Here is a 56,420-nt window from a genome sequence, read left to right on the forward strand (position 1 = left end):
ACATGTGGCGCTCCGAGGGCAGAACCAGGCCCACCACGACGAACAGGCCAGCCACGATCCCCAAGGCGATCAGGAACTCGATAATACGGGTCATTCAGGAGTCTCCGGGGCCGATCCCACGGCCGGGTTGATTGAAGCGAAGCCCCCATCCTAGCAGGCTTCGCGGCAGATGTTCAGTTGCGGGTAAAGCGCTTTCCCATACCCGCGTGGAAACGGTGCCACCCGCGCTGCCATTGGCTCCCGGAAACCCTTGCCAGCCATGGATTTCCCGCCTGTCGGCCGGGGCCGCCGGATGGTTCCGTGCGGGTACGTACAGCCTCCTTGCGGGACGGGCCATGCGCCGGAGGCGCCAGCACCGTGCCGGCCGGACCACCCGCGGGCCCGGGGACCGGATCCGAAGGACTGGAGCGCGACGAACCGGTGGCGGGCCGTCAGACCAACTGCAGCTCGAAGGCCTTGAGCACCGCCCGGGTGCGGTCGCGCACCCCGAGCTTGGACAGGGCGAGCGGCCGTCGCCTGCGAGGCACCGCCTCGCACGGCCGCGAGCGCCCGCCGCGCTGCGGCGGGCAGGGGCATCCTGTCGATCAGACCAACTGCAGCTCGAAGGCCTTGAGCACCGCCCGGGTGCGGTCGCGCACCCCGAGCTTGGACAGGGCGAGCGGCCGTCGCCTGCGAGGCACCGCCTCGCACGGCCGCGAGCGCCCGCCGCGCTGCGGCGGGCAGGGCATCCTGTCGATCAGACCAATTGCAGCTCGAAGGCCTTGAGCACCGCCCGGGTGCGGTCGCGCACCCCGAGCTTGGACAGGGCGAGCGGCCGTCGCCCGCGAGGCACCGCCTCGCGCGGCCGCGAGCGCCCGCCGCGCTGCGGCGGGCAGGGCATCCTGTCGATCAGACCAACTGCAGCTCGAAGGCCTTGAGCACCGCCCGGGTGCGGTCGCGTACCCCGAGCTTGGACAGGGCGAGCGGCCGTCGCCTGCGAGGCACTGCCTCGCACGGCCGCGAGCGCCCGCCGCGCTGCGGCGGGCAGGACATCCTGTCGATCAGACCAACTGCAGCTCGAAGGCCTTGAGCACCGCCCGGGTGCGGTCGCGCACCCCGAGCTTGGACAGGATGTTGGAGACGTGGTTCTTGATCGTGCCTTCGGCCACGCCCAGCGAATTGGCGATCTCCTTGTTGGAGAAGCCCGAGGCCATCAGCCGCAGGATCTCGGTCTCGCGGTCGGTCAGCGGGTCCGGGCGGTCCAGGCTGACGAACTCGTTGCGCATGTGCTCCAGGCCCGACAGCAGGCGCTGGGTCACCGCCGGCTGCACCAGCGACCCGCCTTCGGCCACGGTGCGGATCGCGCCCACCAGCTGCTCCAGCGAGACGTCCTTGAGCAGGTAGCCCTTGGCCCCGGCCTTGAGGCCGGCCAGCACCAACTGGTCGTCGTCGAAGGTGGTCAGGATGATCGTCGGCGGCAGCGCGCCCGCCCGCGACAGCGTCTGCAGCGCCTCCAGGCCGGACATCACCGGCATGCGCATGTCCATCAGCACCACGTCGGGCTTCACCTGCGGGATCTGCTCCACGGCCTGGCGCCCGTCGCCGGCCTCGGCCACCACTTCGATGCCGTCGTCCAGTGCCAGCAGCGAGCGGATCCCCTGCCGCACCAGGGTTTGGTCGTCGACCAGACAGACTCGGATCATCACTGCGCTCCTAGGGCTTGTTAACGCTATTGGGATGGGCCGCGTCGCGGCGCCCGGCGTCCAGGCGGTCGTGCATGGCGCTGCGACCGGCTGGCCATCGCCCGTGCAGGCCGCGCGCGGCCACCGGGGTGCCGGGCACGGCAACCCGAAAGGCCGCCCTGGGGCGCGTGCGATGCTGCGCCATCACTTCATTCCTTATCAACATAAGCTCCCTCGCTCTTCCTTGCCTCACACGCGCCCAGGGGCGGCGTGGCCTGTCCCGATAGCGTCGACGAGCCCCGGCACGGCGGCCGGCATCAACGCGGGCGCGCCCGGGACCGAGGCGCGAAGGCGGAAGCCTGCGCCCCGGCGGGTTTCGATGTCCAGGCGGCCGCCATGCTGGGCCAGGCGTTCGCGCATGCCGCGCAGGCCGTTGCCGGGATCGATGTGATCGGCGCCCTGGCCGTCGTCGCGGGCATCGATCACCACGTCGCCGCCGTCGCGGAACACCCGGATCCACAGGTTGTTCGCGCCGGCGTGGCGGACCGCGTTGGTGATGATCTCCTGGGTGCAGCGCAGCAGCACGTGGGCCCGCTCGGGGTCCTCCACGGTCAACGGGGCGGCGATGTCCAGGTGGATCTCCAGGGATGGAACCTGCGCCACCAGCGGCCGCAGCGCCGCGGCCAGTTCGATCGCCCCGCTCTCGCGCAACTGGCTGACCGCCTCGCGCACGTCGGTGAGCAGCAGCTTGGCCAGGGTATGGGCCTGTTTCACGTGTTCCTGCGCCTGGCCCTCGGTGATGTGGCTGGCGACCTCCAGGTTCAGGCTCAGCGCGGTCAGGTGGTGGCCGAGCAAATCGTGGAGCTCGCGCGAGATGCGGGTGCGCTCGTTGACGCGGGCGCTCTCGGCCAGCAAGGCGCGGGTGGCGCGCAGCTCCGCATTCAGCCGGCGCTGCTCCTCGCGCGCCTCGGTCTGCTGGCGGGAAACCAGGCTGGTCACGAAGATGAACATCGAGAAGCCGCCGTACAGCAACGACTGCATCAACGCTTCCACCAGCGAGAAGCCGAGGATGAAGTAGTAGACCGGCAGCACCGCCAGCTGGCTCAGCAGCAGCCAGATCACGCCCAGCCGCGCCGGCAGCAACCACGGGATCACGCCCGCCGCCACCATCATCAGGATGCTGCCCAGGCCGGAACCGTTGAAGTAGCTCACCGCCAGCGCGCTGACGGTCAGCACCAGCAGGATCAGCCGGTCGTGCCAGCGCGCATGCCCGCCGCTGTCCAGGCCGCGGGTCAGCCAGAAATAGCTGACCCCGAACACCAGGTAGGCCAGGAACGGCCATACCGCCTCGCGGCTCGCCGTTTCCGGGTTTCCGCCCTGGACGAACAGGATCAGCAGCATCGGCACGCAGACGATGGCCCAGGTGAACAGGCCGGCGAAGCGCAGGACGCGGGTATGGCTGAGATATCCCAACATGGCCGCATCTTAGGCGGATCGCGCCGCGCCGCCCTGCTCCGGAAGTCACGCCCGCTTGGGTGCCGCTCAGGGCGGGTCATGCAATAATCCCGCGCAAGGTCCCGAGATCGGACCACCCGCGTTACCCCCGGAGTATCAATGTCGATCGTCATCCGCGACGTGCGCGAGCATGAGCTCGATTCCGTCCTGGCACTGAACAACAACGCCGGCCTGGCGATCCTGCCCCTGGACAGCGCCCGCCTGCACCATTTCTACGAGACCGCCGAGTATTTCCGCGTCGCCGAGCGCGACGGCAACCTGGCCGGCTTCCTGGTCGGCTTCGGCAGCGGCAGCGATCACGACAGCAGCAACTTCCGCTGGTTCCGCGAGCATTACCCGCATTTCTTCTACATCGACCGCATCGTGGTCGCCAGCCGCCGGCGCGGCGGCGGCGTGGGCCGGGCGTTCTACGCCGACGTGCAGAGCTACGCCGAGCTGCGCTATCCGCAGCTGGCCTGCGAGGTGTTCCTGGACCACGGCGCCGACGCCGCGCTGCTGTTCCACGGCAGCTTCGGCTTCCGCGAGGTCGGCCAGAACCTGATGCCCGAGGTCGACGTGCGCGCCAGCATGCTGCTGAAGGACCTGTGCAGCTACGAATGGGTGCACGACACCTACGGCGACGCGTTGCCGGAGGTGCCCTGGATCGGGCACCCCCGCCACCTGCCGCGCGCGCAGCGCCCGACGGGGACCTGAACGTGTCGGCGAACCTCGATTTCGAGCAGGCCGGCGAGCTGAAGATCGGCCAGGTGGGCATCGCCAACCTGCGCGTCCGCACGCTGGACGTGGAGAAGCTGGTGCAGGAGATGCGCGAGCGCGTGGCGCGCGCGCCGAAGCTGTTCGGGCGCGCCGCGGTGATCCTGGACTTCGGCGGGCTCTCGCAGGCGCCGGACCTGCCGACCGCGCAGGCGCTGCTGGACGGCCTGCGCCAGGCCGGCGTGCTGCCGGTGGCGCTGGCCTACGGCACCAGCAGCATCGAAGCGCTGTCCGAGCAGCTCGGGCTGCCGCTGCTGGCCAAGTTCCGCGCCCAGTACGAACGGATCGACGGCGGCGCCGCGGCCGCGGCGCCCGCGCCAGCTCCCCGGCAGGCCCCGCCGCCGCCCGCCGCCAAGCCGCTGGCCCAGCCCAAGCCCGGCCGCATGCAGCGCGCGGCGGTGCGCTCGGGCCAGCAGCTGTACGCGGAGAACTGCGACCTGACCGTGCTGAGCACGGTCGGCGCCGGCGCCGAAGTGATCGCCGACGGCAGCATCCACATCTACGGCACGCTGCGCGGCCGCGCCCTGGCCGGCGCGCGCGGCAACACCGAGGCGCGGATCTTCTGCCGCGACTTCCACGCCGAACTGGTCGCCATTGCCGGCCACTACAAGGTGCTGGACGATGTACCCATGGACCTGCGAGGCAAGGCCGTACAGGTCTGGCTGGAGCAGGATCAGATCAAGATCGCCGCCCTCGATTGAGCGGCTCCCTATCAAAAGAACAACATCGGGAGAAATCCTTTGGCTGAAATCATCGTAGTCACCTCCGGCAAGGGCGGCGTCGGCAAGACCACCACCAGCGCGAGCCTGGCCTGCGGGCTGGCGCGGCGCGGCAAGAAGGTCGCGGTCATCGACTTCGACGTGGGCCTTCGCAACCTCGACCTGATCATGGGCTGCGAGCGCCGCGTGGTGTACGACTTCGTCAACGTGGTGCACGGCGAGGCGACGCTGAAGCAGGCGTTGATCAAGGACAAGCGCTTCGAGAACCTGTACGTGCTGGCGGCCTCGCAGACGCGCGACAAGGACGCGCTGACCAAGGAAGGCGTCGAGAAGGTGCTCAAGGACCTGGCCGACGACGGCTTCGACTACATCGTCTGCGACTCGCCGGCGGGCATCGAGAAGGGCGCGTTCCTGGCGATGTACTTCGCCGACCGCGCGGTGGTGGTGGTCAACCCCGAGGTGTCCTCGGTGCGCGACTCGGACCGCATCATCGGCCTGCTCGATTCCAAGACCCACAAGGCCGAGAACGGCGGCACCGTGCCGGCCTCGCTGCTGCTGACCCGCTACAGCCCGGCGCGCGTGGAGGGCGGCGAGATGCTGTCCATCGCCGACGTCGAGGAAGTGCTGGGCCTGAAGGCGATCGGCGTGATCCCCGAATCGGGCGACGTGCTCAACGCCTCCAACAAGGGCGAACCGGTGATCCTGGACACCGAATCCCCGGCCGGACAGGCTTATGAAGACGCCGTTGGCCGCATCCTGGGCGAAGACCGCCCGATGCGCTTCACCACCGTGGAGAAGAAGGGCTTCTTCAGCAAGCTGTTCGGAGGGTAAGCATGGGACTGCTCGATTTTCTCAAGAGCAAGAAGAACACCGCCGAGACGGCCAAGAACCGCCTGCAGATCATCATCGCGCAGGAGCGCACCCAGCGTGGCGGCCCGGATTACCTGCCGCTGCTGCAGCGCGAACTGCTGGAAGTGATCAAGAAGTACGTCAACATCGATGCCGACGCGGTCAAGGTCGACCTGATCAAGGACGGCGCCAACGACGTGCTCGACATCTCCGTGGCATTGCCGGACGAGCACGACAGCAAGTGAACGCCATGCGCGCCGGCCGCCTCGCGCGGCCGGCGTGGAGCACGCGACGATGACACCCGCCCCTGCCCGGCCCGAGACCTTGGCACCCGACGCACCGGCCGGCGTGCTGTGCGTGGGCCAGATCGACTCCGCCGCTGCCGCCGCGCTGCTGGCGCGCCATGGCCTGGCCCTGCATCGCGTCGCCGATGGCGCGGCGATCCCGGGCAGCTACTGGGGCGAGCCGGAGGCCGGCATCATCGGCAGCAACGTGTACGTGCGCGGCGATACCCCGGTGCACTCGATGCTGCACGAGGCCTGCCACCTGATCGTGCTGCCGCCCGACAGGCGCGCGGCGGTGCATACCGACGCGACCGACTCGGTCGAGGAAGAAGACGCCACCTGCTACCTGCAGATCGTGCTGGCCGACCAGTTGCCCGGCGTGGGCAGCGCGCGGCTGATGGCCGACATGGATGCGTGGGGTTATACGTACCGGCTTGGGTCGACGAGGGCGTGGTTCGAGCAAGATGCCGAGGATGCACGGGCTTGGTTGATCGCGCGAGGATTGCTGCCAAGCTGAGGCCCCGGTTCCGGCGGATCGATCCCGGGCGCGTGGCGACGCGCCAGACGTCCCTGGCGCCTCATCGTTGCCGCGGCGCGGTTCGAGCAAGATGCCGAGGATGCACGCGCCTGGCTGACCGCGCGCGGGCTGTTGCTTTAAGGCCGGGATTCGGGATTCGGGATTCGGGATTGGGGATTTGTAGGAGCGGCGTGAGCCTACGCTCTTGCCAATCCCGAATCCCCAATCACGAATCCCGGCTCTTGGCCAGCGAGCCGCTCATGTCCAGCGTGGCCACGGTGCCCTGCCCGGTCTCCGAGTCCAGTTGCAGCTTCCAGCCCAGGTGCTCGCACAGGCGGCCCAGCAGGTCCAGGCCGATGCCGCTGCCCTGCCGCGGGTCGCCGCGCGCGATCCGGCGGTAGATCGCGGCGATCTCTTCCGGGCTCATGCCGTGCCCGGGATCCTCGATCCGCACCGTCGCCGGCGCCAGCAGGGACACGCGGATCACGCCACGGTCGCTGTTCTCGATGGCGTTGCGCAGCAGATTGCCGATCGCGACCTGCATGATCGCCACCGGCGCGAACAGCTCGCAGCGCGCCAGCTCGACCAGTTGCAGGCCGAGGTCCTTGTCCGCGCACAGGTGGCGATGGTCGTCGAGGATGTCCGGCAGCAGCTCGTCCAGGTTCACGTAGTCGCTGCTCTTCTCCAGTCGCCTGGGGTCCTTCGCCAGCACCAGCAGCAGCGTGACCAGCTGCTCGACCGACTCGGCGGTCTGGCGGATGCGCAGCAACTGGTGGCGCACCGCCGGCGGCGTGTCCGGCTGGTCCAGGGCCAGCTCGCTGGCGCCGCGGATCACCGCGATCGGCGTGCGCAGCTCGTGGCTGGTGCTGTCGATGAAGGCGCGCTCGCGCTCGACGAAGGTGTCGTTGCGTTGCAGGTAGTCGTTGAGCGCCTCTGCGATCACCACCTGCTCGTGGCTGGCGCCCTTCACCACGTCGATGTGCTGGCCGGGCCGGTCCGGGCGCAGCGCGTGGATGCGCTTGGCCATGTCGGCCAGGGGCTGCACCACACGCCCCAGGCCCCAGGCCACGAGGATGCCGAGCAGCACGATCGCGATGATGTTGGAGACCAGCATCCACAACCCCAGGTTGTTCTCGTGCGCCTGCAACTGGGTGATGTCCAGCGCCAGCACCAGCCGCCGGCCGTTGACGTCCTGCACCATCAGCACCTTGTCTCGCCCCTGGTACTCGATGCCGTCGTGGATGCCCGGGCCGAGGCGGGCGAATTCCGGCGGCGCCGGCGAGTCGTCGTCGTCGCCGTACAGCTGCACCGTCTCGGTGTCGGTCCAGTGGTAGTGCGGATCCTCGGCGCTGCGCTGGACGAAGTGGGCCAACTCCGACTTGAGCAGCGAGCGCCAGGTCAGCTGCTCGGCCTGCTCGTTGACGATGAAGCCATGGATGAACACCGCGAGCGAGATCAGCGCGGCGTAGATCACCAGCCACAGCGTGACGCGCGCGCGCAGCCCGCCCAGCCTGGAACGTATCCCGCCCGGCTTCATGGAAGGCGCGCGCCGTCCGGGATGCGGCGCCGCGACGCCAGGCCCCGCGCCGGCGGGGCCCCGCGCTTGCGGTCCAGGGCGCGACGCGGGCTATTCGGCATGCAGGCGTTCCTGGTGCCCGGCGGGGCCGAGCCGGTAGCCGACGCGCGGCAGGGTGTGGATCAGCTTCTCCTCGAACGGGCCATCCACGCTGCGCCGCAGGTCGTAGATGTGGGAGCGCAGCATGTCGCCGTCCGGCGGCTCGTCGCCCCAAAGGGCCTGTTCGAGCTTCTCGCGGGTGACCGCGGCCGGACTGGCCTGCATCAGCACCTGCAGCAGCTTGCGGCAGGCAGGATACAGGTGCAGCGGCTTGCCGGCGCGGCTGGCCTCCAGCGTCGCCAGGTCCAGCTTCAGGTCGCCGACCGTCAGCAGCTTGCTGCGGCCGCGTCCCTGCGCGCGCACCAGCAGCGCTTCCAGCCGGACTTCCAGCTCGGGCAGCGCGAACGGCTTGGTGAGATAGTCGTCGGCGCCGGCGCGGAAGCCGGCGATCTTGTCGGGCAGCTCGTCGCGCGCGGTCAGCATGATCACCGGCAGTTCGGACAGGTGTTCCTCGCGCAGCCGGCGCAGCACTTCCGGGCCGTCCATGCGCGGCATCATCCAGTCCAGCACGATGGCGTCATAGGGCTGCGTGGTGGCCAGGTGCAGGCCGGTGATGCCGTCCGGCGCGGCATCCAGGGTATGGCCGCGCGCCTCGAAATAGTCGAACAGGTTGGCCACCAGATTGCGGTTGTCCTCGATGACGAGCAGCCGCATCGTCGGTCTCCGGGAAAGATGTGGTCGTGCATCGTAGCCGGGCGATGTCGGAAGCGCGTCGAAACGGCAGGTTCCGACAAACTTCCCACGCTCGCCGCGGCATAGTCTGCGCCCGTTTTGCCCGCATTCCAACGTGCAGACTTCCATCACACCCCTGGAGCGGCGGCGGCGTTGGGCCTACCGCGCCGCGCTGCTGGCGATCGTGCTCGCCCTGCTGGCCGGGCTGGGGCTGCGCCAGCCCAACCCGCCGGACGAACCCCGCTTCGTGCTCGCCGCGCGCGCGATGGTGCAGAGCGGGCAGTGGCTGTTGCCGCATCGGGGCAGCGAGTTGTACGCGGAAAAGCCGCCGGTGTTCATGTGGATGCAGGCCGGCACGTTCGAACTGGTGCGCGACTGGCGCGTCGCCTTCCTGCTGCCTTCGCTGCTCGCGGCGCTGGCGACCCTGTGGCTGACCTGGGACCTGGCGCGCCGGCTGTGGAACCGGCGCGTGGCGCGCTACGCGGTGCTGGCGCTGTTCGCCACCTTGCAGTTCGGGGTGCTGGCCAAGCGCGCGCAGATCGACATGGTGCTGGTGGCGATGACCACGCTGTCGCTGTGGGGACTGTTGCGGCACCTGCTGCGCGGCCCCGACTGGCCGGCCTGGGCGCTGGGCGCGTTCGCCGCCGGGCTGGGCACGGTGACCAAGGGCGTGGGTTTCCTGCCGCTGCTGGTGCTGCTGCCGTGGGCGGCCTGGCGCCACCGGCATCGCGCGGACGCGGTGCGTGGCGCATGGCCGGCATGGCTGGGCGCGGTCCCGGCCTTCGTCGCCGGCACGGCGGTGTGGCTGCTGCCATTGGCGATCGCCCTATGGCAGGTTCCCGACCCCAGCCTGCGCGCCTATGCGCACGAATTGCTGTTCAAGCAGACCGGCACGCGCTACACCGCGGCCTGGCACCACGTGCAGCCGGCCTGGTACTACCTGCAGGTGATCGCCACGTTGTGGCTGCCGGGCTGCCTGCTGCTGCCGCAACTGCTGCCGGCCTGGCGGCGGCGCCTGCGGCGCGGCGATCCGCGCCATTGGCTGCTGCTCGGCTGGAGCGTGCTGGTGCTGGCGTTCTTCAGCGCGAGCCCCGGCAAGCGAGAGGTCTACATCTTCCCGATGCTGCCGGCGCTGGCCGTGGCTGCCGCGCCGCTGCTGCCCGGATTGCTGCGCAGGCGCGCGACCCGCTGGGTCCTGGCCGGTTATGTCTGGCTGCTGGCGCTGGCCGCGCTGGCGGTCGGCGCCGGCCTGTGCATGCAGGCCGGATGGGCGATGCGGGGCGCGCTCAAGCGCGCGATCGACCCGGCGGCGATGCAGGTGTTCGGCGCCTGGCTGCTCGCCTTCGCCATCCCTGCCCTGCTGCTCGCGGCCTGGGCGCGGCTGCGACGCGCCGGCGCGCTGGTGGTCGCCGCCACGGCGCTGCTGTGGACGATCCATGGCCTGGGCCTGATGGTGGCGCTCGATCCCTACAGCTCGGCGGCCGGCCTGATGCAGCGCGTGGGCGAGCGCATCGGCCCCGGCGCGGAACTGGGGATGATCGCCTGGCGCGAGCAGAACCTGCTGCAGGCGGACCGGCCGGCGGTGGACTTCGGCTTCAAGCAGCCCTGGGACGTGCAATGGGCACGCGCCGCGGACTGGGTGACACAGGCGCCGCAGCGGCGCTGGCTGTTCGTGCTGCGCGACGCGATGAGCCCCTGCGTGGACCGCGCGCAGGCGATCGACATCGGCGAGTCCAACCGCAATGCCTGGCAACTGGTGCCGGGCAGTGCACTGAAGCCGGGCTGCGTGACGCCCGCGAAAGACCAGGCCGGCGCGGGCGACGACAACGGCAACTGAACCGCCGGGGACGTTGCCTGACGTTAAGCGCCGGGCAACGGTTGTCCGACCGCTTTCCGACAAACCGGCCCGGATCATGCCCGCCATTGCCGGAAACGGCCTTTTGCCCGTTGGCGCCCGATGAACCTGATGCCTGCATCCGCCACGGATGCCTTCCCCGTTCTCCGTCCGTACAGCCGCTTCGTCGCCACCCACCTGTGGATTCCGCTGGCGGCGGTGCTGGCGCTGAGCGCGCTGCTGATGGCGGGCGGCGTCGACCAGTGGCTGGCCACGCAGATCTATCACGCCGAAGGCGGGCACTGGCTGCTCAAGGACCATTGGTTCACCGCCAAGCTCGTGCATCGCGGCGGCAAGCAGGCCAGCACCGCCGCGGCGCTGGCGCTGTTGGTCTTCGGCCTGTATGCGCGGCGCTCGCCGCGCTGGAACGCCTGGTCGCGCCCGGCGTTGTACGTGGTGCTGGCGGTGGGGCTTTCGACCGCGGCGGTATCGTTGCTGAAGGGAGCCACGCACATGGACTGCCCGTGGGACCTGGCCAGCTACGGCGGCACCCATGCCTTCTACGGGCTGTTCGAATCGCGCCAGGGCGTTCCGGCCTCGGGCTGCTTCCCGGCCGGGCATGCCAGCGGCGGCTATGCCTGGGTCGCGCTGTACTTCGCCGCGCTGGCGGTCCGCCCGCGCTGGCGCAAGGCCGGGCTGGCGATCGGTCTCGGCGCCGGGTTGCTGTTCGGCGTTTCCCAGCAACTGCGCGGCGCGCACTTCCTCTCCCACGACCTGTGGGCCCTGGCGGTCTGCTGGGGCGTGTCGCTCGGCTTGTACCTGTGGCTGTTGCGCCCGCGGGCGCGCAGCGCCGCGGCCGGCGCGGCGGGAGAAACCGCATGAGCCTCTCGTTGCCCCGCAGCGGCGTGCTCTCGCGCCTGCGCGCGCTCGACTGGACGCACCGGCCCGAAGTGTCGGTGGAAACGCTGGTGCTGGGCAGCAGCGTGTTCTTCGCGCTCGCCTGCAACCGCATGTTCTGGCATGCGTCGCTCGCGACGCATCCCGGCGACATCGGCTTCGCCGCGTCGCTGTTCTTCCTGCTGGTCTCCGTGCACGCGCTGCTGTTCGGCCTGCTGGTGTGGCGCTGGAACGCCAAGCCGCTGCTGACGCTGCTGTTCGTCACCACCGCGTTCGCCACGCACTACATGAACAGCTACAGCGTCTACCTGGACGCGGACATGCTGCGCAACGTGCTCAACACCGACCACAAGGAATCGCGCGAGCTGCTCACGCCCGCGCTGCTGTGGCCATTGCTGTTCTACGCGGCGCTCCCGATCGCCGTGCTGTGGCGGGTGCGGCTGCGCCGCCGCAGCTGGAGCCGCGCGCTCGGCGTGCGCCTGCTGTTCCTGGCGGCCATCGCGGCGGTCGGCGCCGCCGGTTCGATGCTGTCGTTCCAGGGCCTGTCGGCGTTGATGCGCAACCATCGCGAGGTGCGCTACCTGGCCACGCCGGTCAACTACCTGGTCGCGCTCAAGCAGGACCTCAAGACCGACTCGCCGATCAAGCACAAGCCGAAGCTGCCGATCGAGCACGACGCGATGGCGACCCCGCGCGCGCCGGGCAGCCGCCCGCGCCTGCTGCTGATCGTGCTGGGCGAGACCATGCGCGCGCAGAACTGGGGCCTCAACGGCTATGCGCGCCAGACCACCCCCGAGTTGGCGCAGACCGGGGTGATCAACTTCCCCGACATGCACTCGTGCGGCACCAGCACGGAGGTCTCGGTGCCGTGCATGTTCTCGCCGTTCGGCCGCCACGATTACGACGAAGCGAAGATCCGCGCCCACCAGTCGTTCCTGCACGTGCTCGAACACGCCGGCATCGCCACGCTGTGGCGCGACAACCAGTCCGGCTGCAAGGGCGTGTGCGAAGGCCTGCAGATCCAGCAGCTCGACGACGCGAAGAAGCCCGGGCTGTGCAAGGACGGGCGCTGCATGGACGAGATCCTGCTCGACGACCTCGCCGCGCAGGTGCGCGCCAGGCCGGGCGACCGCGTGGTGGTGCTGCACCAGCTCGGCAGCCACGGCCCGGCCTACTTCCAGCGCTACCCGGCGCAGTTCCGGCGCTTCGCGCCGACCTGCGACACCGCCGAGCTGGGCAACTGCAGCCGCGAGCAGATCGTCAACACCTACGACAACACGGTCCTGTACACCGACCATTTCCTGGACCGCGCGATCGGCACGCTGCGCGCCCTGCCCGACTACGACACCGCCATGATCTACCTCTCCGACCACGGCGAGTCGCTCGGCGAGAAAGGCCTCTACCTGCATGGGGTGCCCTACGCGATCGCGCCGGCCGAGCAGACCCGCGTGCCCATGGTGATGTGGTTTTCGCCGGAATTCGCGCAGGACCGCGGGCTCGACCTGAAGTGCCTGCGCCAGCGCGCGAACGGGCGCGCCGACCAGGACAACCTGTTCCCCTCGGTGCTGGGCCTGATGCAGGTGAGGACCTCCGTCTACGATCGCTCGCGCGACCTGTTCGCCGGCTGCGCGCAGTGAATCTCCGGCGGGCGCGCTCGCCCTCGTAAACCCGATATCCGTAGGAACGGCTTTTTTGTGGGAGCGGCTTCAGCCGCGACGGAGCTTTCTCATTTGAACCTCGGCACATGAATGTGCAGGCTGTTGCAGAAGGATCTGCATGAAAGCCCCATCGCGGCTGAAGCTGCTCCCACAGAAGGCCGCTCCTCGGGCGCTTATCCGCCCTTCGCCTGCGGCCCCTGCCTTGCCAGTGCCATCCCGGGCCTCTAGCCTTCGCCGGTCGCACTCACGCAAAGGGACCCCTCGTGAACCATCGCCCCCTGCTGCTGGCCATCGCCGTGGCCGCCGGCCTGCTGTCGCTGTCGGCCTGCCGCAAGACGCCCAGCCCGGAACAGGAAAAGCCCGCCGCCCGGGCCGAGAACGGCGAGACCGCCGACCAGTTCGTCGCGCGCATCAACCAGGAGTACAAGGCCGCCTATCCGGAACTCAGCTCCGCGCAGTGGCTGTCCTCGACCTACATCAACGTGGACTCGCAGCGGGTGGCGGCCAAGGCCAACGAGCGCGCCCTGACCCAGCTCAACGCATGGATCGAGCAGGCCAAGCGCTACGAGGGCAAGCCGATGTCCGAGGACACCGCGCGCGCGCTCAAGCTGCTGAAGCTGATGACCGCGATGCCGGCCCCGCGCGATCCGGCCAAGCTCGCCGAGCTGACCACGATCGCGGCGCGGATGGAAGGCGACTACGGCGCCGGCACCTACTGCAAGGGCGAAGGCGAGGCACGCCAATGCCGCCAGCTCGGCGAGCTGGAGCGGGTGCTGGCCAGCAGCCGCGACTACGACGAGCAACTGGATGCCTGGCGGGGCTGGCACGGCGTCGCCGCGCCGATCCGCAAGGACTACCAGCGCTTCGTCGAGCTGGCCAACGAGGGCGCGCGCGAAATGGGCTTCGCCGACGTCGGCGAGATGTGGCGCAGCGGCTACGACATGCCGCCCGCGCAGATCGCCGCCGAGACCGACCGGCTGTGGGACCAGGTCAAGCCGCTGTACGAGCAACTGCAGTGCTACGCGCGCGGCAAGCTCGACAAGGAATACGGAGCCGACAAGGGCGAACTGCCCGGCGGCCTGCTGCCCGCCCACCTGATGGGCAACATGTGGCAGCAGGACTGGTCCAATCTGTGGGACCTGCTGCAACCGTATCCGGGCGCCGGCGATCTGGACATCACCGCCACCCTCGAGAAGCAGTACCAGACCCAGCTCAGCGCGCAGCTGGCCAAGGCGCAGGGCGACACCGAGGCGCGCTTCAAGGCCGAGCGCGAAGCGCAGCTGCGCACCGCCAGGCAGATGACCGAGCGCGCCCAGGACTTCTACACCTCGCTCGGCATGCCCGCGCTGCCGGAGACCTACTGGCAGCGCTCGCAGTTCATCAAGCCGCTGGACCGCGACGTGGTCTGCCACGCCAGCGCCTGGGACCTCAACATGGGCGGCGACGGCTCGAAGGAGAACGGCCCGGACGTGCGCACCAAGATGTGCATCAAGCCGACCGAGGAAGACTTCACCACCATCTACCACGAGCTCGGCCACATCTATTACGACCTGGCCTACAACCCGCTGCCGCCATTGTTCCAGGGCGGCGCCAACGACGGTTTCCACGAAGCTATCGGCGACACCATCGTGCTGGCGATGACGCCCGGCTACCTGCACTCGATCGGCCTGGTCGGCGAGCAGCAGCGCAGCCGCGAGGCGCTGATCAACGCGCAGATGCGCATGGCGCTGAGCAAGGTGGCGTTCCTGCCGTTCGGCCTGATGATCGACCGCTGGCGCTGGGGCGTGTTCGACGGTTCGATCGCGCCCGAGCGCTACAACCAGGCCTGGTGGGAGCTGAAGGCGAAATACCAGGGCGTGGCGCCGGCGACGCCGCGCGGCGAGGAGTTCTTCGACCCGGGCGCCAAGTACCACGTGCCGGGCAACACGCCGTACACGCGCTATTTCCTCTCGCACATCCTGCAATTCCAGTTCTACAAGGGCCTGTGCCAGGCCGCCGGCTACACCGGCCCGCTGTACGACTGCAGCTTCTACGGCAACAAGGAAGCCGGGCAGAAGTTCTGGACCATGCTCCAGCGCGGCGCCAGCCAGCCCTGGCAGGCCACGCTCAAGGAACTGACCGGCAACGACAAGCTCGACGCCGCCCCGATGCTGGAGTACTTCGCGCCGATGCAGGAATGGCTCAAGCAGCAGAACGAAGGGCGGATGTGCGGATGGCAGGCGCCGCAGGCGGCGGCCGGCAAGCCATAGCGGCGACGGCAACGGTCGTCCGCGATTGTGCCCGGGATGGGCGACATCGCCGCGCGAGGCGGCGCCCATCCCTCGTCCTTCACGCCTGCCCACCTTCGCTGCCCCGTGGTTTTCCTGCTTGCAGTGCAGGATCCCCGAGCACCTTGCTCTCGCGATGGGAGAAAGGGATTGCCGGCCGGCCAGAAGCCTCGGCAGTTCCCTTTGGGACCGGACTCCTTCCACGAGAGGCAATGCCCGCCAGGCATCCGCGCGCCCCTTTCGTGCGCTGGCAGGCGCCCTAGCGCGGAATGACCTGTCTCAACGCACTGCAGATGGAGGTGGCCAACGCCTCCTGCTGCCTGATCCCGAAATGCACGGACGTATCGAAATGCCCTGACCACATGATCCTTCGCAAGGAGGCATCCACGATCCGGACCGAAGTCCGGATGCGCTCGGCATCGATACGCAGGCTGCTCTCGATGCAGTGCGGCGCCCTCACTTGCCTGCTGCCCCCCCTGCCCCCCCTGCCCCTCGCTGGCGTCCCGCGGGCGGGTTCGGGCAAGTCCGGCATCATCAGCACACCGCCGAAATCCCGGAACAACTGATTCAACAACTCCTCGTAGAGCCCGCAAGCGAAGGCGCGCCCCTCCCTGCGCGGCTCGATGCAGTGGATCGGTTGCACCACCAGGCAGTCCTGCCGCTCATCCTCGGCTTCCGCTTGCCCGGTCCGGCGTATCACGGGCATGTAACGTCCCAGCGGGATGCTGATCTCGATCCCGCTCGCATCCCGTGACCGCGCGTAGTAACTCTCCAGACGCTGGCGCAGGCGACCCACCTGAACCCTGACCACGGGATCTTCCGTTGGCATATAGGCCGCAGGATCGCGATCGAAAACCGCGATGCCGATGGCGTACTCGCTGGTGTTCCTGTCGTTGCCCGACAGGGCCTGCTCCACGAGGAAGCGCAGCAGGCGCCGCATCCGGTTGGCCCTGGCGAATTGCTCGCTGGCGAGAATGGCTTCGCAGGCGAACCGCACTCGGTCCTGGTCGATCGCTTCGACTTCCCTTTCCACGTGCCCCCCTGATACATCCCGGATACGTCGCCGCGGCACGGCGCCGGCTTGCCGCATGCGCCATCGGACGAAGGAATATCAAGACCGGCTCAAGTCGTGCGTCACGCGTCGATCACGCCGGCGAGTCCATGGCGGCCGGTGCCGCCATTGCAGCGCGATTATCGCCACATGACCGGCGCGAAACTGGAACGGACCTAGCAAGCAGAATCCACAGCAGGTCCCAAATCCGGCTGGATCGGCTGTTACCGCAACCCGCCCGGCAAGGTAACCGTAACGATACTTGTCCGGCGCGAAAACCGCGGACTAGGCTGGACCCGTACAGCGAAGCAACACCACGCGGAACGTCTTCCAACGGGGCAAATCATGTCCGACCTGCCAGCCGACGTCATCCAGGCGATCGCCATCTCCAATGCCAAGTCCATCGGCGAGCAGCCCGCCGTGCTGGCGAACCTCGCGCTCGCCCAGCAAATCTTCAATCAGAACCTGCAGCAACAGATCAGCCTGAGCCAGCAGCAGGCGATGAACCAGGTCCAGATGGCGGCGGCGGCCAAGTGCGTGGCGCTGATCGAAACCGCTGGCGGGTGCAAGAACCAGGGCACCATCGACAAGATGGTGCTGGACATGGAAAGGATCTTCAACGAAATGAACTCGCTCAGGAATCCGCCTCATTCGGGCATTCCATAGCCCCAAGCATGTCGATCCATCCGGCGCTTAGGATCCGGCTGGAGACATCCTCCCCCTCGTTGGGGGCGCGGCAGGAAAGCCGCATCGTGATCGGCACCAGGCCTTCCGGATTTCCGCCTGCCCCGGGAATGGCATCGCATGCGCCGCGAACCGCACGCATCGAATCCAGGTACGCGGGCCAAGCGCCTCGCCGTTGGCCAATGTCGATGAGCAATACGTCGATCCAAATCCACTTCAACCAGGAGAAGCACCATGCCTTTGCATGAAGACGTCGTGAGCGCCGTCGCGATCGGCAACCTGAAATCGATCGCGGAACAGCCCGCCATGATCTCCAATCTGGCGTTTTCCAACCTCACTGCCAACACCGATCTGGCCCAGAAGAACGCCGTGTCCAACCAGCAGGCGATGAACGGGCTGGGCCTGTCCATCGTCGCCAAGGCGGCCAACACCGTGAGCAATCTCGGCCCGCTGGAAGCGCGCTCGGCGGTCGACATCCTGACAAACGACGAACTGGCCCAGACCATCGCAGACCTCAAGGCGACGGTTCAGGCGTTCGCCAGCCGTTGAGCCCGGGTCGTCCCGACCCGCTCTGAACCGGAGAGCGCATCATGCTTCACGATGAAGTATTAGAGGCGGTTGCCATCGGCAACTTGAAGTCGATCGCGGAACAGCCCGCCATGGTCTCGAACCTGGCGTTTTCCAACCTCACTGCCAACACCGATCTGGCCCAGAAGAGCGCCGTGTCCAACCAGCAGGCGATGAACGGGCTGGGCCTGTCCATCGTCGCCAAGGCGTCCAACACGGTGAGCAATCTCGGCCCGCTGGAAGCGCGGTCCGAGGTGGACGTCCTGACCAACAACGGCGTGGCCCAGGCCATCGCCGACCTCAAGTCGGCGATCGAAGCCTTCGCGGGTCCACAAGGTGGGGACGGGCCGGTGGTCTGGAGCAAGGTGGTGAAAGCGCTGCTGAAGCTGGGCGTGTACCTGGACGAGGCCGGTCACCTGATCGTCCCGAAGGGCGTACCTGTGATCCGGATTCCCGGCAATTTCACCAGAGAGGACGTACGCGTCAGAGCCGACCAGAACGGTCTCGTCATCGAGATCAAGGCGTCCTGATCGCAACGCGGCAACAAAGGTGAGGCAGCCGGCAGGCCGCCTCACCTCTTCCAGGAGCAATCGACATGGGGACCATCGAGATCGAGATCGAGATCGAGGCGGGAAGCGGCGCCGGCAGCGCAGGCGTCGACATTCCGGCGATCGCGCTGACAGGCTTGCTCGAGGCGCAGCAGCCGGCTTCGCTCGTCAACCTGGCCTATTCCAACCTCGTTGCCAGCACCAGCCTTTCCCGGCAGAACGCCACCGCCAACCAGCAGGCCATGAACGGGCTCGCTCCGCCGATCGTCGCCCAGGCGGCCAATGGCGCAAGCCAACCCGGGCCGCTGCAGGCGCGTTCGGCGGTCGGTGTCCTGGCCGACAACGGGCTGGCGCATGCCATTGCCGACCTGAGAGCCGTCTTCGCCGCACTGGCGTCGCCCGACGATATCGCATCGCCATGACGGCCGCCGAGGACGCCTCCGCGCCCGCGCCGTCGATGGAAGCCTACAACCGCGGGCTGTTGGCGCAGATCGAGGACCGGATCATGCAAGGACTGCGCGCTTCCATGCGGACCGCCGAGTACTGCGTGGTCCGCAACGCCACGACCGGCGTGTGCGCGGTCGTGGCCTCCAGCACCACCGGCGAGGACCCGCATCGCGTGTTCGGGCCAGCCGAATTCGCGGAGTGCCTGCACTACATCAATACCACCGTGGTTACGCGCATGGCGGAACAACCGGAGCGGCATCGCCGCCATCACGCTTCACGTCGCCCGCAACCGGATCCACCGTCTCCCTGCAACGCTCCGGAGAGGAACCAGGAATGAGCCAGCCTGAAACGATCAAGCAACTCGCCAAGATCACCCAGGACATCGCCGACTCGATGACCAAGGTCGCCGTCAACGTCGCGATGCTCGGCGTGCAAGGCGACGCCGACGAGCAGATGCGCACCATCACCGAGGAGAACAACAAGGTGCTCGATCGCATCCGCCAGCTCTACAACCTGCCGGCGCCGCCCCCATGAGCGCGAGCGGACGGATCGTCGATATGCCGCTGGCCGCGGCCAATGCCTTGAATGCCAGCGCCCTGCCCAATGCGGAAGCGGCGTATCGCCTGATGATGCAGATCCTGCAGGACGGCCAGCAACCGCTGATCTTCGGCTCGCTCGCGCTCAGCGCCGCGGCGATCACGGAAGGGCTGGCCAGCTATGCCGCGACCATGGCGCTGTCGCCTGGCTCCGGGGGGGACCGTGGCGACGGCGAATGAACCACGCCCGCTGCCGGCGCGGATCGTGGTGGCGGCGTTCCAGGACGCAGGGCCCACCCAGGGCGACGCCGGCGACGGCGAGGGCGATTTCTTCCTCGTCCAGGCCGCCAGTCCCGACGTCCGCCTGGCCGCACCCGACCAGGACTGGCTGCAGTTGCAGTCACCGGTTTCCCTCGCCCCCACCCTCAGCCGGATAGGCTTCAGCGCCGTCGACAACGCCGGAGCCGCACGTAGCGCCTCCGTTCCTCTGGAGGTATGCGGCAGGTCCTATCGCGTGGAGTTCGTGCAACAGTCCGGCGAGCTGGTGCAGATGCAACTGGCACGGACGCTCAATTCGCCGCTCAACCTCGATTGCCTGATCGCCGTCTGCTACGTCGCCGGCCTTATCGAGAAGCTGTCGCCGCCGCTCGAGGTGATCGCCCTGTCGATCGCGATCCTGGCGATCGTCGCTCTGGCCTTGACCGTCGCGATCGCACGGCACGCCTTCGTGCGCGTCCCCGAACCCAGGCCGCAGTCCGTGGATACAGGCGGCGTTCCCATCGTCGTCGTACCCGGCTTCCCGTCGCCCGCGCTTCCTCTCAAGTCCTTGCGCGCCGAGGACCAGACCATCGCCCTGCAGGCGGCCAGGGCGGTCTATCGCTTGATGCAACAGCTGGAGGAATGACCGCCGCCATTCCCGCGGGCTCGTCCCCGCATTGCCCAACGCCGATACCACACTCCAGGAGGATCACGATGAACGCGAAGAATCCGTCGATGGACGACATCGAGTACACCTCGCTGTTGCCCCTGAGCTACATGGTGCCCACGTTTTATCCCACGCTGCCGGGCGTGCCGCAGGCGGTCGGCGGCGCGCCCCAGGTCCGGCTTGCCGATCCCGATCTGCAGGCCCGGGCGCAGCGCCTGATCAACGTGCTCTACCTGGCCGCCACCGAGTTCAAGGACCTGGACGGCATGAACGATCCCGAGGCGCTGAAGGTCTTCATCGCGCCGGAGTTCTACTTCCGCAAGGCCTCCGAGCAGGAGGCGGAACAGGGGCGATTCCTGCGCAGCACGAGCTTCGGCTCCTATCCCGAGAGCGCGCGCTTCGTGCTGGCCGAGGCGCTCCACGAAGCCATCCATCAATCGCCCCTGTTCAAGGATTGGGTCGTCGTCGCGGGAACCATCTGTTCCCAGCTCCCCCGCAACCCACCGCACAGGCTCAACCTGCTCAACACCGCATTGATGCTGCGCGGCCGGCGCGGCGCGATGGACGCCAGCATGCCCTACATGCTCATGGAGAAGCACTACATCTCCAACATCGATGGCCCGCCCCAGAACTGGCATGCCAATCTCGATCCCACGACCACCTACAGCTTCCGCCTCAACCCGGACCAGGAACTGGACAACCTGATCTTCTGGGACGGGATGGCCGTGGGCCTGGAAGTCTGCCTCGACCACAGCATGCAGGTGGTGGCCAACGCGATGAACGTGATGAACCAATCGCTGGGCACCACGCCCAACGCCCTGGACCTGCAATTGGTCACGTCCTGCGGCATGTCCATCGTCAACCAGGCGGTGGCGGTCTCCGATGGGTCTCTGGTGATGCTGACCGACGGCATGTCGCATTACCTCGACCGCCTTCCCGAGCCGGTCTTCCAGATCGGGCGCTACGATGCGGCGGCGGGCCGGGTCGACCAGTTGGACACCCGGAACTTCGAGTTCCTCGAACTGCCGAGGACGCAGGACTACCAAGTGGAATACTTCGGCGGCCGATACAACCGGCTGGGGCGACGCCAGGGTGTCTGGCGCGGCGAAGCACTGCCCCTCTCGCGAGGATAGGAATGGCGCACCGCGCGAGAAAGCCCGGCAGGTCCGGCGACCGCCCCTGCAACGAGGCCCAGGACGAAGCTCGGATGCCGCCGCAGGAAACGCGGCGCGGCGGCATCCGCTCCGCTCAGAGGTAACCGCGCTCCCACGGGCCTTCGATCGCGAAGGTGATGCCCGGCGTCTGCAGGTTGACGAACAGGGTCCGCCCTTCCGGGCTCCAGCAGGCGCCGCAGAATTCGCTCTCGCGGTAATCGCCCTCGCCGATCGCCTTGCCGGCGCCGGCGATCTGGGTGGAGGTGAGTTCGACGTTGTTCTTCAGCAGGTGGAAGGCCTGCCCGGTGCGGGTCAGGCCGACCAGGCGCGTGCCCGGCCCGTACCGGTCCGGGCTGCCCGAAGGCGCCGCGTCCGGATCCTCGCAGAGCACCGCGCCGCCGCGCGGGCTCACGGTGATGTTGTCCGGATTGTGCGCGGCCAGCTGGTTGCCGCTGACGAACAGCGCGCGCAACCGCTGGCTCGCCAGGTCGAGCACCCACACCGCGCCGTAGCCGCGGCCGCGGCGCCCGTTGCCGTCGATGCCGGTGCTGGTGTCCACGATGAAGACCCGCCCATCGGCGTAGAAGATGCCCTCGCCCCGGCTCATGCGCAGCCCGCCTTCGCTCCAGGCTTGCGCGAAGGGGCCGCTGAGGGTGCTGCCGGGATCGACGTCGGGGAAATCGCCGGGAGCGGCGACGGTGTCCAGGTCCGGATCGGGGATGTCGAACCATTCCAGCTGGTATTCGTCGCCGATCCCGGCCACGACCAGGTCGGCATTGCGCCGCCCGCGCACGCGCGCCGCCTGCAGGCGCCCGCCGTTCTCCAGCGCGCCGGCGCGGCGCGAGCGATCGTGCGGAATGAAGCGGTACAGGCCGGCCTTGTTGCGGTCGTCCTCGGTGAGATAGATGTAGCCCGTGCGCGGGTCCACCGCGACCGCCTCGTGGCTGAAGCGGCCCATGTCCACCAGCGGCCGGCCCGTGGTGCGCCCGGCGTCCGGGTGCACCTCGAACACGTAGCCGTGCCGGCGCCCGGTCGAGGACTGGGCGTCGGTCTTGATTTCCTCGCAGCTGAGCCAGGTGCCCCAGGGCGTGCGTCCGCCCGCGCAGTTGACCAGCGTGCCGGCCAGGCTGGCCTCGGCGCCGAGCCATTCGCCGTTGCGGAAGCGCAGCGTGGTGGTGCCGCCGCCGGCGCGCGCGCCGTTGGCGTCAAGCGTGCCGGTGTCGTAGGTGCCGGGCGCGCGGAACGGCGCCTGGTCGGTGCCGATTTCATGATTGCGGATCAGCACCAGCTCCGGACCGCGGCCGCGGCCGCCGTGGCCTTCGCGCTCGCCGCGCAGCATCACCGCCATGCCGTCGTGGCGCGAGGGCACCGCCTGGCCATCCGCCATGCGGTCGCCGGTCCAGGCGAAGGAGCTGTAGCTGAAACCCGGCGGCAACAGCAGCAACGGCAACCCGGTGCTGCGATCGAGCGCCGGCGCGAGATCGCCGTACGGGCTGGGAATCGGCTCGAGCCGGGTCCTGGGATCGGCCGCGGCCTGCGCCTGGCGGGAATACAGCGCACCGAGGCTGGCGATGGTGCCCATGGCCATGGCGGCGGCCCCTTGCTTGAGCACCTGGCGACGAGAGCGACTGAACGTGTTCATGCGCGACTCCTGGCTGGGATGCTTCCAAGCTAGGAGCGCGCGATAACGGCCGTATGACAGCAGGCGGACGGAGCGGCCGCCCGGGCCGGCTCAGCTGGCGCGGGACGCCTCGCTGCGCATCTGCGCCGAGAGCTGCCGCTTGAACTGCTCGAACTCCATGCCCAGCGCCTTCGCCTCGGCGTGCGCGGCATCCTTCAGCGCGTCGGAATAGGCCAGCCGCACCGGCGTGCCCTGCCGCTCGTGCAGCTCGCCGGCCTGCATGATCAGCGCCAGCACCTGCGCGGCGCTCTCCGACTCGCCGGCGATGCGGCCGTCCATGCCCAGCACCCACAGGCCATCGCGGCGCACGATGCCGGCCAGCAGCTTGCGGCTCTGGTCGCGCAGCTCGGCATGCGGCTCGATCGGCGAAGCCGGTACCGCGTTGGCCTCGGCCTGGCGGCGGGCCCGTTCGACCTGCTTCTTGCGCGCCTCGCGGCGCGCCTTGGATCCGATCGACATTCGATGTTCCTCGAAGAAAACGTGGATTCAACCCTGCCCGGCCGACGCGGCCATGCGCGCCTCGCGCAGCTGGCGCCGGCACACCCGCCGGTCCCAGCGCCAGAATAGCCAGCCGCTCAGGAAGAAGCCCGCCGCGCCCAGCGCCAGGTGCACCGGCTTGTCGCTCAGCAGCGGCGAGAGCACGCCGGCGACCACGGTGTTGACCATCAGCTGGGTGAACGCCTGCAGCGACGAGGCCAGGCCGCGCTGGGCCGGGTACATGTCCAGCACCGCCAGCGACAGGATCGGGAAGATCAGCGCCATGCCCAGGCCGCCGACGAAGATCGGCAGCACCGCCCAGGGCAGCGCGATCTGTTCCACCGCGAAGTTGTAGCCGAGGTTGCCCAGCGCCGACAGGCCGCAGCAGATGAAGCCGATGCGCACCTGGCTGCGCGCATGCAGCTTGCCGGCCATGCGCCCGGACAGGAACGCGCCCAGGGTCAGGCCGCCGATGGTGGGCAGGAACAGCCAGGCGAAATCGCCCTCGCCCAGGTGCAGGTGCTGCATCACGAACACCGGCGCGGAGGCGATGTAGAGGAAGATGCCGGCGAAGTTCAGCGCGCCCGCCGCCGCCAGCCGCTGGAAGCGCGGATTGAAGCCGATCGTCAGGTAGTCGCGCAGCAACGGCCCCGGCTTCAGTCCGCGCCGCGCCTGCACCGGATGGGTTTCGGGCAGCCATGCCAGGGTCGCCAGCAGCAGCAGGCCCGAGAACGCGACCAGGAACCAGAAGATCAGCGGCCAGCCCGCGCCGACCGCGAGCAGCCAGCCGCCGATGATCGGCGCGATCGCCGGGGCGATGCCGAAGATCATCGACACCTGGCTCATCAGCCGCTGCGCGTCGTGGCCCTCGTACAGGTCGCGGATCACCGCGCGGCCGACGATCATGCCCACGCCGGCCGAGACGCCCTGCAGGGCGCGGAACGCCAGCAGCGTGCCGAGGTCGCGCGCCAGCGCGCAGCCGGCCGAGGCGGCGATGAACATCACCAGCCCGCCGACGATCACCCGCTTGCGGCCCCACGCGTCCGACAGCGGCCCGTGCACCACGCTCATCAGGCCGTAGAACAGCAGGTAGACGCTGATGGTCTGCTGGATCGCCACCTGGTCAACGCCCAGCCGGTGCCCGAGCTGCGGGAACGCGGGGAAGATCATGTCGATCGAGAACGGGCCGAACATCGCCAACCCGGCGAGCAGCAGTGCCAGGCGGTGGGTGGAGGGCGTGGATGCGGTCATGCCGGGGTCCGGGAACAGGCGTCGGAGGACGCATTCAGGCACCGGCCCCGAGCGGGGGCGGTGCCTGCGGAGAAAAAAGGATGGCGCACATGATAGCCCGGCCGTCCCGCCTGCCGCTGAACGCGCCGTCACGCGGCCGTGCCGGGGCGGGCAAACCGCTATAATCGCCCCGCTACATGGTGGGAGAAGCGGCCACCGCCGCTGCCGAAGGCGCAACGCCCGTAATCGCTCAGGCCCGATACCACCCGCAACAAAACTCTGGAGAGACCGGTTAGATCCGGCGCCGAAGGGGCACCAGACGCAGGCAGGCCACGCCGCGCCGCGTCTCCAAACTCTCAGGCAAAAGGACAGAGGGGCACGACCGGAAGCCTGCATGCCTCCGTTCGTCGTTCCCGCGGGAGCGGGAACCCAGGGGCGCGTCGCGCGCGAAAAGCGACGTCCATGGATTCCCGCCTGCGCGGGAGCGGCGACCGGAAGCGGGGCCTTCGCGTTCCCCTCTGCCCTGACGGAAACTTCTCCATGTCCAAGCCTTCCCTGCGCGATCTCGAACACCACGACGCCTTCGTCTCGCGCCACATCGGCCCCAACGACACCGAGATCGCGCAGATGCTGCGCGTGGTCGGCCACGATTCGCTGGACGCGCTGACCGACGCGATCGTCCCCGGCCGGATCAAGTCGCCGGCCCCGCTGGCGCTGCCGGAAAGCATGACCGAGGAGGAAGCGCTGGCGAAGATCCGCGCGATCGCCAACCGCAACACGGTCTTCCGCAGCTTCATCGGCCAGGGCTACTACGGCACCCATACGCCGAAGGTGATCCTGCGCAACGTGCTGGAGAACCCGGCCTGGTACACCGCCTACACCCCGTACCAGGCGGAGATCTCGCAGGGCCGCATGGAGGCGCTGATCAACTTCCAGACGCTGTGCGCCGACCTGACCGGCATGGAGATCGCCAACGCCTCGCTGCTGGACGAGGCCACCGCCGCCGCCGAAGCGATGACGCTGGCCAAGCGCTCGGCCAAGTCCAAGTCGAACCTGTTCTTCGTGCACGACGCGGTGCATCCGCAGACCCTGGAGCTGCTGCGCACCCGCGCCGAGCCGCTGGGCATCGAGCTGCGCGTGGGCACGCCCGAGGAGGCGCTGGAGGCCGACGCCTTCGGCGTGCTGCTGCAGTACCCGGACACCTTCGGCCGCATCGGCGACCACAAGGCGCTGGCCGAGGCCGTGCACGCGCGCGGCGGCCTGGTCGCGGTGGCGACCGACCTGCTGGCGCTGACCCTGATCGCCGCGCCCGGCGAATGGGGCGCGGACATCGTGGTCGGCAACAGCCAGCGCTTCGGCGTGCCGTTCGGCTTCGGCGGCCCGCACGCCGCCTTCATGGCCTGCCGCGACGCCTACAAGCGCTCGATGCCCGGCCGCCTGATCGGCGTATCCATCGACGCCCAGGGCAATCCCGCCTACCGCCTGACCCTGCAGACCCGCGAGCAGCACATCCGCCGCGAGAAGGCCACCTCCAACATCTGCACGGCGCAGGTGCTGCTGGCGGTGATGGCCTCGATGTACGCCGTCTACCACGGCCCGGACGGGCTCAAGCGCATCGCCACGCGCGTGCACCGCTACACCGCGATCCTGGCCGCCGCGCTGCGCAGCGCCGGGCTGCAGCTCAACGACGCCTTCTTCGACACCCTCACCGTCGAAGGCGTGGACGCCGAGGAAATCCATACCTACGCCAGCCACGCGCGCATCAACCTGCGCAAGATCGATGGCCGCCGCGTCGGCATCAGCCTGGACGAGACCGCCACGCGCCAGGACGTGGTCGCCCTGGCCAAGCTGTTCGGCGTGCAGATCGACGACATCGAGGCGCTCGACGCGGAAACGCCCGACGCGCTGCCGGCCGGCCTGCGGCGCACCAGCGCGTTCCTGACCCATCCGGTGTTCAACACTCACCACAGCGAGCACGAGCTGCTGCGCTACCTGCGCTCGCTGGCCGACAAGGACCTGGCGATGGACCGCACGATGATCCCGCTGGGCTCGTGCACCATGAAGCTCAACGCCACCGCCGAGATGATCCCGGTGACCTGGCCGGAGTTCGCCAACATCCACCCGCTGGCCCCGGCCGCGCAATGGGCCGGCTATCGCCAGCTGATCGACGAGCTGGAAGCGATGCTGGTGGAATGCACCGGCTACGACGCGGTCAGCCTGCAGCCCAATTCCGGCGCGCAGGGCGAATACGCCGGCCTGCTGGCGATCCGCGCCTACCACCGCTCGCGCGGCGAGGGCCACCGCGACATCTGCCTGATCCCGGAATCGGCGCACGGCACCAATCCCGCCTCGGCGCAGATGTGCGGCATGAAGGTCGTGGTCACCAAGTGCGACGCCAACGGCAACGTCGACGTCGAGGACATCCGCCGCAACGCCGAGAAGTACAGCGACCGCCTGGCCGCGATCATGATGACCTACCCGTCCACGCACGGCGTGTTCGAGGAGGACGTCGTGGAGATCTGCGAGATCATCCACGCCCACGGCGGCCAGGTGTACACCGACGGCGCCAACATGAACGCGCTGGTCGGCGTGGCCAAGCCCGGCAAGTGGGGCTCGGACGTCTCGCACCTCAACCTGCACAAGACCTTCTGCATCCCGCATGGCGGCGGCGGCCCGGGCGTGGGCCCGTGCGCGGTGAAGTCGCACCTCGCCCCCTTCCTGCCCAAGGTGTTGGGCGGCGAAGGCGAAGTCGGCATGGTGTCGGCGGCGAGCTTCGGTTCGGCCTCGATCCTGCCGATCAGCTGGATGTACATCACCCTGATGGGCACCGCCGGCCTGCGCAAGGCCACCCAGGTCGCGCTGCTCAACGCCAACTACGTCGCCAGGCGCCTGGCGCCGCACTACAAGACGCTGTACACCGGCCGCAACGGCCTGGTCGCGCACGAGTGCATCCTGGACGTGCGCCCGCTGGAGAAGACCAGCGGCGTCGGCGCCGAGGACATCGCCAAGCGCCTGATCGATTTCGGCTTCCATGCGCCGACGCTGAGCTTCCCGGTCGCCGGCACCTTGATGGTGGAGCCGACCGAGAGCGAATCGCAGCACGAGCTGGACCGCTTCATCGACGCGATGATCCAGATCCGGCAGGAGATCGCCGCGATCGAGGACGGCCGCCTGGACCGCGAGGACAACCCGCTCAAGCACGCCCCGCACACCGCCACGGCGGTGTCCGCCAGCGAGTGGGCCCACGCCTATCCGCGCGAGCTGGCCGCCTTCCCGCTGCCTTCGCTCAAGCAGGCCAAGTACTGGCCGCCGGTGGCGCGCGTGGACAACGTCTACGGCGACAAGAACGTGATGTGCGCGTGCATCCCGGTGGATGCGTACAAGGACGATGCCGTGGAGGCGTGAGCCTCCCGTACCCGGCAGGACGACGGCCCGCTTTGCGGGCCGTTGTCGTTTGGGGCGGAGTCTCCGCTATCGGCGTTTCGTGGGAGCGACTCTGGATGGCCTCGGGCCATCCAGAGTCGCTCCCACATGGGGACACGGGGCGGTGGGGACGGGCTACTTCAACTGGAGCGCATGCCCGAACCTGGCCCCGTCCACCTGCTCCACCAGCTTCGCGTTGGCCAGCGCGCGGTACTCGCTCGGGGTCATGCCGGTGGCGGCCTTGAACTGCCGCGTGAAGGCGCTCTGGTCGCTGAAGCCGCAGGCATGGCCGATCTCGGTCACGCTCTGCTTGCCGTGCAGCAGGTGCATCGCCATCTGCAGGCGCAGCTTGGCCAGCACCTGCTGCGGCGTGAGCTGGAACACGCGCCGGAACGAGCGCTGCAGCTTCGACATCGAGAAACCGGTGATCTCCACCAGCGTCTGCATGCGCACGTTCTGCGCGTAGTTCACGTGCAGGTACGCCAGCGCCAGGCGCAATTTCTCGTACTGCGCGTCGTGGCCGTCCTGCGGATCCAGGTCGCGCGAGATGCCGATGATGCCCTGCACCTCGCCATCGACCCGCAGCGGGCGCTTGCAGGTCAGGCACCATCCCGGCTCGCCGTTGGCGAACAGGTGCAGCTCCAGCACGTTGTCGATGGTCTCGCCGGCCAGCACTCGCTCGTCCTGGTTGGCGTAGCTGGCGCTCAGCCCGCTCGGGTAGACCTCCACCACGCGCTTGCCGATCAACTCCTTTCGCGACTTCAGCCCCAGCCGGCGCAGCATCGTCTGGTTGACGTGCGTATAGCGCCCTTCGCGGTCCTTGACGAAGAACAGCACGTCGGGCACCGCGTCGAACAGCGCTTCGAGATCGGCGGGATCGATGCTTTTCATTTCGGGGCTCGGGGCTCGGGGCTCGGGGCTCGGGACTCGGGACTCGGGACTCGGGACTCGGGACTCGGGACTCGGGACTCGGGAAAAGCATCTTTGCCTGGGTCCGGCTGTCAAGCGATCCGATGCTTTTTTGCAGGTTTTTGGCTTTCTGGCTTTCTGTAGGAGGGACTTCGGTCCCGACAGCTGGCCAGTAAAGCCCTGTCGGGACTGAAGTCCCTCTCACAACAGCACGCGATCCGAAGCAGGCTTGTCGCTTCGCCGAGCCCCGAGTCCCCAAGCCCGAGTCCCGGCTTCCCCGGCACAGCCCGTCGAGGCTGAAGCCTCTCCTACAACGACACTCGACCGGAACCAGGCTCGTCGCTTTTCCCAGCCTCGGGTCCCAGCCTCCAACTCAATCCCCGATATGTTGCTTCAACCACGCATTGACCGTGTCGTGCCACAGGATGCTGTTCTGCGGCTTGAGCACCCAGTGGTTCTCGTCCGGGAAGTACAGGAACTTCGACTCGATGCCCTTGCGCTGCGCGGCGGTGAACGCGGCCAGGCCCTGCTCGACCGGGATGCGGAAATCCTGCTGGCCGTGGATCACCAGGATCGGCACCTTCCACTTGTCCACGTGCAGCACCGGGTTGAACTTCTCGTAGCCGGCCGGGTTCTGCCACGGCGTGCCGCCGTTCTCCCACTCGCTGAACCACAGCTCCTCGGTGCTGTAGCCCATCATGCGGTTGTCGAACACGCCGTCGTGGTCGACCAGGCACTTCCACGGCTGGTTCCAGTTGCCGGCGATCCAGTAGGTCATGTAGCCGCCGTAGCTCGCGCCGAGCGCGCAGGCCTTGTCGCCGTTGAGGAAGCCGTACTGCTGTTGCGCCGCGGTCCAGCCCTTCTGCAGGTCTTCCAGCGGGCGGTCGCCCCAGTGCTGGCTGATCGCGTCGGTGAATGCCTGGCCGTAGCCGGTCGAGCCGTGGAAATCGATCATCACCACCGCATAGCCCTGGCCGGCGTAGGTCTGCGGGTTCCAGCGATAGCTCCAGCCGTTGCCGAAGCTGCCCTGCGGGCCGCCGTGGATCAGGAACGCCACCGGGTACTTCTTGCCCGGCTCGTAGTTGTACGGCTTGACCACGTAGCCGTGCACGGTCTCGTCGTTCCAGCCCTTGAAGCTGAACTGCTCGAAGTCGCCGAACTGCACGTCCGGCAGCTTCTCGGCCGCGCTCGGCGTGATCTCGCGCAAGCCCTTGGCATCGCCGTCGGCGACGAGGATCTGGTCGCCGCTCTTGAGCGAGTTGCGGGTGAAGGCCAGGGTCGAGCCGGCCAGCACCGGCGAGCCCACGCTGCCGCCGGCGACCAGCTTCTCGACCTTGCCGGAGGCGATGTCGATGCGGAACAGCGGGTGCTCGCCCATGTCGTCGGCGCTGGTGTAGATCGAGCGGCCGTCGGGGGACAGCACGATTTCGCCGGCCGAGCGGTCCCAGTCCGGCGCGATCTCGCGGGTCTTGCCGCTGCCCAGGTCCATGACCATCAATCCGAAGCGGTCGGCCTCGAAGCCCGGGCGCTTCATCGCGCGGTAGTACAGGCTCCTGCCGTCCGCGCTGAACACCGGGCCGGCATCCCAGGCCAGGTTGGTCCTGGTCAGGTTGACCGGCGAGGTGCGGCCGTTGGCGTCGAGCCGGTACAGGTCGAAGTTGGTCGACCACGGCTCGGCGCGGCCTTCCACGCGGATGCTGGCGACGACCGAGGTGCCGTCGGGCGACCAGGCGTAGTCGTCGTTGCCGCCGAACGGCTTGGACGGCGCATCGCCGGGAATGCCGGCGCTGATCGCGGTGGCCTCGGTGATCGGCTTGGCCTTGGCGGGCAGGTCGGCCACGAACAGGGTGTTGCGGCGGCCGTCGTTCCAGGCGTCCCAGTGGCGCACGAACAACGAATCGAACACCTTGCCGGACGCCTTGGAGGCCGCGCTCTCGTCGACCTTCTTCTTGGTGCAGGCCAGGTCGGAACCGCAATCCTGGAACACGCCGGCGCTGAACACGATGCGCTCGCCGTTGGGCGAGAGCTTGAAGCTGTCCACGTCGACCGCGAAGTCGGTCAATTGGCGCGGCTTGCCGCCGGTGGACGAGACCGCATAGAGCTGCTGGCTGCCGGACTGGGCGCTCAGGAAGTACACCGTCTGGCCGTCGGCGGAGAACGCGGGCGAATTGACGTTCCAGCCGTCCGGCGTCAGCTGCTTGGGCGGCGCCAGGTCGCGCGTGCGCAGGTCGCGCACCCACAGGCTGGTGCTGGCCTTGGTCAGCTCCGGGTTCATCTGGCGCTTGGCGAAGACCAGCACGTCGCCGTTCGGGCTCAGCGTCGGCGAGGACACGCGATCGAGGGCGACCAGGTCGCGCACCTCGAAACCGCGCGCACTGGCCAGGACGGGCAGCGCGGCCAGCAGGGCCAGGGGCAGCAAGGCAGTACGAAGCTTCATCGGGGTCTCCCGGAACGGCAAAACGCCGATGGTAGAGGCCGGCCCGGCCACGGCGCAAAGGACTGAAGTCATGCCCGGCCCGCCTATGGGAGCGGCTTTCGTGGGCCTTCCAAGCGCGAAGGGCGGCCCACGGCCGCCCTTCGCATGCTCACCGCGACGCCGCGGCCATCACCCCGCCTGCTCGCCCTTCTTGCCGGTGCGGTACAGCAGCCAGCCGACCAGGGCCAGCACGACCAGGCCCACCCACTGGCTGAGGTGGAACATCTCCGGCAGCGCCAGCACGTCGGCGCGCCCGGCCGCCACGATCGGGATCGCGATGGCGATGCCCATCAGCGCCTCGCCGGTGATCAGCCCCGCCGAGAACAGCACGCCCGGGCGATGCACGCGGTCGCGCGCGTCCTCGTCGTCCACGCGCACCTTGTGGAAGCGCTCGACCAGGTGCGCCAGCAAACCGCCGAGGAAGATCGGCACCATCAGCTCCAGCGGCAGGTAGATGCCGATCGCCGCGGCCAGCACCGGCACGCGGAAGTGCGCCTTGCGCGACTTCAGCCACTCGTCGAGCGCGATCACCAGCGCGCCGACCACCGCGCCCAGGCCGATGAACGTCCAAGGCAGCTCGCCGCCGAACAGGCCGCGCGCGACCGAGGCCATCAGGTTGGCCTGCGGCGCCGCCAGCGCATTCGGATGTTCCGGGGTCGGCGCGCCGATGCCGTAGGCCTGCGCCAGCAGGTTCAGCACCGGCGCCATGATCAGCGCGCACGAGAACGCGCCGATGCCCAGCATCAGCTGCTGTTTCCACGGCGTGGCGCCGACCAGGTAGCCGGCCTTCAGGTCCTGCAGGTTGTCGCCGCCGACCGCCGCCGCGCAGCACACCACCGCGCCGATCATGATCGCGGCCACCGCGCCCAGCGGCGCGCCGCCAACGCCCACCGGCACCAGCCCGCTCTTGCCGAGCAACAGCACCAGCACCGCCGAGGCGAACAGGATGGTGGAGATGGTGATGCCCGAGACCGGGTTGTTGGACGAGCCGATCAGGCCGGCCAGGTAGGCCGACACCGACACGAACAGGAAACCGGCCACGATCATGATGATCGTCATCGGGATGGAGACGTGCCACTGCTGCACGATCGCCTGGTACAGGCCCAGCAGCGGCAGGATGAAGACCACCAGCGCCACCAGCATCCACTTCATCGGCAGGTCGCGCTCGGTGTGCGCCAGCGCCGGGCCGCCGCTCTTGCGGGCGGCGGCGAAGCCGCTCTTCATGCCGTTGAGCAGCGACTTGCGCAGCGAGAACAGCGTCCAGATGCCGCCGATCAGCATCGCGCCGACCCCCAGGTAGCGGATCTTCGCGCTCCAGATCGCATAGGCCGCATCCGCGGCCGAGGCATCGGCCAGCCTGGCCGCCAGGCCCGGGTCGCTGCCGGAGAAGAACGCCTGGTAGAGCGGGATCGCGATGTGCCAGGACAGGATCGAGCCGGACACCACCACGATGCCGACGTTCAGGCCGACGATGTAGCCCACGCCGAGCAGCGCCGGCGACAGGTTGGTGCCGAAGAAGGCGGTGACCTTGGAGCTGCCGGCATAGGCCGACTGCACCCAGGTATCCGGGATCACCCGCAGGCCGCTCGCCGCGGCCAGCTTGACCAGCGCGCCGATCGCGCCGGACAGCGCCAGGATCTTCAGGCCCGGGCCGGGGTTCTCGCCGGCCTTGAGCACCTCGGCCGCGGCCTTGCCCTCGGGGAACGGCAGCGGGTCCTCGACGATCATCGAGCGCCGCAGCGGCACCGAGAACAGCACGCCGAGCAGGCCGCCCAGGCCGGCGATGCCGAGCACCCACCAGTACTTGAAGTCCGGCCAGTAGCCCATGATGACCAGCGCCGGGATCGTGAAGATCACGCCGGCGGCGATCGAGGAACCGGCCGAGGCACCGGTCTGGACGATGTTGTTCTCCAGGATCGTGCCGCCGCCCAGCAGGCGCAGCACGCCCATCGAGACGACCGCCGCCGGGATCGCCGTGGCGATGGTCAGGCCGGCGAACAGGCCCAGGTAGGCATTGGCGGCCGAAAGGACCACCGCCAGCACGATGGCCAGCAACACGGCACGGAAGGTGAGCTGGCGCGTCTGTGCGTCTTGGCTCATTGGGAGGACCCCCTGATGGCAAAAAATCCGCCACACGCTAGCGTTTGCCCGCCGGCAAGTCCAGCTGCAGGGCGGCATGCACGGCCCCTCATCCGCCCCTTCGGGGCACCTTCTCCCGTGAACGGGAGAAGGGAACGGCGTTGCTATCCGCCATTCGGACGACGGCGCAGGGCACCTCCCTTCTCCCGCCTGCGGGAGAAGGTGCCCCGAAGGGGCGGATGAGGGCAGGCCTCCCCACACCCTCTCTATACTCGCCGCTCGCACACCGCTCCCAGCCCGATGACCGCCGCCGCCCGCCTTTCCCCCGACGACTTCCTCGGCCATCCCAAGGGCGTCTACGTCTGCTTCTTCACCGAGATGTGGGAGCGCTTCTCGTTCTACGGGATGAAGGCGCTGCTGCTGCTCTACCTGACCAAGTACCACCTGTTCGGCGACAAGGCCGGGCTGGACCTGCTCGGCGCCTACGGCGGCCTGGTGTACTGCCTCCCGGTGTTCGGCGGCCTGCTCGCCGACCGCTGGCTGGGCATGCGCAAGGCGGTGGTGTTCGGCGGCCTCCTGCTGGTGCTGGGGCATCTCGGCATGGCCTTCGAAGGCCACGCCGCCACGCGCGTCGGCGGCCAGGTGGTGCGCGACACCGGCGCGCTGGCGACGACCTACCTGTCGCTGGCGCTGATCATCGTCGGCGTCGGCTTCCTCAAGCCCAACATCTCCACCATCGTCGGCAAGCTCTACGCGGAGAACGACCCGCGCCGCGACTCGGGCTTCTCGCTGTTCTACGCCGGCATCAACCTCGGCGCGCTGTTCGCCTCGCTGGTCTGCGGCTACCTCGGCGAGGCCTATGGCTGGAAGTACGGCTTCGGCGCGGCCGGCATCGGCATGCTGGTCGGCCTGGGCATGTTCCTGTGGGGCCAGAAGTACCTGCACGGCCATGCCGAATCCCCCTCGCCCGCCGCGCTGCGCGAGCGCGTGGCCGGGTTGCCGCGCGAGTGGCTGATCTACGGCACGGCGGTCCTGGGCGTGCTGCCGGTGGCGTGGCTGATGTGGGCGGCCGCCAACGGCGCGTTCTCGCTCGGCGGGGAGATCTCGCTGGCCCTGATGCTGATGCTGGTCGTCCTGGGCGGCGTGCTGGTGTGGTTCGGCTGGTTCGTCGGCACGCAATGCACGCCGGCGCAGCGCCAGCAGATGATCGCGCTGATGGCGTTGATCTTCATGGCGCTGGTGTTCTTCACCCTGTACGAGCAGACCTACGGGTCCTGGGTGACCTTCACCGACCGCCTGCTGACCAAGGACGTGGCGCCCGCGCTGGTGATCCGCGACGGCACGCCGCTGCCATGGTCGATCGCCTCGCTGCTGCTGGCGCCGCTGGGCTTCGTCGTGGCGGCCGCGATGTCCGACCGCGATCCCCGCTCCGCCGCGCCGCGCGCGCTGTTCGTCGCGGTGGTCGCGCTGATGCTGGCGTTCCTGGTGCGCGATTGCATCGTGCTGCCGCAGACGGCCGGCTCGCTCACCTATCTCGGCGCGTTGTTCCTGGTGATGCTGGCGCCCCCGTTCGCAGCGCTCTGGGCCTGGCTGGACCGCCGCGGCGCCGACCCGTCCAAGCCGGTGAAGTCGGCGTTCGGCCTGCTGTTCGCCGGCCTGTCGTTCGTGCCGCTGGCGCTGGCCGCGCAACAGGTCGGCGCCAGCGGGCAGATGGCCAGCGTCTGGTGGCTGGTGCTGGCCTACCTGGTGCTGGAGATAGGCGAGATGTGCCTGTCGCCGGTGGGCCTGGCGGCGGTCACGCAGTTGGCGGTACCGCGCGTGGTCAGCCTGATGATGGGCACCTGGTTCCTGGCCACCGCGTTTTCCGAAGCGCTCGCCGCGCTGTTCGGCAAGCTCTCCGCGATCGACGTGCCCGATGGCGAAGCCCTGAACCTGGCCGAGGCCTCGGCCGGTTACGCCCACCTGTTCTGGCTGATGACCTGGATCGGCCTGGGCTGCGGCGTGGCCGCATTACTGGCCGCCCCCCTGCTGAAGCGGTTGATGCATGGGGTGAGGTGAGCCGTTCGCGCGCACCGGTACCGATGCAACCTCGTCCCATGCCGCGTGGCGGCAACACGCGGCTCAATGGAAATCCCGCGACACCACCTCCAGTTCGCCGAGCAGTTCGCTGAGGTCTTGCAGGTCGCCGGCGATCAGGTGCTCGACGCCGTCCACGCGTTCCCAGCGGCCGCGCACCGCCAGCAGGCGCGATTCCAGCAGCGCGCGGCGGCGGCGCAGCGCGACGTGCGGCCAGACGATCACGTTGATCATGCCGCGCTCGTCCTCCAGGGTGACGAAGATCGTGCCCTTGGCGGTCTGCGGGCGCTGGCGCTGGGTGACCAGGCCCGCCACGTGCACGCCGGCGCCGTGATGGCGCGTGCGCAGTTCGTCCAGGCCGAGGATGCGGCGCTGGCGCATCTGCGGGCGCAGCAGGGCCATCGGATGCTGGCGCAGGGTCAGCCCCACGCTGCGGTAGTCGGCCAGGATCTCCTCGCCCGGGCGCGGCGCCGGCAAGGCGATGTCGGCCTCGGCCGGGCTGCCCGGCAGCAGCGGACGGCTGCGCTCGATGCCGGCCACCGCCCAGCGCGCGGCGTTGCGGTGCCCCGCCAGCGCCTGCAGCGCGCCGGCCTCCGCCAGTACCGTGCGTGCCTTCTCGTCCAGGCCGGCGCGCAGGCATAGATCCGGGATACCGGCGAAGGGGCGCTGCGCCCTCGCGCGCACGATCGCCCGGCCCATCGCCTCGGACAGGCCGGCCAACTGGCGCAGGCCGAGCCGGATCGCGGGCTGCTCGCCCGGCGCGTCGTCGCCGCGCCACGGGCTGCCGCCGGACAACGTGTTGTCCCAGTCGCTGTGCACCACGTCCACCGGCAACACCGCCACCGCAGGCCGCTCGGGACTGCCGCGGCGCGCGTCCTGCACGATCTGGCCCGGCGAATAGAAACCCATCGGCTGCGCGTTGAGCAGCCCGCACGCGAACGCCGCCGGCTCGTGCCGCTTGAGCCAGCTGCTCGCGTAGACCAGCTTGGCGAACGAGGCGGCGTGGCTCTGCGGGAACCCGTAGGAGCCGAAGCCCTTGATCTGCTCGAAGATCTGGTCGATGAAGCCGGACGAGTAACCTTTGTCCTCCATCAGCTCGCGGATGCGTGCCCGGTGAGGCTCCATGTCGCCGCCACGCTTCCAGGCCGCCATCGAGCGGCGCAACTGGTCGGCCTCGTGCGGCTCGTAGCCGGCATGGATCACCAGCTCCATCACCTGCTCCTGGAACAGCGGGATGCCCAGCGTCGGCCCCAGGATCTTCTCCACGCCCTCCGACGGGAAGCTCACCAGGCTGCGGTCCTGCCGGCGCTTGAGGTAGGGGTGCACCATGTCGCCCTGGATCGGCCCCGGCCGCACGATCGCCACTTCCACCACCAGGTCGTAGAAGCACTCCGGCTTCAGCCGCGGCAGCATCGCCATCTGCGCGCGCGACTCGATCTGGAACACGCCCACGGTGTCGGCGCGCTGGATCATCGCGTAGGTGGCCTCGTCCCCGGCGGGGATCGTGGCGACCTCCAGGTCGCGGCCGCGGTGGCCGCGCACCAGGTCCAGCGTCTTGCGCAGGCAGGTCAGCATGCCCAGCGCCAGGCAGTCGACCTTGAGCATGCCCATCGTTTCCAGGTCGTCCTTGTCCCACTGGATGATGGTGCGCTCGGGCATGGCCGCGTTCTCCACCGGCACCACCGTGGACAGCGGCGCATCGGAGATCACGAAGCCGCCGACGTGCTGCGACAGGTGGCGCGGATGGCCGCGCAGCATCTCGGTCACGACCAGCACGCGCCGGATCAGCGGGTTTTCCAGGTCGAACCCGGCCTCGGCGATGCGCTGCTCCATCGGCGTCTCGCCATTGCCCCAGCCATAGCAATTGGCGAGCAGCGCGATCTGGTCCGGCGGCAGGCCGAACGCGCGCGCCACGTCGCGCACCGCGCTCTTGCCGCGGTAGCAGATCACCGTGGCGGCGAGCGCGGCCCGCTCGCGGCCGTACTTGCGGTAGACGTACTGGATGACTTCCTCGCGCCGCTCGTGCTCGAAGTCGACGTCGATGTCGGGGGGCTCGTTGCGTTCTTCCGACAGGAAGCGCGCCAGCAGCAGGCGGCTCTCGCCGGGATCGACCGCGGTGATCCCCAGCGCGAAGCACACCGCCGAGTTGGCCGACGAACCGCGGCCCTGGCACAGGATGCCCTGCGAGCGCGCGAACCGCACCACGTCCTCGACGGTCAGGTAGAACGCCTCGTACTTGAGCCTGGCGATCAACGCCAGCTCCTTGGCGATGTCGCGCCGCACCTTCCACGGCGCGCCCGCCGGCCAGCGCCTGCGCATGCCGGCGAGGACCCGCTTGCGCAGGTGCGTCGTCGGCGTCTCGCCCGGCGGCACCAGCTCGACCGGATAGTCGTACTTCACCTTGCCCAGGTCGAAGGTGCAGCGCCGCGCCAGTTCGGCCGCGGCCAGCATCGGCCCGGCGCCGTGGATGCTGGCCAGCGCGCGGCGCGTGCGCAGGTGGCGCTCGCCGTTGCGGAACAGGTGCGCGCCGCACTCGGCCAGCGGCAGGTTGTGGCGGATCGCGGTGAGCGTGTCCTGCAGGATGCGCTCGCGGCGCGTGGCCATGTGCGCATCGCCGCTGGCGAGGGCGGCCATGCCCAGCCGGCGCGCGACGGCGAGCAGTTCGGCCTGGCGCGCGGCGTCGTCGCGCTCGCGGTGCAGCTCGATCGCGAGGAAGGCGCGCTCGCCGAACAGCGCGCGCAGCCATTCGCCGCCGGCCACGTCCACCGGGTCGCCCGGCAGCCACAGCGCGAACACGCCGTCCGCGCCGCGGGCGAACTGAGCCTGCACGTCCGCGCGGGCGAGCCGGTAGCATCCCTTGCCGGCGGCGCGGCGCGCGGTGGTGATCAGTTCGCACAGCAAGGGATAGCCGGCATCGTGCTCGACCAGCAGGACGAACCTCAGGCCGTCTTCGAGCACGAACTCGCTGCCGACGATCAATTTCACCCCGGTGGCGCGCGAGGCCTCCAGCCCGCGCACGATGCCGGCCAGCGAGCACTCGTCGGTGATCGCCAGGGCCTCGTAGCCGCATTCGTGGGCACGCCGGAACAGATCCTCGGCACTGGATGCGCCGCGCAGGAACGAGAAGTCCGACAGGCAGTGCAGCTCCGCGTAGGGCGGCAGGCCGGCATCATCCGGGCGCGTGGCATCGTCGTTGGCCGCACGCAGACGGGCAAGCACCTCCCAGGCGCGCGGCACGTGCCCGCCGGGGGCCTCGCGATAGGCATCGTCGAAGCCGTTCATGCGAGAGCGGCCCTCATCCGCCCTGCGGGCACCTCCCGTAAACGGGAGAAGGAAACGGCGGGCCACCGGGGCAATCCGGGACAGTCGGGGTGCATCCTCTTCTCCCGCGTGCTGGAGAAGATGTCCGCAGGGCGGATGAGGGCACACTCCCCCTCGTTCATGCGAACCACCCGTGCAGCATCCAGCCCTCGTGCCGGCCCGCCGGCACGAAGGCCCAGGCACGCTGGCCGCGCGCGGTCTCCACCACGTAGTAGTCGCGGCGGGCGTCCTCGCCGTCCCACCAGCCGCTCTCCAGCCGCTCCGGGCCGGCGACGATGCGCGGGTGCGGTTCGCGCAGCGGCAGCGGGTGCGGCAGCAGCCAGGCCGGCCGCACGGGAAGCGCCCGCGCCGGTGCCGGCGCGCGGCGCGCGTCGTCGCCCTCGCCCGCCACGCGCCGCCAGGCCCGCTCCGGTCGCGGATCATCGCCCGGGACCACCCGATACACCGCACCGTCGCCCAGGCGGGCGCGCAGGCGCTCGCGCAGCTGCGGCCAGTCCATCGCCTGCTGCGGGCGCATGTCGAACAGGTCGCGGGCCGCCGGCACGAACGGCGGCAGCCGCTCCGCCAGCAGGCGCAAGGCCACCACCGGCCGCGCGATTTCCACCCGCTCCAGGCGGTTGCGCGCCAGTTCGAACAGCAGCGCGGGCGAGCGCTCGGCCGACAGCAGGCCGACCTCGACGTCGTGGTGGCCCTGCTCGTGTTCCAGCCTCAGCACGAAGTGCTGCACGCCCCCGTCGCGGATCGACAGGTAGGTGCACAGGTCGCCGACCAAGCGCCGCAGCGGGAACAGCAGCGCGGTATGGCGCTCGACCTCGTACCCCATCTCCACGCGCGCATCGAAATGGTCCGGCGGCGCGTAGTACGGCAGCGGATCGTCGGCCTGGCCGTAGAGCCGGTCCAGGTGCTCCAGCACGTCCAGGCCGAAGCGCCTGCGCACGCCGTCGCGCGGCAGCGCGCGCAAGGCCGCCAGCGTGCGAACGCCCATCCGGTGCAGGCGTTCGCCGGCCTCGCCGGGCAAGGCCGCGCGCCGGATCGGCACGCCGTCGAGCGTGCGCCGCAGCGCATCGGGGTGGGTGACCGCCAGGCCGTCGCGCAATCCGGCCAGCACGCGCGCGGCGCGCGGCGTCGGCGCCATCGCGATGCGGTGCTGGAAACCCAGTGCCTCCAGTTCCTCGCGCAGGCGTCGCTCGAAGCGCGGCCACGGCCCGAACAGCCGGAAACTGGCCTGCACTTCCAGCGCGATCGCGCGCGGCCACTGGATGCTCACCAGCGAGCTGTGCCGGTAGGCCCAGGCGGCGAGGAAGCGATGCCAACGCGTTTCCTCGGCCGGGTCGTAGTCCACGGTGCGCACCTGCGCCAGCAGCGCATGCGCCGCGGACAGGCGCATGCCGGGCTTGAGGCCGGCATGCGATGCGGCCGCGTTCACCGCATGCAGGGTGCGCAGTTGCGCCGGGCCTTCCACCAGCGCCAGCGGCGCCTCGGGCTCGGGAAGGCGGCGCACCACGGCGTCGAGCGCCAGCTGCGGCAGCAGGATGCAGGCCCAGAGCACGCGCGCGCCCTCACCGCGCCAGGCGCAGCGGCTGCGCCGGCACCGGGCCGCCGCGGCACTTGAGCACCTGCCAGGCCGCCTGCGCCGGCCGGTATTCCAGCCGCAAGGCCGCCGGCGAGGCATTGGCCGCATGCTTGCGGTCGCGCAGCGCGAAACCGCAACAGTCGCCGCTGTCGGCCGCCACCTGCAAGCGGCGCAGCGCGCGCGCATCGCCGGTCTGCGGCCAGCCCAGCACCGCGGCGCAGGCGCCGCTGCGCAGGCATTGCTCGAACGCCCACAGCGCATCGCGCGGTTCGGCCTCGACCAGGTGCAGCCATGCCAGGTCGATCCCGCCCGCCTGCAGGGCCGGCGCATACGGAATGTAGGGCGGCGCCACCAGCACCACGCGCTGGCCGGCCCGGGTCATGCGCACCAGCGTCGGCAGCAGCAGCGCGATCTCGCCGACGCCATCGGCCGGCAGCAGCAATTCCGTCAGGGCGCGCCGCGGCCAGCCGCCGCCCGGCAGCAGCGCATCCAGCGCGGGATGGCCGGTCGGCTCGCCGCCTTCGGCCAGCGCGGTCCCGCGCCCGGCATGCCAGACCGTGCGCGCGGCGAGCAGATCGTCCAGGGCCCGAACTTCGCCCATGCCTCATCCCCGGCGCAGCAGGCCGCAGAACAGGCCCTCGATGGCGAACTCCGCATCCGGCGCCACCTCGATCGGCGCATGCGCCGGATTGCGCGGCAGCAGGCGCAGGCGCTCGGCACCGCGCTCCAGGCGCTTGATCGTGATCTCGCCGTCGATCCGCGCCACCACGGTCTGGCCGTTGCGCGCCTCGCTGGCGCGGTGCACGCCGACCAGGTCGCCGTCGAGGATGCCGTCGTCGATCATCGAATCGCCCTGCACCACCAGCAGGTAGTCCGGCCTGAGCGAGAACAGGCCGCGGTCCAGCCACAGCTGCTCGTCCAGGCCGATGTCGGCCCCGATCGGTGCGCCCGCCGCGACCCGTCCGAGCACCGGCAAGGCGAGCAGGCCTTCGCGCCCGGGCGCGCCCGGCACCCGCAGCCCGCGCCTGGCGTTGGGCCGGCGCTCGACCAGGCCGGCCTCGACCAGCGCCTGCACGTGCTTCTGCGCGGCGTTGCGCGAGGCGAAGCCGAAGTGCGCGGCGATCTCGGCCAGGCTGGGGACATGCCCCTGCCGTGCGCACTCGTGCAGGTAGGCAAGGATGGCGGCGCGCCTGGGCGGGAGCGGGGTCATGGCGGCGGATCGTGGAGGCAGGGTGTACATTTGTACACCCTGGTGTCTCGCCAGGCGAGACGCCCTGGCGTTTTCCTCCCCTTGCGGCGCGGGCATTACGGCGCTATATAACAAAAGTTATAACAACCCTGGAGCCATTCCATGAAGCTCAAGATCACCGGCATCGGCAACTCCGCCGGCGTCATCCTGCCCAAGGAACTGCTGGCCCGCCTGCGCGTGGAGAAGGGCGACGAGCTCTACGTGCTGGAAACCCCGGACGGCATCCGCCTGACCGCGTTCGATCCGGAACTGGCGCGGCAGATGGAGGTGGCGGAGAAGGTCATGCGCGAGGACCGCCATGTCCTGCGCAAGCTCGCGCAATAAGGGGAGCGCCGCCATGATCGTCTGGATCAACCGTGCGCTCGCGCTTGCCATCCACGAGCGTCAACTCGCCGAGCACGGCGGCGGCAATGGCGTGCGCGACGACGCGCTCCTCGACTCCGCCCTTGCGCGCCCGCAGCAGTTGTTCGCCTATGGCGAACCGCCGCCCGACATTGCGGACCTCGCGGCCAGCCTCGCCTTTGGCCTGGCGCGCAACCACCCCTTCGTCGACGGCAACAAGCGCACGGCCCATGTCTGTTATCGCGTGTTTCTCGCCTTGAACGACGTCGAGCTGGTCGCCAGGGACGAAGACAAATACGCCGCCATGATCGCCCTCGCCGAAGGCAGCCTCGACGAAAAGGCCTTCGCCGAGTGGCTGCGCCCGCGCCTGCGCGGCGCCGGCGCGTCGGCCGTGCACGAGCCGGCGGCGCATTACGGCTAAGCGGCCCGCGGCCGGCGGCGCCGGCCGCGGCTTCAATCCTCCGCCTTGCGCTTGCGCGTGCGCGCGGCCTTCTTAGCGGCCGCCTTGCGCCCCGCCGCGCCCTTGGTCCGCGCCGCCTTCTTGGCCGCTTCCGAACGGCTGCGTGCCGTGCGCTTGCTCGCCGCCTTCTTGGCCTGGCTCGACAACGCCTTCTTGCCGGCCACTTTCTTCGCCGTGGTGCGTTTGCTCGCCGTCTTCAGCGCCTTCTTGGCGCCGGCCGAACGCTTGGCGGAAGGCTTCTTGTGCGCCTTGGCCGCCTTGCTGTCCTGCGCGGCCTTCTTCTTGACCGACTTGGAAGCGCTCTTGGACGGCTTGGCGTCGATGCCGGCGCGGCGCGCCTTGCTCAAGCCGATCGCGATCGCCTGCTTGGTGCTCTTGGCGCCGTGCTTGCCTTCGCGCACATGCTCGATCTCCTCCTTCACGAACTCGCCGGCCTGGGTGCTGGCGGACTTGCCCTCGCGCTTGTCGCGGGCCACGGCTTCGCGGGTCTTTTTCTCAGGCACCGTACTGCTCCCATGAATGGAGGTGCCACGGGTCTAACAATGCGCGGGTAAAACACCGGTATAGCGCCGGCGGCCGATGCACACGCCGCCTTGACGCCACGCGCGACGCGCACGCCCTTCCGGCACCGATGCGCGGTTCGTCACGCCCGTCCATCGACGCGGCGGTACCACGCCATCACCGCATCCGGCAGCACGTCGTCGAGCGGGACATCCAGCGCCGCGAAGGCGTCGAGCTGGTCGCGCAGCCGGCGCAGCGCGGGCGTGTCGCCATGCCGGCCGTCCATCCCGCCCGCCGGCAACTGGGCCAGCGTCCATTCGTGCAAGCCCTCGCGCCGGGCCGACAGGGCCGCCTGCAACCAGCCCTGCAGCGGATGCACGCGATACCCGCGCTGCGCCAGCGCCCGCACCGACAGCGCCAAGGGTTCCGCCACGCCGCGGAACCACTCGGTGCCCCCACCGGCCTGCGCGCGGATGGTCAGTGGCGCCGGCGCGTTGTGCGCGGCGAACGGCCGGCGCAGTTCAAGTTCCAGGTCGCGCGCGTCGCGCTCGGACTCGGCTTCCACCAGCCATCCGTTCTCCAGGTCGAAGAACGCGTACCAGCGCGGATGCAATGCCGCGATGCGCGCCAGCGGATCGTGCGAGAAACCGATCTTGCAATGGTCCTCCCACAGGCACGGGAACACGTAGGCGAAGCAGCGCCCATCGATCGGCACGCGAGCACGGGGATCGCCGCGCATCAGCCCGCCTTGCGCCGGGGCTCGCCACCCTGCACCGGTTCCCAGCCGAATACGCTGCGCCCGCCATAACGGTGGGAATCGCGTCGTTCCTGCGCGATATACGCCTCCACCGAAGGGCCGCCGGCGGTCGCTTCCAGCCGCCGCGCCTGCGCATCCAGGCGGCGGATCGCCTCGAGTTTTTCCTCGTTGCCCAGCCGGGCCTGCCGTACCGCCTGCTTGAGCACATCGATGGTCCGATCGAACACCCGCGTCGGCACCGGGAACGGATGCCGGTCCTTGCCGCCGTGCGCCAGCGAGAACCGCGCCGGATCGCTGAAGCGGCACGGCGCGCCGTGCAATACCTCGGCCACCATCGCCAGCGAGCGCACCGTGCGCGCGCCGACGCCAGGCACCTGCAGCAGCTCGGCGAAGTCCTTCGGCCCCTGTTCGGCCGCGGCGGCCAGCGCGCCATGCAGGCGGCGCGCGACGACGTCGCCGCCGCGCACGTCGTGGTGACCGGGCATGGACAGGTGCGGTTGCGCCGCCGGGTCCCATGCGGGCGTGGCGAACAGGTCGCCGGTCCGCGGCACGGCCTTCGCGGCGGATGCGCCATCGCCCTGCAGGCGCGCCCACTCGCCCGCCACGCGTGCCGGTCCCAACGCCTGCAGCAGGTCCAGTTGCGCGGCGCGCGAGGCCGCCGCCCGGCGATCGGCGAGATTGACGATGGTGCCCTGCCCCGGGCCGTCCACCGCCGCATGCGGATCGTCGAGGAAACTCGACAGCCCTTCCGACAGCCAGTGGTAGCGGCGCGCCTGCCGGCGCGTACCGTTCATGCCCTGCTGCACCACCACCCAGCGCCCGTCGTCGCTGACGATGAAGCCGTGCAGGTACAGCTCGAAACCGTCCTGCACCGCCGCGCTGTCGACCTTGGCCACCAGCCGGCTGGCTTGCGCGAGTGCGGCTCCATCAATGCCGGTGGCCTCGCCGACCGCCAGCAACTCGTCCGGCGTAGCGCGCGAATGCCGTCCGCGGCCGCCGCAGACGTGGATGCCCAGCTCGCCCGCCAACGGCGCCAGCCCGCGCTTGAGCGCGCCGATCACGCTGGTGGTGATGCCGGAGGAATGCCAGTCCATGCCCATCACCGCGCCGAAGGACTGGAACCAGAACGGATGCGCCAGCCGCCGCAGCAGTTCGTCGCGGCCGTAGTGGTGGACGATGGCCTGGCACATCACCGCGCCGAGCCGGGTCATGCGCTGCGCAAGCCACGCCGGCACCCGGCCGCCGTGCAGGGGAAGGTCGGCGCTGCCGCCACGTCGTGACACGGGAACTCCTCGCAATGCTCCGGGCCGGCACGCTAGCGGCCGCTCGTCGCATAGTCTGCGCCGCCGAGCCGGCCCGCCCAAGCGCGCTCCCCCAACGGTTCAGGAGCCCGTTCCGCCGCCCTTCCACCGCCCCGCAGCGGGCACCCGAACCAGGGCGCCCCACCCTTTCATCGTGCACTGCATCATGGCCTGGCGGCTGGCTTCCGATAACGTTTACATCCTTGCCAGGCTTGAAGGACGCTCCCGTATGACCCTCCGCACCACCCGTCGCAACCTGCTGATCGGCGCCGGCTCGCTCGCCCTGCTGTCGCGCATCCCGGTCGGCTGGGCGCTACCGCGCGACAACGCCCGCACGCCCGCCTTCATCGACGGGCTGATCGCGCGCATGACGGTGGAGGAGAAGGCCGGCCAGCTCACCCTGCTCGGCTCGGTCGCCGCCAATGCGGCCGCCACCGCGGCCAATCCGGACACCCGCGTACCCGCCGCCAGCACCCAGCTGGAGGCGGCCCGCGCCGGGCAGCTCACCGGCGTGTTCAACGGCTCCAACGTCGCCTGGCACCGGCAGATGCAGGACGCGGCGATGCAGGGCCGGCTGAAGATCCCGCTGCTGTTCGCCGCCGACGTGATCCATGGCTTCAGCACGGTGTTCCCGGTGCCGCTGGGCGAATCGGCCAGCTTCGAGCCCGAGCTGGCGCGGCGCACCGCGCGCGCGGCGGCGCTGGAGGCCAGCGCGGTAGGCATCGACTGGACCTTCGCGCCGATGGTCGACATCGCCCGCGACGCGCGCTGGGGCCGCGGCGTGGAAGGCAGCGGCGAGGACGTGCTGCTCGGCCGGCGCATGGCCGAGGCGCGCGTGCGCGGCTTCCAGGGCGACCAGGGCCTGTCACATCCGGACGCGGTGGCCGCCTGCCCCAAGCACTTCGCCGCCTACGGTGCCGCCGAGGGCGGCCTGGACTACAACACCGTGGACGTGTCCGAGCGCACCCTGCGCGAGGTCTACTTCCCGCCGTTCCAGTCCGGCTTCGACGCCGGCGCGCTGACCACGATGGCCTCGTTCAACGAGCTGTCGGGCATCCCAGCCACCGGCAACGCCTGGCTGCTCAGCGACGTGCTGCGCGGGGAATGGAATTACCAGGGCCTGGTGGTCTCCGACTACACCGGCGACATGGAGCTGATCGCGCACGGCTACGCCAGCGACGAGCGCGACGCGACCAAGAAGGCGTTCCTGGCCGGCGTCGACATGAGCATGCAGAGCGGGCTGTACCTCAAGTACCTGCCCGGACTGGTCGCCAGCGGCGAAGTGCCGATGGCGCGGCTGGACGAGTCGGTGCGGCGCGTGCTGCGCTTCAAGGCCGCGCTGGGCCTGTTCGACGACCCGTACCGGCGCATCCAGCCCGCGCGCGCGCAGGCCCGCCAGCGCCGCCCGGAGACGCTGCAACTGGCGCGCGAGGCCGCGCGCAAGTCGGTGGTGATGCTGAAGAACGACAACGACCTGCTGCCGCTCAAGCCCAAGGGCCAGCGCATCGCGCTGATCGGCCCGATGGCGCGCGACCTCGCCAACATCCACGGCCCGTGGGTTCTGTTCGGCGGCGACGACACCGGCCACGACCTGGCCAGCGCGATGCGCGCGGCGATGGCCGACCCCACGGCGCTGGAGGTCGTGGACGGCTGCGACTTCGACAAGCCGCTGCCCGGCGGCATCGACGAGGCCGTGCGCGCCGCGCGCGCCGCCGACGTGGTGGTGCTGGCGATCGGCGAGCCGCAGCGCTATTCCGGCGAGGCGCAGTCGCGCACCGACATCGTCGTCCCCGAGGTCCAGCAGCAACTGGTGGACGCCGTGGCCGCCACCGGCAAGCCGCGGGTGGTGCTGCTCAGCAACGGCCGCGCGCTGGCCCTGCGGGGCACGGTGCTGGAAGCGCCGGCGATCCTGGTGACCTGGTTCCTGGGTTCGCAGTCCGGCCCGGCGCTGGCCGACCTGCTGTTCGGCAAGGCCAGCCCCTCCGGCCGCCTGCCGGTCAGCTTCCCGCGCGAGGCCGGCCAGGTGCCGTACTACTACGCGCACAAGCCGACCGGCCGGCCGGACCCGCATCCGGAGAAGCTGGACGCGTTCAAGACCCACTACCGCACCATCCCGAACTCTTCGCTGTTCCCGTTCGGCCACGGCCTGACCTACGGCCGCATCGAGTACGACGGGCTCGACATCGGCGATGCGCGGCTCGATGCCGGCGGCACCCTGGAGGTGCGCGCGCGCATCCACAACCGCGGCCGGCACGCCGTCGAGGAAGTGGTGCAGCTGTACGTGCGCGACCGCGCCGCCAGCGTCACCCGTCCGGTGCGCGAGCTGAAGGACTTCCGCAAGGTCGCGCTCGCCGCCGGCGCCAGCGCCGAGGTGACGTTCGCCCTGCGTCGCGAGGACCTGCTGTTCGTCGGCGCCGGGCTCAAGCCGACGGTGGAGCCGGGCACGTTTGACCTGTGGGTGGCGCCGTCGGCGGAAGCGGACGGCCTGCACGCCACCTTCGAACTGCTGGCCTGATCCGCGCGGGCCGGCCTGCCGATGCCTCGCCGTCCTTTCCCCGTCCACGGCTCCGCTGTCAGGGTAAGGAAGCAAGTCGGCAGCCTCCCGACTCATGGGCACGCACGCGTCCCTTCCCTTCTCTCGCTTGCGGGGTGAAGGCGTGTTGCTCGCGAGCCATCTGGCACACGCCTGAACGCCCGGCGCGCTGCGCCGGGCCGGGGCGCGCAGCGAGGTGGCGCGCAGCGCCGGATGAGGGTGCTTGCCTCGCCAAGCAGTCCCGATGCCCCCATCCGCCCTCCGGGCACCTTCCCCCGCAAGCGGGGGAAGGGAAGCTACGGCTCCGACCAGGAAGCGCCACGCATGTCCCTTCTCCCGCTTGCGGGGTGAAGGCGTGTTGCTTGCGAGCCATCTGGCTCGCACACGCCTGAACGCCCGCCGCGCTGCGCCGGGCGGGGGCGCGCAGCGAGGTGGCGCGAAGCGCCGGATGAGGGGCGCTTTGCCTCACCAAAACAATTCCAGTTTCCCCCATCCGCCCTTCGGGCACCTTCCCCCGCAAGCGGGGGAAGGAGGCTCTTCTCGAAGAACGTGACACGCGCTAATCCCGGCGCCCTTGCCAATGCGCGCCGTATAGTCCCGCGGCCATGCGCTCGGCCGGCCGCACCCGGAACACCACGCTGATGCGCTCGCCCGCCACGCGCGCACTCTTGGGAATCCCGTGCTCGTGCGTGAGCTGGCTGGCATGGCTCATCGACAGTAGGCTGCCCGGCGCCAGTTCGAGCCCGAATGCGCGGCCGCCGGATTTCGCCCGGATGTTCATCCGTCGCGGCGCGCCGAGCGAGAGCAGCGCGATCGGTTGCCCGGGCACCAGCGTGTGCAGCTTGTCGTGGTGCATCGCCACGCTGTCGCGCCCGTCGCGGTAGAGGTTGAGCCCGGCCGTGTTGTACGGCGCCGGCACCCGCGCCTGCACGCAGGCCAGCATTTCGTGCAGCGGCAGGCCGGCAGGCACGGCGTCCAGGCGGTACGAGGCCAGCAGGCGCGGCACCGCGACCACGCGGTCGTACATCGGCCGTTGCTGGGCCTCCCAGTGCGCATGCGCGCGCAGCGCCTCGAACCACGCCTGCGCCGTCGCCGCGTCCACCGCCTGCGGCCAGTAGCGGATGCCGCCTTCGGCGTCGTCCACCAGCACGCGCGGTTCCTGATCGGTCGGGAACAGATCCATGCCCACCAGATGGGGGCAAAGCCCGGTGCCGCAATCGCGCGTCCCCCACTGGTTCAGCCGCCAGGATCGGCAAGCTCCGCGCGCGGATGGAGTGACCGATGGCGGGGGTGCCGCCGCGCATCGCGTGCTACGGTCGTGGCCTGTTCATCGCCGGGGAGAATCGATGCACCGCTTTCGTCCGATCGCCACCTTCCTGTTGCTCGGCGCCGCGCTCGCCGGCGGCGCGCACGCGGCGCCCGCCGACGACGCCTACGCCGCCGTGGACCCGTTCATCGGCACCGGCGGCGAGGGCCATACCTATCCCGGCGCGACGGTGCCGTTCGGCATGGTCCAGCTCAGCCCGGATACCCAGATCAAGTCGCGCAAGGAGGGCTACGGCTGGGCCGCCGGCTACCGCTACGACGACAACACCATCGTCGGCTTCTCGCACACGCATTTTTCCGGCAGCGGCCATTCCGACCTCGGCGACGTGCTGCTGATGCCGATCAGCGGCACGCCCAAGCTCGAACGCGGCGACGTGGCCAAGCCCGGCAGCGGCTACACCTCGCGCTTCCGGCACGACGAGGAGAAGGCCGAACCCGGCTACTACGCGGTCACGCTCGACGACTACGGCGTGCGCGCCGAACTCACCGCCAGCGCGCGCGTCGGCGTGCACCGCTACACCTTCCCGCAGGGCAAGCCCGCGCACGTGCTGGTCGACCTGCGCACCAGCATGTACGACTATCCCGGCAAGGTGCTGTGGTCGCGCCTGCGGGTGCGCCCCGACGGCACCGTCACCGGCTTCCGCGAGACCCGCGGCTGGGCGCCGGGCCGGCAGCTGTACTTCGCGATGCGCTTCTCGCAGCCGCTCGCCGGCCGGCAACTGCACGACACCGAGCAGGACGTGGTCTACAAGGGCTTCCCGCCGCCGGGCGAGAAGGATCCGCGCCAGCGCGCGCAGATCGAGGGCCGCCAGCTGGTCGGCGTGTTCGACTTCGGCGATGCCGGCAAGCAGCCGCTGGTGGTGAAAGTGGCGATCTCGCCGGTCAGCGAGGACAGCGCCATCGCCAACCTCGATGCCGAGGTGCCCGGCTTCGATTTCGACCGCGTGCGCGCCGATGCCAAGCGGCAATGGAGCCAGGCGCTGTCCGCCGTCGACGCGCAGGGCAGCGCGCAGCAGCGCACCCAGTTCTATACCGCGCTCTACCACGCCCTGCTCGGCCCGACGCTGTTCATGGACAGCGACGGCCGCTACCGCGGCCCCGATAACGCCGTGCACCAGGCCAAGGGCTGGACCAACTACTCGACCTTCTCGCTGTGGGATACCTACCGCGCCCTGCACCCGCTGCTGACGCTGGTGCAACCGCCGCAACGCACCAGCGACGTGGTCAACTCGCTGCTCGCCGCGCGCCGCGCCAGCCCCTACGGCATCCTGCCGGTATGGGCGTTCCACGGCCTGGAGACGTGGTGCATGATCGGCTACCACGCCGTGCCGGTGATCGCCGACGCCTACATGAAGGGCATCGGCGGCTTCGACGCCGACGAGGCGCTGCAGGCGATGGTCGCCAGCGCCGACTACGGCCCCTACGACGGCATCGCCCAGTACCGCGAGCTCGGCTACGTGCCGATCGACGAGGAAGGCGAAGCGGCGAGCAAGACGCTGGAATACGCCTTCGACGACTGGACCATCGCGCGCATGGCGCAGAAGATGGGCAAGGCCGACATCGCCGCCGAGTTCGGCAAGCGCGCCGCCAACTGGAAGCACGCCTTCGACCCGGCCACCGGCTTCATGCGCGCGCGCAAGCGCGATGGCAGCTTCCGCGAGCCGTTCGATCCCACCGCCAGCGGCTACGGCACCGACTACACCGAAGGCAACGCCTGGCAGTATTCCTGGTACGTGCCGCAGGACGTGGCCGGCCTCGCCGCCGCGCACGGCGGCGCCGACAAGTTGCTGGCCAGGCTGGACCAGGTGTTCGACGCCAAGGTCGATCCCAAGGTGTTCGAGCACATGGAGGACATCACCGGCCTGATCGGCTGGTACGCGCACGGCAACGAGCCCAGCCACCACGTCGCCTACCTCTACGCCTACGCCGGCCAGCCGTGGCGCACCCAGGCGCGGCTCGGGCAGATCATGGACAGTCAGTACAAGCCCACCCCGGACGGCCTGGCCGGCAACGACGACCTCGGCCAGATGTCGGCCTGGTACGTGTTCACCGCGCTCGGCTTCTATCCGGTGGCGCCGGGCAGCAACCAGTACGTCATCGGCCGCCCGTTCCTGCCGCGCGCCACGCTCGACCTGCCCAACGGCAAGCGCTTCAGCATCGTCGCCGAAGGCCTGGATGCCGGGCACGCCTACATCGGCAGCGCCCGCTTGAACGGCAAGCCGCTGCCGCGCGCCTGGCTCTCGCACGAGGAGATCATGGCCGGCGGCGAACTGCGCTTCACCATGCAGGCCGCGCCGGACACGCAATGGGCCACCGATCCGGCGCAACATCCGTACTCGATGTCGGCGCAATAGGCAGCAGGAAACGCCGGCCCGCGCCGGCGTTTCCCGTTTCCCCGCAACGGCGTGGCCGGCGCGCCTTCAGCGCGGCGGCCGGCAGCGCTCGCGCACCATCCGCGCGAAGCGCGCCACGATCAGCGAGCCTTCCCTGGGCCGCACGCACAGCGACAACCGCACGCGCGGGCTTTCGCCGCGGATCGCCAGGTAGCGCACGCCCACCGACTGCACTTGCGCCATCGACGCCGGCACCAGGGTCACGCCCAGGCCCGCCGCCACCAGGTTCAGGGCCGATGAGAACTGCGGCGCCTGCTGGCCGATGCGCGGCTCCAGCCCGGCCTTCCAGCAGGTGGCGATGATCTCGTCGTACAGGCTGGCTCCGGCCTCGCGCGGGAACATCACCAGCGGTTCCTCGGCCAGCGCCGCCAGCGGCACGGTCTTGCGGCGCGCCAGCGGATGCGCATGCGACACCGCCACCGCCATCGGCTCGTCCAGCAGGTGCGTCACCGCCACCCCGGGCGGCTCGATGCGGCCCAGCCGCGTTAGCGCCACGTCCAGCTCCCCTGCCGACAATCGCTCCAGCAGCGCCCGCGTCTCGGCCTCCACCAGCGAGACGGCCACCTCGGGGCTCGCCGCGACGAACTGCCGGATCGCCTCGGGCACCGCGCCGACGAAGGCCGCCGAGGCGGTGAATCCCACCCGCAGGGGTGCCCCGCAATCCCTGTCCTCCGCGGCGCGCCGCCTCCACGGCCGCCTCGGCCTGCCGCGCCAGCGCGCGCGCTTCCGGCAGGAACGCCAGCCCGGCCTCGGTCAGCTCCGCGCCGCGCGGCGTGCGCCGGAACAGCGGCGTACCGATCTCGCGCTCCAGCGCGCGGATCTGCTGGCTCAGCGGCGGCTGGCCGATGCCGGCGCGCTCGGCGGCGCGGGTGAAGTTCGCCTCCTCGGCGACCAGCAGGAAATAGCGGACGTGGCGCAGCTCCATGGGGTAGTGCCCAAAGCAATCGATCCGAGTCGATCCATATATTGGACCGCCCACCGGGAAGACACCACACTGCGCGCCCCATACACCGCATTACCCCGGAACCATGAAGAAAACCCTGCTCATCACCGGCGTCAGCTCCGGATTCGGCCGCGCCTTCTCGCGCGCCGCGCTCGACGCCGGCCACACCGTCGCGGGCACCGTGCGCAACGCCGAGGCGCTGGCCGCCTTCGAGGCGAGCGCGCCCGGCCGCGCCCACGGCGTGCTGCTCGACGTGACCGACTTCGACGCGATCGAGCCGGCCGTGCGCGGCATCGAACGCGAGGTCGGCGCGATCGACGTCCTGGTCAACAATGCCGGCTACGGCCACGAAGGCATCCTCGAGGAATCGCCGCTGGACGAACTGCGCCGCCAATTCGACGCCAACGTGTTCGGGGCCGTGGCCATGATCAAGGCGGTGCTGCCGGCGATGCGCCGGCGCCGCGCCGGACGCATCGTCAACATCACCTCCATGGGCGGCTTCATCACCATGCCGGGCATCGCCTACTACTGCGGCAGCAAGTTCGCGCTGGAGGGCATCAGCGAGACCCTGGCCAAGGAAGTCGCCGGTTTCGGCATCCACGTGACCGCCGTGGCGCCCGGGTCGTTCCGCACCGACTGGGCCGGGCGCTCGATGGTGCGTAGCGAGCGCGCCATCGACGACTACGATGCGTTGTTCGACCCGATACGCGCCACGCGCGAGGCCAGGAGCGGCCGGCAACCCGGCGATCCGGACAAGGCCGCGCAGGCGCTGCTGGAACTGATCGAGCACCCTGCCCCGCCGGTGCACCTGCTGCTGGGCAGCGACGCCCTGGACCTGGTCTCGCGCAAGCTCGAGGCGATGCGCGCGGAGATCGCGCAGTGGGAGGCCCTTACCCGCTCCACCGACGCGCCCTTGGACTGATGGACTGACCGTTTCCGGCCGCCGCTCCCGCAGCGCCGCGCCTCATCGGACAGCGCCGGCAAGCTTTCGGGAACGGAGTCCGGCCGTGGCTTCCGGCGCGTGCCCCGATGCCTCGCGCCTAGCGGCCCAGTGCGGCGACGAAACGCGAGCCGGTCCCGCCGCGCGGCAGCGCACGGATGCGTACGACGCGCGCACGGCAGGCATCCGCGCCCTCGTACACCAGCGTGCGCCCGTCGCGGAACACGAAGCGCAGGTCGTAACGGCAGCCGGTGCCCAGCGCACCGACCGTGATCGAATCGCCGCCGCCCTGCAGCGGCTCGGCCAGGGCTTGCTCGCGGAACGCCCCGGTGCCTGCCGGCGCGATCGACAGCGAGACCACGCTGTCGTGTGCGCGGTTGACCAGTTCGAAGTAATGCGTGCGGGCGCCGGGTTCCGCGTGGGCGGTTGCGGCCACCGGCAGCGACAGCGCGGCGAGCAGGATTCGGAACATGCGCATGACGACGTTCTCCGGCATGAAGGGCACCGGGCCGCCTGGACGCGCGGCCCGGTGCGCACATCAGGCGCGCCCGGGCCCTCGCCGGGAAAGCCATCCGGGACGAATCGTCGTCATGGAGTGACCAATCGTAGCCATCGCCACCGCGGCTTTTCAGCCGTTGCCGGCACGCTTACGATCCGGCCAACCCGCCCGAGCGCCACGCATGAAGATCCGCCTGGGAAGTACGGAGATAGGCCTGTTCCGCTACATCGGCCTGTGGACCATCGTGGTGGTGGTCTTCACCCTGCAGGGACTCCTGCACGATGCGGTCAACAGAGGCTACCTGTGGTCGCCCCTCGACTACCTGCGCTGGTCGATGATCCAGTGGTACACCTGGGCCGCGCTCGCGCCGCTGGTGTTCCGCCTCGGCGAGCGCTTCCCCATCCAGCCGCCGTTCCGGCTGGGCGCGCTCGGCCGGCAGGCCCTGGCCAGCGTCGCCGTCACGCTGCTGGCCGTCGCGATCGGCGCGCTGGTATCGCCGGGAGCGCTCGGGGAGCAGCTCGCGCAGTTCCTGAGCAAGCACGTCGCCATCGGCCTGCTGACCTACTGGGCGTTGCTGGCCATCCAGCAGGCGCTCCACTTCCGCGCCGAGAGCCATCGCCGCGAGCTGGAGGCCAGCCGCCTGGCCACGGAGCTGGCGCAATCGCGCCTGAAGGTGCTGAAGACGCAGCTGCAACCGCACTTCCTGTTCAACACGCTGCACGCGATCGTCACGCTGCTGGACGAGGACACGGTGTCGGCCGAGGACATGCTGCTGCGCCTGAGCGAGTTGCTGCGCGCCTTCCTGGAAGAGTACGACGGCCAGGAAATCACCCTGCGCCGCGAGCTGGCCCTGCTCGACCTGTACCTGGGCATCCAGCGCAAGCGCTTCGGCGATCGTCTGAGCACGCATATCTACGTCGATCCCGATACGCTCGACTGCGCCGTGCCCAGCCTGATCCTGCAGCCGATCGTGGAGAACGCCATCCGCCACGGCATCGGCCGCCACGCCGGCGCCGACCGCGTCGAGATCGAGAGCCGCCGCCAGCAGGACGAGCTGCAGATCGAGGTCCGCAACTACAACAGCACGCTCGAACCCGGCGGCGAACCCGCCGGCCACGGCATCGGCCTGTCCAACACGCGGCTGCGGCTGAAGGCGCTGTACGGCGAGCGCGCCGACATCCGCCTCGACATGGTCTGGCCGCGCGGCGTGTCCTGCCGCATCCGCCTGCCGCTGCACGAGTTAGAGGATGCCGACGACGCCCCGGAGCACGTCCCGGCATGAGCATCGCCGCCCTGGTCATCGACGACGAACCCATCGCCCGCCACGCGGTCGTGCGGTTGCTGCGCGAGCAGCCCGACATCGAGATCGTGGGCGAATGCGGCGACGGCGCCTCGGCGGTGGCCGCGATCCGCCATCACTCGCCGGACCTGGTGTTCCTCGACATCCAGATGCCGGAGATGGACGGCATCGCCGTGATCGACCGGATCGGCGCGGAGCGCATGCCGGCCACGATCTTCGTCACCGCCTACGAGCAGTACGCAGTGCGCGCCTTCGAGGCCAATGCCGTGGACTACCTGGTCAAGCCGTTCAGCCGCGAGCGCTTCGCCGGCACGCTGCAGCGCGCCCGCGCGCGCCTTGCCGCCACGGCCGCCAGCGAGGCCGGCGCGACCCCACGCATCCTGCAGGCGCTGGACGAACTGCGCCGCCATGCCGCCTACCTGCAGCGCCTACCGGTACGCGTGGACGAGCGCATCGTCTTCGTCGACGTCGAGGACATCGTCTGGATCAAGGCCAACCGCAACACGGTCGAACTGCACCTGGCCGACCGCCGCCACGAGCTGCGCGAGACCATGACGGCGCTGGCCGCGCGCCTGGACCCGCGCCAGTTCGTCCGCATCCATCGCTCGGCCATCGTCAACGTGCGCCGGGTCAAGGCCATCCATCCCTGGTTCAACGGCCACCACGTGGTCACGCTGGATACCGGCCAGCAACTGCGCATGAGCCGCTACCAGCACGAGACCTTCCTGCGCCTGGCCACGGTCGGGCGCGAGGAGTGAGCCGCCGCCGCGGTGCCACGCACGCCGCGCGTGCACCGCGGCGACACTCATGCCACGCGGACGGGCTCGGCCTGCCGCGGTGCCGGCCGGTTTCCCCAGACTTCGGGTCCCGCCTTGCAATAGCGCTCGATGAAGGCCTGCTGCGACGGCAGCTGTGCCACCGCCTGTTCGAGCGGCTGACGGATCGCCTCCAGCAACCGGCGCAGGTCCTGGTCCGGCAGCCCCTGCGCCAGCGGGTGGTGCCGCTCCGGCACGATCCCCTGCCCCAGCAACACGTGAGTCCACGAGTCCACCCGGAACAGCTCGCCCTGCACCTGCCAGGCGTGCGCGCGCTCGCGCCAGGCCTGCAGGCGCTGCGACAGCGAGTCCGGCAGCTCCATCTCGCGGCAGGCCTTCCACATCGGCTCGTCGCGCTCGGTGGCGTGGTAATGCAGGATGATGAAATCGCGCACGTGCTCCATTTCCGCGCGGCTGAGCTCGTTGTAGCGCCGCACCATCGACGGCTGGATCCCATCCGCCGGGAACAGCTCGATCAGGCGCACGATCGCCGACATCGTCAGGTGGATGCTGGTCGATTCCAGCGGCTCGATGAAACCGCTCGCCAGGCCCAGCGACACCACGTTGCGGTTCCACGCCATCAGCCGGCGACCGGTGCGGAAC

Annotated in this window: 50 protein-coding genes, 4 pseudogenes and 1 riboswitch (2 of these 55 running past the window's edge); of the genes and pseudogenes, 27 read left to right on the forward strand and 27 right to left on the reverse strand. The window is 69.8% G+C overall.

The window, feature by feature from the left end:
• From M3M27_RS14725 to M3M27_RS14755, 7 genes and pseudogenes are all read right to left on the reverse strand, one after another.
• A protein-coding gene (locus M3M27_RS14725) for a polyketide cyclase (protein WP_434026112.1) crosses the window boundary here: on the reverse strand, positions 1-94 show its 5' portion. It extends 1,067 nt beyond the left edge of the window; 94 of the gene's 1,161 nt are visible here — the first part of the coding sequence; the start codon lies at positions 92-94; the stop codon falls past the left edge of the window.
• A 337-nt stretch (positions 95-431) separates the two neighbouring features.
• A pseudogene (locus M3M27_RS14730) lies at positions 432-500 on the reverse strand (DNA-binding response regulator); the annotation flags it as partial.
• A gap of 84 nt (positions 501-584) precedes the next feature.
• A complete protein-coding gene (locus M3M27_RS14735; protein ID WP_434026113.1) occupies positions 585-728 on the reverse strand; it encodes a transcriptional regulator in 144 nt (47 codons plus the stop codon).
• An 8-nt stretch (positions 729-736) separates the two neighbouring features.
• Positions 737-805, reverse strand: a pseudogene (locus M3M27_RS14740) (DNA-binding response regulator); the annotation flags it as partial.
• A gap of 83 nt (positions 806-888) precedes the next feature.
• Positions 889-957, reverse strand: a pseudogene (locus tag M3M27_RS14745) (DNA-binding response regulator); the annotation flags it as partial.
• Between the two features lie 83 nt (positions 958-1,040).
• Positions 1,041-1,682, reverse strand: coding sequence for a response regulator (locus tag M3M27_RS14750; RefSeq protein ID WP_140722990.1), 642 nt, complete (start codon positions 1,680-1,682; stop codon positions 1,041-1,043).
• A 228-nt stretch (positions 1,683-1,910) separates the two neighbouring features.
• Positions 1,911-3,137, reverse strand: coding sequence for a sensor histidine kinase (locus M3M27_RS14755; RefSeq protein WP_434026114.1), 1,227 nt, complete (start codon positions 3,135-3,137; stop codon positions 1,911-1,913).
• A gap of 138 nt (positions 3,138-3,275) precedes the next feature.
• On the opposite strand from M3M27_RS14755, the gene M3M27_RS14760 reads away from it, so the two are divergent.
• From M3M27_RS14760 to M3M27_RS14780, 5 genes are read left to right on the forward strand one after another with little or no spacing between them, the layout of a single operon-like run.
• Positions 3,276-3,869 (forward strand): GNAT family N-acetyltransferase, encoded by a 594-nt coding sequence (locus tag M3M27_RS14760; RefSeq protein WP_140722997.1) that lies wholly within the window; start codon positions 3,276-3,278, stop codon positions 3,867-3,869.
• A 2-nt stretch (positions 3,870-3,871) separates the two neighbouring features.
• Positions 3,872-4,630 (forward strand): septum site-determining protein MinC, encoded by a 759-nt coding sequence (gene minC / locus M3M27_RS14765; protein ID WP_434026115.1) that lies wholly within the window; start codon positions 3,872-3,874, stop codon positions 4,628-4,630.
• 39 nt (positions 4,631-4,669) lie between these two features.
• Positions 4,670-5,479, forward strand: coding sequence for a septum site-determining protein MinD (gene minD, locus M3M27_RS14770; protein WP_140723003.1), 810 nt, complete (start codon positions 4,670-4,672; stop codon positions 5,477-5,479).
• A gap of 2 nt (positions 5,480-5,481) precedes the next feature.
• Positions 5,482-5,742 carry a cell division topological specificity factor MinE gene (gene minE / locus M3M27_RS14775; RefSeq protein WP_140723006.1) on the forward strand — a complete coding sequence of 87 codons (261 nt, stop codon included), beginning with the start codon at positions 5,482-5,484 and terminating at the stop codon, positions 5,740-5,742.
• 49 nt (positions 5,743-5,791) lie between these two features.
• The gene (locus tag M3M27_RS14780) at positions 5,792-6,298 is read left to right on the forward strand and encodes a hypothetical protein (RefSeq protein WP_434026116.1); all 507 of its coding nucleotides are present in this window, start codon (positions 5,792-5,794) and stop codon (positions 6,296-6,298) included.
• Positions 6,299-6,524: 226 nt separating this feature from the next.
• Here the strand turns inward: M3M27_RS14780 and M3M27_RS14785 are convergent, their stop codons facing one another.
• Positions 6,525-7,835, reverse strand: coding sequence for a sensor histidine kinase (locus M3M27_RS14785; protein WP_434026117.1), 1,311 nt, complete (start codon positions 7,833-7,835; stop codon positions 6,525-6,527).
• A gap of 90 nt (positions 7,836-7,925) precedes the next feature.
• Entirely contained in the window at positions 7,926-8,627 is a 702-nt protein-coding gene (locus tag M3M27_RS14790; RefSeq protein ID WP_019399447.1) for a response regulator transcription factor, read from the reverse strand.
• A 133-nt stretch (positions 8,628-8,760) separates the two neighbouring features.
• Here M3M27_RS14790 and M3M27_RS14795 point away from each other — a divergent pair, with 133 nt between their 5' ends.
• The 4 genes from M3M27_RS14795 to M3M27_RS14810 all read left to right on the forward strand — a co-directional run bounded on the left by M3M27_RS14795 (position 8,761) and on the right by M3M27_RS14810 (position 15,283).
• Entirely contained in the window at positions 8,761-10,482 is a 1,722-nt protein-coding gene (locus M3M27_RS14795) for an ArnT family glycosyltransferase (protein WP_434026118.1), read from the forward strand.
• Positions 10,483-10,602: 120 nt separating this feature from the next.
• Positions 10,603-11,361 carry a phosphatase PAP2 family protein gene (locus M3M27_RS14800; protein WP_019399445.1) on the forward strand — a complete coding sequence of 253 codons (759 nt, stop codon included), beginning with the start codon at positions 10,603-10,605 and terminating at the stop codon, positions 11,359-11,361.
• Positions 11,358-13,013, forward strand: coding sequence for a phosphoethanolamine transferase (locus M3M27_RS14805; protein ID WP_434026119.1), 1,656 nt, complete (start codon positions 11,358-11,360; stop codon positions 13,011-13,013). The genes M3M27_RS14800 and M3M27_RS14805 overlap by 4 nt, the downstream gene beginning before the upstream one ends.
• A 284-nt stretch (positions 13,014-13,297) precedes the next feature.
• The gene (locus tag M3M27_RS14810) at positions 13,298-15,283 is read left to right on the forward strand and encodes a M2 family metallopeptidase (protein ID WP_434026120.1); all 1,986 of its coding nucleotides are present in this window, start codon (positions 13,298-13,300) and stop codon (positions 15,281-15,283) included.
• Between the two features lie 277 nt (positions 15,284-15,560).
• Here M3M27_RS14810 and M3M27_RS14815 read toward each other — a convergent pair whose 3' ends face one another.
• On the reverse strand, positions 15,561-16,334 hold the full coding sequence (locus M3M27_RS14815) for a hypothetical protein (protein ID WP_434026121.1): 774 nt from the start codon (positions 16,332-16,334) through the stop codon (positions 15,561-15,563).
• 363 nt (positions 16,335-16,697) lie between these two features.
• On the opposite strand from M3M27_RS14815, the gene M3M27_RS14820 reads away from it, so the two are divergent.
• The 9 genes from M3M27_RS14820 to M3M27_RS14860 all read left to right on the forward strand — a co-directional run bounded on the left by M3M27_RS14820 (position 16,698) and on the right by M3M27_RS14860 (position 21,192).
• Complete coding sequence (locus M3M27_RS14820; protein ID WP_140723029.1) at positions 16,698-17,018, forward strand: FAD-binding monooxygenase; 321 nt, start codon at positions 16,698-16,700, stop codon at positions 17,016-17,018.
• A gap of 252 nt (positions 17,019-17,270) precedes the next feature.
• Positions 17,271-17,585, forward strand: a complete 315-nt coding sequence (locus M3M27_RS14825) for a R body protein (protein ID WP_140723032.1) — start codon at positions 17,271-17,273, stop codon at positions 17,583-17,585.
• A gap of 41 nt (positions 17,586-17,626) precedes the next feature.
• Positions 17,627-18,133 carry a hypothetical protein gene (locus tag M3M27_RS14830; RefSeq protein ID WP_434026122.1) on the forward strand — a complete coding sequence of 169 codons (507 nt, stop codon included), beginning with the start codon at positions 17,627-17,629 and terminating at the stop codon, positions 18,131-18,133.
• 65 nt (positions 18,134-18,198) lie between these two features.
• A complete protein-coding gene (locus tag M3M27_RS14835; protein WP_434026123.1) occupies positions 18,199-18,573 on the forward strand; it encodes a hypothetical protein in 375 nt (124 codons plus the stop codon).
• Positions 18,570-18,935 (forward strand): hypothetical protein, encoded by a 366-nt coding sequence (locus M3M27_RS14840; protein ID WP_434026124.1) that lies wholly within the window; start codon positions 18,570-18,572, stop codon positions 18,933-18,935. The genes M3M27_RS14835 and M3M27_RS14840 overlap by 4 nt, the downstream gene beginning before the upstream one ends.
• On the forward strand, positions 18,932-19,132 hold the full coding sequence (locus M3M27_RS14845; protein WP_140723041.1) for a Ras family protein: 201 nt from the start codon (positions 18,932-18,934) through the stop codon (positions 19,130-19,132). The genes M3M27_RS14840 and M3M27_RS14845 overlap by 4 nt, the downstream gene beginning before the upstream one ends.
• Positions 19,133-19,155: 23 nt before the next feature.
• Complete coding sequence (locus tag M3M27_RS14850) at positions 19,156-19,374, forward strand: hypothetical protein (protein WP_434026125.1); 219 nt, start codon at positions 19,156-19,158, stop codon at positions 19,372-19,374.
• Complete coding sequence (locus tag M3M27_RS14855) at positions 19,358-20,038, forward strand: hypothetical protein (RefSeq protein ID WP_434026126.1); 681 nt, start codon at positions 19,358-19,360, stop codon at positions 20,036-20,038. The genes M3M27_RS14850 and M3M27_RS14855 overlap by 17 nt, the downstream gene beginning before the upstream one ends.
• Before the next feature lie 68 nt (positions 20,039-20,106).
• The gene (locus M3M27_RS14860; RefSeq protein ID WP_140723047.1) at positions 20,107-21,192 is read left to right on the forward strand and encodes a hypothetical protein; all 1,086 of its coding nucleotides are present in this window, start codon (positions 20,107-20,109) and stop codon (positions 21,190-21,192) included.
• A 115-nt stretch (positions 21,193-21,307) separates the two neighbouring features.
• Here the strand turns inward: M3M27_RS14860 and M3M27_RS14865 are convergent, their stop codons facing one another.
• The 3 genes from M3M27_RS14865 to M3M27_RS14875 form a co-directional block, all read right to left on the reverse strand.
• On the reverse strand, positions 21,308-22,855 hold the full coding sequence (locus tag M3M27_RS14865; protein ID WP_434026127.1) for an alkaline phosphatase PhoX: 1,548 nt from the start codon (positions 22,853-22,855) through the stop codon (positions 21,308-21,310).
• 90 nt (positions 22,856-22,945) lie between these two features.
• Complete coding sequence (locus M3M27_RS14870) at positions 22,946-23,353, reverse strand: hypothetical protein (protein ID WP_140723054.1); 408 nt, start codon at positions 23,351-23,353, stop codon at positions 22,946-22,948.
• A 27-nt stretch (positions 23,354-23,380) separates the two neighbouring features.
• Complete coding sequence (locus M3M27_RS14875; protein WP_140723057.1) at positions 23,381-24,622, reverse strand: multidrug effflux MFS transporter; 1,242 nt, start codon at positions 24,620-24,622, stop codon at positions 23,381-23,383.
• A gap of 248 nt (positions 24,623-24,870) precedes the next feature.
• Positions 24,871-24,983, forward strand: a riboswitch (glycine riboswitch).
• Positions 24,984-25,141: 158 nt separating this feature from the next.
• Here M3M27_RS14875 and gcvP point away from each other — a divergent pair.
• Positions 25,142-28,006 carry an aminomethyl-transferring glycine dehydrogenase gene (gene gcvP / locus M3M27_RS14880; protein WP_434026128.1) on the forward strand — a complete coding sequence of 955 codons (2,865 nt, stop codon included), beginning with the start codon at positions 25,142-25,144 and terminating at the stop codon, positions 28,004-28,006.
• A gap of 153 nt (positions 28,007-28,159) precedes the next feature.
• On the opposite strand, the gene M3M27_RS14885 is transcribed toward gcvP, so the two are convergent.
• The 3 genes from M3M27_RS14885 to M3M27_RS14895 form a co-directional block, all read right to left on the reverse strand.
• The gene (locus M3M27_RS14885) at positions 28,160-28,915 is read right to left on the reverse strand and encodes an AraC family transcriptional regulator (protein WP_140723063.1); all 756 of its coding nucleotides are present in this window, start codon (positions 28,913-28,915) and stop codon (positions 28,160-28,162) included.
• A gap of 391 nt (positions 28,916-29,306) precedes the next feature.
• Entirely contained in the window at positions 29,307-31,370 is a 2,064-nt protein-coding gene (locus M3M27_RS14890) for a prolyl oligopeptidase family serine peptidase (RefSeq protein ID WP_434026129.1), read from the reverse strand.
• Between the two features lie 168 nt (positions 31,371-31,538).
• Positions 31,539-33,509: an OPT family oligopeptide transporter gene (locus tag M3M27_RS14895; protein ID WP_140723069.1), complete on the reverse strand. Its 1,971-nt coding sequence runs from the start codon at positions 33,507-33,509 to the stop codon at positions 31,539-31,541.
• Positions 33,510-33,788: 279 nt separating this feature from the next.
• Here M3M27_RS14895 and M3M27_RS14900 point away from each other — a divergent pair, with 279 nt between their 5' ends.
• Entirely contained in the window at positions 33,789-35,546 is a 1,758-nt protein-coding gene (locus M3M27_RS14900) for a peptide MFS transporter (RefSeq protein ID WP_434026130.1), read from the forward strand.
• A 63-nt stretch (positions 35,547-35,609) separates the two neighbouring features.
• On the opposite strand, the gene M3M27_RS14905 is transcribed toward M3M27_RS14900, so the two are convergent.
• The 4 genes from M3M27_RS14905 to lexA all read right to left on the reverse strand — a co-directional run bounded on the left by M3M27_RS14905 (position 35,610) and on the right by lexA (position 41,668).
• Positions 35,610-38,846, reverse strand: a complete 3,237-nt coding sequence (locus M3M27_RS14905; RefSeq protein ID WP_434026131.1) for an error-prone DNA polymerase — start codon at positions 38,844-38,846, stop codon at positions 35,610-35,612.
• Between the two features lie 157 nt (positions 38,847-39,003).
• Positions 39,004-40,434: a Y-family DNA polymerase gene (locus tag M3M27_RS14910; protein ID WP_434026133.1), complete on the reverse strand. Its 1,431-nt coding sequence runs from the start codon at positions 40,432-40,434 to the stop codon at positions 39,004-39,006.
• 10 nt (positions 40,435-40,444) lie between these two features.
• Complete coding sequence (gene imuA / locus M3M27_RS14915) at positions 40,445-41,059, reverse strand: translesion DNA synthesis-associated protein ImuA (protein WP_434026134.1); 615 nt, start codon at positions 41,057-41,059, stop codon at positions 40,445-40,447.
• A 3-nt stretch (positions 41,060-41,062) separates the two neighbouring features.
• Positions 41,063-41,668: a transcriptional repressor LexA gene (gene lexA, locus M3M27_RS14920; protein ID WP_140723082.1), complete on the reverse strand. Its 606-nt coding sequence runs from the start codon at positions 41,666-41,668 to the stop codon at positions 41,063-41,065.
• 141 nt (positions 41,669-41,809) lie between these two features.
• Between lexA and M3M27_RS14925 the strand changes: the two genes are divergently transcribed.
• Both M3M27_RS14925 and M3M27_RS14930 read left to right on the forward strand, forming a co-directional pair.
• A complete protein-coding gene (locus tag M3M27_RS14925) occupies positions 41,810-42,031 on the forward strand; it encodes an AbrB/MazE/SpoVT family DNA-binding domain-containing protein (protein ID WP_434026135.1) in 222 nt (73 codons plus the stop codon).
• A 13-nt stretch (positions 42,032-42,044) separates the two neighbouring features.
• Complete coding sequence (locus tag M3M27_RS14930) at positions 42,045-42,470, forward strand: type II toxin-antitoxin system death-on-curing family toxin (RefSeq protein WP_140723089.1); 426 nt, start codon at positions 42,045-42,047, stop codon at positions 42,468-42,470.
• Positions 42,471-42,502: 32 nt separating this feature from the next.
• On the opposite strand, the gene M3M27_RS14935 is transcribed toward M3M27_RS14930, so the two are convergent.
• The 3 genes from M3M27_RS14935 to M3M27_RS14945 form a co-directional block, all read right to left on the reverse strand.
• Complete coding sequence (locus tag M3M27_RS14935) at positions 42,503-43,012, reverse strand: DNA-binding protein (RefSeq protein WP_434026136.1); 510 nt, start codon at positions 43,010-43,012, stop codon at positions 42,503-42,505.
• Positions 43,013-43,152: 140 nt separating this feature from the next.
• Entirely contained in the window at positions 43,153-43,749 is a 597-nt protein-coding gene (locus tag M3M27_RS14940) for a GIY-YIG nuclease family protein (RefSeq protein WP_434026137.1), read from the reverse strand.
• A complete protein-coding gene (locus M3M27_RS14945) occupies positions 43,749-45,050 on the reverse strand; it encodes a DUF763 domain-containing protein (protein WP_434026138.1) in 1,302 nt (433 codons plus the stop codon). Before M3M27_RS14945 ends, M3M27_RS14940 begins: the two co-directional genes overlap by 1 nt.
• Positions 45,051-45,297: 247 nt before the next feature.
• Here M3M27_RS14945 and bglX point away from each other — a divergent pair, with 247 nt between their 5' ends.
• Positions 45,298-47,583 (forward strand): beta-glucosidase BglX, encoded by a 2,286-nt coding sequence (gene bglX, locus M3M27_RS14950; protein WP_434026139.1) that lies wholly within the window; start codon positions 45,298-45,300, stop codon positions 47,581-47,583.
• A gap of 577 nt (positions 47,584-48,160) precedes the next feature.
• On the opposite strand, the gene M3M27_RS14955 is transcribed toward bglX, so the two are convergent.
• On the reverse strand, positions 48,161-48,784 hold the full coding sequence (locus M3M27_RS14955) for an alpha-ketoglutarate-dependent dioxygenase AlkB (RefSeq protein WP_140723105.1): 624 nt from the start codon (positions 48,782-48,784) through the stop codon (positions 48,161-48,163).
• Between the two features lie 163 nt (positions 48,785-48,947).
• Here M3M27_RS14955 and M3M27_RS14960 point away from each other — a divergent pair, with 163 nt between their 5' ends.
• Positions 48,948-51,281: a GH92 family glycosyl hydrolase gene (locus M3M27_RS14960; RefSeq protein WP_434026140.1), complete on the forward strand. Its 2,334-nt coding sequence runs from the start codon at positions 48,948-48,950 to the stop codon at positions 51,279-51,281.
• A 66-nt stretch (positions 51,282-51,347) separates the two neighbouring features.
• On the opposite strand, the pseudogene M3M27_RS14965 reads toward M3M27_RS14960, so the two are convergent.
• Positions 51,348-52,245, reverse strand: a pseudogene (locus tag M3M27_RS14965) (LysR family transcriptional regulator).
• Positions 52,246-52,348: 103 nt separating this feature from the next.
• Between M3M27_RS14965 and M3M27_RS14970 the strand changes: the two are divergent.
• Complete coding sequence (locus M3M27_RS14970) at positions 52,349-53,185, forward strand: oxidoreductase (RefSeq protein WP_434026141.1); 837 nt, start codon at positions 52,349-52,351, stop codon at positions 53,183-53,185.
• 118 nt (positions 53,186-53,303) lie between these two features.
• On the opposite strand, the gene M3M27_RS14975 is transcribed toward M3M27_RS14970, so the two are convergent.
• Positions 53,304-53,681, reverse strand: a complete 378-nt coding sequence (locus M3M27_RS14975) for a hypothetical protein (RefSeq protein WP_434026142.1) — start codon at positions 53,679-53,681, stop codon at positions 53,304-53,306.
• 202 nt (positions 53,682-53,883) lie between these two features.
• On the opposite strand from M3M27_RS14975, the gene M3M27_RS14980 reads away from it, so the two are divergent.
• Positions 53,884-54,984: a sensor histidine kinase gene (locus M3M27_RS14980; protein ID WP_434026143.1), complete on the forward strand. Its 1,101-nt coding sequence runs from the start codon at positions 53,884-53,886 to the stop codon at positions 54,982-54,984.
• On the forward strand, positions 54,981-55,760 hold the full coding sequence (locus M3M27_RS14985) for a LytR/AlgR family response regulator transcription factor (RefSeq protein ID WP_140723123.1): 780 nt from the start codon (positions 54,981-54,983) through the stop codon (positions 55,758-55,760). Before M3M27_RS14980 ends, M3M27_RS14985 begins: the two co-directional genes overlap by 4 nt.
• Before the next feature lie 47 nt (positions 55,761-55,807).
• Here M3M27_RS14985 and M3M27_RS14990 read toward each other — a convergent pair whose 3' ends face one another.
• Positions 55,808-56,420, reverse strand: the 3' portion of a protein-coding gene (locus M3M27_RS14990) for a tryptophan halogenase family protein (RefSeq protein ID WP_434026144.1). Its footprint extends 932 nt past the window's final position; the window shows 613 of its 1,545 coding nt (coding positions 933-1,545); its start codon lies off the right edge, out of view; its stop codon occupies positions 55,808-55,810.

The sequence above is a fragment of the Xanthomonas boreopolis genome, assembly GCF_046529185.1.
Lineage (GTDB): Bacteria > Pseudomonadota > Gammaproteobacteria > Xanthomonadales > Xanthomonadaceae > Pseudomonas_S > Pseudomonas_S boreopolis.

Excerpts from the sequence above, each read along its gene's own strand:
- M3M27_RS14865 (WP_434026127.1), bottom strand. The coding sequence starts at position 22,855 with ATGAACACGTTCAGTCGCTCTCGTCGCCAGGTGCTCAAGCAAGGGGCC.
- M3M27_RS14905 (WP_434026131.1), bottom strand. The coding sequence starts at position 38,846 with ATGAACGGCTTCGACGATGCCTATCGCGAGGCCCCCGGCGGGCACGTG.
- M3M27_RS14835 (WP_434026123.1), top strand. The coding sequence starts at position 18,199 with ATGGGGACCATCGAGATCGAGATCGAGATCGAGGCGGGAAGCGGCGCC.
- M3M27_RS14760 (WP_140722997.1), top strand. The coding sequence starts at position 3,276 with ATGTCGATCGTCATCCGCGACGTGCGCGAGCATGAGCTCGATTCCGTC.
- M3M27_RS14900 (WP_434026130.1), top strand. The coding sequence starts at position 33,789 with ATGACCGCCGCCGCCCGCCTTTCCCCCGACGACTTCCTCGGCCATCCC.
- lexA (WP_140723082.1), bottom strand. The coding sequence starts at position 41,668 with ATGACCCCGCTCCCGCCCAGGCGCGCCGCCATCCTTGCCTACCTGCAC.
- M3M27_RS14825 (WP_140723032.1), top strand. The coding sequence starts at position 17,271 with ATGCCTTTGCATGAAGACGTCGTGAGCGCCGTCGCGATCGGCAACCTG.
- M3M27_RS14840 (WP_434026124.1), top strand. The coding sequence starts at position 18,570 with ATGACGGCCGCCGAGGACGCCTCCGCGCCCGCGCCGTCGATGGAAGCC.
- M3M27_RS14790 (WP_019399447.1), bottom strand. The coding sequence starts at position 8,627 with ATGCGGCTGCTCGTCATCGAGGACAACCGCAATCTGGTGGCCAACCTG.
- M3M27_RS14955 (WP_140723105.1), bottom strand. The coding sequence starts at position 48,784 with ATGGATCTGTTCCCGACCGATCAGGAACCGCGCGTGCTGGTGGACGAC.
- M3M27_RS14985 (WP_140723123.1), top strand. The coding sequence starts at position 54,981 with ATGAGCATCGCCGCCCTGGTCATCGACGACGAACCCATCGCCCGCCAC.
- M3M27_RS14970 (WP_434026141.1), top strand. The coding sequence starts at position 52,349 with ATGAAGAAAACCCTGCTCATCACCGGCGTCAGCTCCGGATTCGGCCGC.
- M3M27_RS14805 (WP_434026119.1), top strand. The coding sequence starts at position 11,358 with ATGAGCCTCTCGTTGCCCCGCAGCGGCGTGCTCTCGCGCCTGCGCGCG.
- M3M27_RS14820 (WP_140723029.1), top strand. The coding sequence starts at position 16,698 with ATGTCCGACCTGCCAGCCGACGTCATCCAGGCGATCGCCATCTCCAAT.
- M3M27_RS14750 (WP_140722990.1), bottom strand. The coding sequence starts at position 1,682 with ATGATCCGAGTCTGTCTGGTCGACGACCAAACCCTGGTGCGGCAGGGG.
- M3M27_RS14925 (WP_434026135.1), top strand. The coding sequence starts at position 41,810 with ATGAAGCTCAAGATCACCGGCATCGGCAACTCCGCCGGCGTCATCCTG.
- M3M27_RS14830 (WP_434026122.1), top strand. The coding sequence starts at position 17,627 with ATGCTTCACGATGAAGTATTAGAGGCGGTTGCCATCGGCAACTTGAAG.
- M3M27_RS14755 (WP_434026114.1), bottom strand. The coding sequence starts at position 3,137 with ATGTTGGGATATCTCAGCCATACCCGCGTCCTGCGCTTCGCCGGCCTG.
- M3M27_RS14870 (WP_140723054.1), bottom strand. The coding sequence starts at position 23,353 with ATGTCGATCGGATCCAAGGCGCGCCGCGAGGCGCGCAAGAAGCAGGTC.
- imuA (WP_434026134.1), bottom strand. The coding sequence starts at position 41,059 with ATGGGCGAAGTTCGGGCCCTGGACGATCTGCTCGCCGCGCGCACGGTC.
- M3M27_RS14940 (WP_434026137.1), bottom strand. The coding sequence starts at position 43,749 with ATGCGCGGCGATCCCCGTGCTCGCGTGCCGATCGATGGGCGCTGCTTC.
- M3M27_RS14800 (WP_019399445.1), top strand. The coding sequence starts at position 10,603 with ATGAACCTGATGCCTGCATCCGCCACGGATGCCTTCCCCGTTCTCCGT.
- M3M27_RS14930 (WP_140723089.1), top strand. The coding sequence starts at position 42,045 with ATGATCGTCTGGATCAACCGTGCGCTCGCGCTTGCCATCCACGAGCGT.
- bglX (WP_434026139.1), top strand. The coding sequence starts at position 45,298 with ATGACCCTCCGCACCACCCGTCGCAACCTGCTGATCGGCGCCGGCTCG.
- M3M27_RS14975 (WP_434026142.1), bottom strand. The coding sequence starts at position 53,681 with ATGCGCATGTTCCGAATCCTGCTCGCCGCGCTGTCGCTGCCGGTGGCC.
- M3M27_RS14980 (WP_434026143.1), top strand. The coding sequence starts at position 53,884 with ATGAAGATCCGCCTGGGAAGTACGGAGATAGGCCTGTTCCGCTACATC.
- M3M27_RS14780 (WP_434026116.1), top strand. The coding sequence starts at position 5,792 with ATGACACCCGCCCCTGCCCGGCCCGAGACCTTGGCACCCGACGCACCG.
- M3M27_RS14875 (WP_140723057.1), bottom strand. The coding sequence starts at position 24,622 with ATGACCGCATCCACGCCCTCCACCCACCGCCTGGCACTGCTGCTCGCC.
- M3M27_RS14850 (WP_434026125.1), top strand. The coding sequence starts at position 19,156 with ATGCCGCTGGCCGCGGCCAATGCCTTGAATGCCAGCGCCCTGCCCAAT.
- gcvP (WP_434026128.1), top strand. The coding sequence starts at position 25,142 with ATGTCCAAGCCTTCCCTGCGCGATCTCGAACACCACGACGCCTTCGTC.
- M3M27_RS14890 (WP_434026129.1), bottom strand. The coding sequence starts at position 31,370 with ATGAAGCTTCGTACTGCCTTGCTGCCCCTGGCCCTGCTGGCCGCGCTG.
- M3M27_RS14735 (WP_434026113.1), bottom strand. The coding sequence starts at position 728 with ATGCCCTGCCCGCCGCAGCGCGGCGGGCGCTCGCGGCCGTGCGAGGCG.
- M3M27_RS14885 (WP_140723063.1), bottom strand. The coding sequence starts at position 28,915 with ATGAAAAGCATCGATCCCGCCGATCTCGAAGCGCTGTTCGACGCGGTG.
- M3M27_RS14785 (WP_434026117.1), bottom strand. The coding sequence starts at position 7,835 with ATGAAGCCGGGCGGGATACGTTCCAGGCTGGGCGGGCTGCGCGCGCGC.
- M3M27_RS14860 (WP_140723047.1), top strand. The coding sequence starts at position 20,107 with ATGAACGCGAAGAATCCGTCGATGGACGACATCGAGTACACCTCGCTG.
- M3M27_RS14960 (WP_434026140.1), top strand. The coding sequence starts at position 48,948 with ATGCACCGCTTTCGTCCGATCGCCACCTTCCTGTTGCTCGGCGCCGCG.
- M3M27_RS14895 (WP_140723069.1), bottom strand. The coding sequence starts at position 33,509 with ATGAGCCAAGACGCACAGACGCGCCAGCTCACCTTCCGTGCCGTGTTG.
- minE (WP_140723006.1), top strand. The coding sequence starts at position 5,482 with ATGGGACTGCTCGATTTTCTCAAGAGCAAGAAGAACACCGCCGAGACG.
- M3M27_RS14845 (WP_140723041.1), top strand. The coding sequence starts at position 18,932 with ATGAGCCAGCCTGAAACGATCAAGCAACTCGCCAAGATCACCCAGGAC.